The 57,405-nt window shown below is 58.9% G+C and carries 52 protein-coding genes and 1 other RNA gene (1 of these 53 only partly in view); 31 read left to right on the forward strand and 22 right to left on the reverse strand.

What is annotated here, in order from left to right; translation table 11 throughout:
• The first annotated feature begins 166 nt into the window (after positions 1 to 166).
• Positions 167 to 796 carry a hypothetical protein gene (locus QP908_RS07870; RefSeq protein ID WP_284772026.1) on the forward strand — a complete coding sequence of 210 codons (630 nt, stop codon included), beginning with the start codon at positions 167 to 169 and terminating at the stop codon, positions 794 to 796.
• A 5-nt stretch (positions 797 to 801) separates the two neighbouring features.
• On the opposite strand, the gene QP908_RS07875 is transcribed toward QP908_RS07870, so the two are convergent.
• Together QP908_RS07875 and QP908_RS07880 are read right to left on the reverse strand one after the other, a co-directional pair.
• Complete coding sequence (locus QP908_RS07875; RefSeq protein ID WP_023023212.1) at positions 802 to 1,743, reverse strand: SURF1 family cytochrome oxidase biogenesis protein; 942 nt, start codon at positions 1,741 to 1,743, stop codon at positions 802 to 804.
• 10 nt (positions 1,744 to 1,753) lie between these two features.
• A complete protein-coding gene (locus QP908_RS07880; protein ID WP_023023210.1) occupies positions 1,754 to 2,245 on the reverse strand; it encodes a low molecular weight protein-tyrosine-phosphatase in 492 nt (163 codons plus the stop codon).
• Between the two features lie 93 nt (positions 2,246 to 2,338).
• Here QP908_RS07880 and QP908_RS07885 point away from each other — a divergent pair, with 93 nt between their 5' ends.
• From QP908_RS07885 to rnpB, 4 genes are all read left to right on the forward strand, one after another.
• The gene (locus QP908_RS07885; protein ID WP_023023208.1) at positions 2,339 to 3,481 is read left to right on the forward strand and encodes a Nif3-like dinuclear metal center hexameric protein; all 1,143 of its coding nucleotides are present in this window, start codon (positions 2,339 to 2,341) and stop codon (positions 3,479 to 3,481) included.
• Entirely contained in the window at positions 3,482 to 4,201 is a 720-nt protein-coding gene (locus tag QP908_RS07890) for a zinc ribbon domain-containing protein (protein ID WP_023023207.1), read from the forward strand. It abuts the gene before it with no gap.
• Positions 4,198 to 5,373, forward strand: a complete 1,176-nt coding sequence (locus QP908_RS07895) for a bifunctional RNase H/acid phosphatase (RefSeq protein WP_023023205.1) — start codon at positions 4,198 to 4,200, stop codon at positions 5,371 to 5,373. The genes QP908_RS07890 and QP908_RS07895 overlap by 4 nt, the downstream gene beginning before the upstream one ends.
• Before the next feature lie 15 nt (positions 5,374 to 5,388).
• Positions 5,389 to 5,842: RNase P RNA component class A (gene rnpB / locus QP908_RS07900), an RNA gene on the forward strand.
• Positions 5,843 to 5,845: 3 nt separating this feature from the next.
• Here rnpB and QP908_RS07905 read toward each other — a convergent pair.
• Positions 5,846 to 7,120 carry a galactokinase family protein gene (locus tag QP908_RS07905; protein WP_284772027.1) on the reverse strand — a complete coding sequence of 425 codons (1,275 nt, stop codon included), beginning with the start codon at positions 7,118 to 7,120 and terminating at the stop codon, positions 5,846 to 5,848.
• 251 nt (positions 7,121 to 7,371) lie between these two features.
• On the opposite strand from QP908_RS07905, the gene QP908_RS07910 reads away from it, so the two are divergent.
• Positions 7,372 to 7,566: a hypothetical protein gene (locus QP908_RS07910; protein WP_023023202.1), complete on the forward strand. Its 195-nt coding sequence runs from the start codon at positions 7,372 to 7,374 to the stop codon at positions 7,564 to 7,566.
• A 69-nt stretch (positions 7,567 to 7,635) separates the two neighbouring features.
• Here QP908_RS07910 and QP908_RS07915 read toward each other — a convergent pair whose 3' ends face one another.
• Together QP908_RS07915 and QP908_RS07920 are read right to left on the reverse strand one after the other, a co-directional pair.
• Positions 7,636 to 9,393, reverse strand: a complete 1,758-nt coding sequence (locus QP908_RS07915; protein ID WP_284772028.1) for a CYTH and CHAD domain-containing protein — start codon at positions 9,391 to 9,393, stop codon at positions 7,636 to 7,638.
• A gap of 174 nt (positions 9,394 to 9,567) precedes the next feature.
• Positions 9,568 to 10,608, reverse strand: a complete 1,041-nt coding sequence (locus QP908_RS07920) for a DUF2786 domain-containing protein (protein WP_284772029.1) — start codon at positions 10,606 to 10,608, stop codon at positions 9,568 to 9,570.
• 195 nt (positions 10,609 to 10,803) lie between these two features.
• On the opposite strand from QP908_RS07920, the gene QP908_RS07925 reads away from it, so the two are divergent.
• From QP908_RS07925 to QP908_RS07945, 5 genes are all read left to right on the forward strand, one after another.
• Positions 10,804 to 12,141 carry a glutamine synthetase family protein gene (locus QP908_RS07925; RefSeq protein WP_239269722.1) on the forward strand — a complete coding sequence of 446 codons (1,338 nt, stop codon included), beginning with the start codon at positions 10,804 to 10,806 and terminating at the stop codon, positions 12,139 to 12,141.
• 7 nt (positions 12,142 to 12,148) lie between these two features.
• Positions 12,149 to 15,208, forward strand: coding sequence for a bifunctional [glutamine synthetase] adenylyltransferase/[glutamine synthetase]-adenylyl-L-tyrosine phosphorylase (locus QP908_RS07930; RefSeq protein ID WP_284772030.1), 3,060 nt, complete (start codon positions 12,149 to 12,151; stop codon positions 15,206 to 15,208).
• 97 nt (positions 15,209 to 15,305) lie between these two features.
• A complete protein-coding gene (locus QP908_RS07935; RefSeq protein WP_284772031.1) occupies positions 15,306 to 15,677 on the forward strand; it encodes a Cgl2226 family protein in 372 nt (123 codons plus the stop codon).
• On the forward strand, positions 15,670 to 16,137 hold the full coding sequence (locus QP908_RS07940) for a hypothetical protein (RefSeq protein WP_284772032.1): 468 nt from the start codon (positions 15,670 to 15,672) through the stop codon (positions 16,135 to 16,137). Before QP908_RS07935 ends, QP908_RS07940 begins: the two co-directional genes overlap by 8 nt.
• 450 nt (positions 16,138 to 16,587) lie before the next feature.
• A complete protein-coding gene (locus QP908_RS07945; RefSeq protein ID WP_284772033.1) occupies positions 16,588 to 17,364 on the forward strand; it encodes an AAA family ATPase in 777 nt (258 codons plus the stop codon).
• A 6-nt stretch (positions 17,365 to 17,370) separates the two neighbouring features.
• Here the strand turns inward: QP908_RS07945 and QP908_RS07950 are convergent, their stop codons facing one another.
• On the reverse strand, positions 17,371 to 18,678 hold the full coding sequence (locus QP908_RS07950) for an MFS transporter (RefSeq protein ID WP_239269726.1): 1,308 nt from the start codon (positions 18,676 to 18,678) through the stop codon (positions 17,371 to 17,373).
• A 38-nt stretch (positions 18,679 to 18,716) separates the two neighbouring features.
• Here QP908_RS07950 and thrC point away from each other — a divergent pair, with 38 nt between their 5' ends.
• The 4 genes from thrC to QP908_RS07970 are packed head-to-tail and all read left to right on the forward strand — an operon-like array spanning position 18,717 to position 21,709.
• On the forward strand, positions 18,717 to 20,159 hold the full coding sequence (gene thrC / locus QP908_RS07955) for a threonine synthase (RefSeq protein WP_239269727.1): 1,443 nt from the start codon (positions 18,717 to 18,719) through the stop codon (positions 20,157 to 20,159).
• 7 nt (positions 20,160 to 20,166) lie between these two features.
• Entirely contained in the window at positions 20,167 to 20,313 is a 147-nt protein-coding gene (locus QP908_RS07960; protein WP_005278279.1) for a hypothetical protein, read from the forward strand.
• 25 nt (positions 20,314 to 20,338) lie between these two features.
• Positions 20,339 to 21,133: a trypsin-like serine protease gene (locus QP908_RS07965; RefSeq protein WP_284772034.1), complete on the forward strand. Its 795-nt coding sequence runs from the start codon at positions 20,339 to 20,341 to the stop codon at positions 21,131 to 21,133.
• Positions 21,134 to 21,163: 30 nt separating this feature from the next.
• Positions 21,164 to 21,709 (forward strand): NUDIX hydrolase, encoded by a 546-nt coding sequence (locus QP908_RS07970; protein WP_239269729.1) that lies wholly within the window; start codon positions 21,164 to 21,166, stop codon positions 21,707 to 21,709.
• Here the strand turns inward: QP908_RS07970 and QP908_RS07975 are convergent.
• The 3 genes from QP908_RS07975 to glnA form a co-directional block, all read right to left on the reverse strand.
• The gene (locus tag QP908_RS07975; RefSeq protein WP_239269730.1) at positions 21,706 to 22,080 is read right to left on the reverse strand and encodes a hypothetical protein; all 375 of its coding nucleotides are present in this window, start codon (positions 22,078 to 22,080) and stop codon (positions 21,706 to 21,708) included. The genes QP908_RS07970 and QP908_RS07975 overlap by 4 nt on opposite strands.
• A gap of 30 nt (positions 22,081 to 22,110) precedes the next feature.
• Positions 22,111 to 23,055 (reverse strand): SLAC1 family transporter, encoded by a 945-nt coding sequence (locus QP908_RS07980; protein WP_239269731.1) that lies wholly within the window; start codon positions 23,053 to 23,055, stop codon positions 22,111 to 22,113.
• Between the two features lie 233 nt (positions 23,056 to 23,288).
• Positions 23,289 to 24,722, reverse strand: a complete 1,434-nt coding sequence (gene glnA / locus QP908_RS07985; RefSeq protein WP_239269732.1) for a type I glutamate--ammonia ligase — start codon at positions 24,720 to 24,722, stop codon at positions 23,289 to 23,291.
• A 118-nt stretch (positions 24,723 to 24,840) separates the two neighbouring features.
• Here glnA and QP908_RS07990 point away from each other — a divergent pair, with 118 nt between their 5' ends.
• Complete coding sequence (locus QP908_RS07990) at positions 24,841 to 25,314, forward strand: RDD family protein (protein ID WP_239269733.1); 474 nt, start codon at positions 24,841 to 24,843, stop codon at positions 25,312 to 25,314.
• A gap of 153 nt (positions 25,315 to 25,467) precedes the next feature.
• On the opposite strand, the gene QP908_RS07995 is transcribed toward QP908_RS07990, so the two are convergent.
• From QP908_RS07995 to sucB, 7 genes are all read right to left on the reverse strand, one after another.
• Entirely contained in the window at positions 25,468 to 26,253 is a 786-nt protein-coding gene (locus QP908_RS07995; RefSeq protein ID WP_284772035.1) for a DUF4191 domain-containing protein, read from the reverse strand.
• 82 nt (positions 26,254 to 26,335) lie between these two features.
• Positions 26,336 to 27,400, reverse strand: a complete 1,065-nt coding sequence (lipA, locus tag QP908_RS08000) for a lipoyl synthase (RefSeq protein ID WP_005278301.1) — start codon at positions 27,398 to 27,400, stop codon at positions 26,336 to 26,338.
• A gap of 136 nt (positions 27,401 to 27,536) precedes the next feature.
• Entirely contained in the window at positions 27,537 to 28,340 is an 804-nt protein-coding gene (lipB, locus tag QP908_RS08005) for a lipoyl(octanoyl) transferase LipB (protein ID WP_239269735.1), read from the reverse strand.
• Between the two features lie 118 nt (positions 28,341 to 28,458).
• Positions 28,459 to 28,851: a glycine cleavage system protein GcvH gene (gcvH, locus tag QP908_RS08010; RefSeq protein WP_239269736.1), complete on the reverse strand. Its 393-nt coding sequence runs from the start codon at positions 28,849 to 28,851 to the stop codon at positions 28,459 to 28,461.
• Positions 28,852 to 28,896: 45 nt separating this feature from the next.
• The gene (gene gcvT, locus QP908_RS08015; protein ID WP_239269737.1) at positions 28,897 to 30,009 is read right to left on the reverse strand and encodes a glycine cleavage system aminomethyltransferase GcvT; all 1,113 of its coding nucleotides are present in this window, start codon (positions 30,007 to 30,009) and stop codon (positions 28,897 to 28,899) included.
• A 2-nt stretch (positions 30,010 to 30,011) separates the two neighbouring features.
• The gene (gcvP, locus tag QP908_RS08020) at positions 30,012 to 32,855 is read right to left on the reverse strand and encodes an aminomethyl-transferring glycine dehydrogenase (RefSeq protein ID WP_239269738.1); all 2,844 of its coding nucleotides are present in this window, start codon (positions 32,853 to 32,855) and stop codon (positions 30,012 to 30,014) included.
• A 297-nt stretch (positions 32,856 to 33,152) separates the two neighbouring features.
• Positions 33,153 to 34,877: a 2-oxoglutarate dehydrogenase, E2 component, dihydrolipoamide succinyltransferase gene (gene sucB, locus QP908_RS08025; RefSeq protein WP_239269739.1), complete on the reverse strand. Its 1,725-nt coding sequence runs from the start codon at positions 34,875 to 34,877 to the stop codon at positions 33,153 to 33,155.
• A 125-nt stretch (positions 34,878 to 35,002) separates the two neighbouring features.
• Here sucB and QP908_RS08030 point away from each other — a divergent pair, with 125 nt between their 5' ends.
• Positions 35,003 to 35,413 (forward strand): hypothetical protein, encoded by a 411-nt coding sequence (locus QP908_RS08030; RefSeq protein WP_005283964.1) that lies wholly within the window; start codon positions 35,003 to 35,005, stop codon positions 35,411 to 35,413.
• 5 nt (positions 35,414 to 35,418) lie between these two features.
• On the opposite strand, the gene QP908_RS08035 is transcribed toward QP908_RS08030, so the two are convergent.
• Together QP908_RS08035 and QP908_RS08040 are read right to left on the reverse strand one after the other, a co-directional pair.
• Positions 35,419 to 35,955: an isochorismatase family protein gene (locus tag QP908_RS08035; protein ID WP_239269740.1), complete on the reverse strand. Its 537-nt coding sequence runs from the start codon at positions 35,953 to 35,955 to the stop codon at positions 35,419 to 35,421.
• A gap of 38 nt (positions 35,956 to 35,993) precedes the next feature.
• Positions 35,994 to 37,490 (reverse strand): leucyl aminopeptidase, encoded by a 1,497-nt coding sequence (locus tag QP908_RS08040; protein ID WP_239269741.1) that lies wholly within the window; start codon positions 37,488 to 37,490, stop codon positions 35,994 to 35,996.
• A gap of 105 nt (positions 37,491 to 37,595) precedes the next feature.
• On the opposite strand from QP908_RS08040, the gene QP908_RS08045 reads away from it, so the two are divergent.
• A complete protein-coding gene (locus tag QP908_RS08045) occupies positions 37,596 to 38,690 on the forward strand; it encodes a branched-chain amino acid aminotransferase (RefSeq protein ID WP_239269742.1) in 1,095 nt (364 codons plus the stop codon).
• 45 nt (positions 38,691 to 38,735) lie between these two features.
• Here QP908_RS08045 and QP908_RS08050 read toward each other — a convergent pair whose 3' ends face one another.
• Together QP908_RS08050 and QP908_RS08055 are read right to left on the reverse strand one after the other, a co-directional pair.
• The gene (locus QP908_RS08050; protein WP_239269743.1) at positions 38,736 to 39,512 is read right to left on the reverse strand and encodes a nicotinate-nucleotide--dimethylbenzimidazole phosphoribosyltransferase; all 777 of its coding nucleotides are present in this window, start codon (positions 39,510 to 39,512) and stop codon (positions 38,736 to 38,738) included.
• Between the two features lie 12 nt (positions 39,513 to 39,524).
• The gene (locus QP908_RS08055) at positions 39,525 to 40,205 is read right to left on the reverse strand and encodes a DUF3043 domain-containing protein (protein WP_284772036.1); all 681 of its coding nucleotides are present in this window, start codon (positions 40,203 to 40,205) and stop codon (positions 39,525 to 39,527) included.
• Between the two features lie 142 nt (positions 40,206 to 40,347).
• Here QP908_RS08055 and QP908_RS08060 point away from each other — a divergent pair, with 142 nt between their 5' ends.
• Positions 40,348 to 40,692: a HesB/IscA family protein gene (locus QP908_RS08060; RefSeq protein WP_005283948.1), complete on the forward strand. Its 345-nt coding sequence runs from the start codon at positions 40,348 to 40,350 to the stop codon at positions 40,690 to 40,692.
• Positions 40,693 to 40,784: 92 nt separating this feature from the next.
• On the opposite strand, the gene asnB is transcribed toward QP908_RS08060, so the two are convergent.
• A complete protein-coding gene (gene asnB / locus QP908_RS08065; protein WP_284772037.1) occupies positions 40,785 to 42,707 on the reverse strand; it encodes an asparagine synthase (glutamine-hydrolyzing) in 1,923 nt (640 codons plus the stop codon).
• A 388-nt stretch (positions 42,708 to 43,095) separates the two neighbouring features.
• Between asnB and ctaC the strand changes: the two genes are divergently transcribed.
• The 12 genes from ctaC (at position 43,096) to QP908_RS08125 (ending at position 56,977) form a co-directional block, all read left to right on the forward strand.
• Positions 43,096 to 44,169, forward strand: a complete 1,074-nt coding sequence (ctaC, locus tag QP908_RS08070) for an aa3-type cytochrome oxidase subunit II (RefSeq protein ID WP_239269746.1) — start codon at positions 43,096 to 43,098, stop codon at positions 44,167 to 44,169.
• A gap of 19 nt (positions 44,170 to 44,188) precedes the next feature.
• Positions 44,189 to 44,620: an aa3-type cytochrome oxidase subunit IV gene (ctaF, locus tag QP908_RS08075; RefSeq protein WP_023023132.1), complete on the forward strand. Its 432-nt coding sequence runs from the start codon at positions 44,189 to 44,191 to the stop codon at positions 44,618 to 44,620.
• Between the two features lie 539 nt (positions 44,621 to 45,159).
• A complete protein-coding gene (gene ctaE, locus QP908_RS08080) occupies positions 45,160 to 45,771 on the forward strand; it encodes an aa3-type cytochrome oxidase subunit III (protein ID WP_369707792.1) in 612 nt (203 codons plus the stop codon).
• A 56-nt stretch (positions 45,772 to 45,827) separates the two neighbouring features.
• A complete protein-coding gene (gene qcrC, locus QP908_RS08085) occupies positions 45,828 to 46,715 on the forward strand; it encodes a cytochrome bc1 complex diheme cytochrome c subunit (RefSeq protein ID WP_239269747.1) in 888 nt (295 codons plus the stop codon).
• Entirely contained in the window at positions 46,712 to 47,932 is a 1,221-nt protein-coding gene (qcrA, locus tag QP908_RS08090; RefSeq protein ID WP_239269748.1) for a cytochrome bc1 complex Rieske iron-sulfur subunit, read from the forward strand. Before qcrC ends, qcrA begins: the two co-directional genes overlap by 4 nt.
• Positions 47,932 to 49,554: a cytochrome bc1 complex cytochrome b subunit gene (qcrB, locus tag QP908_RS08095; protein WP_005278357.1), complete on the forward strand. Its 1,623-nt coding sequence runs from the start codon at positions 47,932 to 47,934 to the stop codon at positions 49,552 to 49,554. The genes qcrA and qcrB overlap by 1 nt, the downstream gene beginning before the upstream one ends.
• 1,632 nt (positions 49,555 to 51,186) lie before the next feature.
• Positions 51,187 to 51,816 carry a C40 family peptidase gene (locus QP908_RS08100; RefSeq protein WP_239269954.1) on the forward strand — a complete coding sequence of 210 codons (630 nt, stop codon included), beginning with the start codon at positions 51,187 to 51,189 and terminating at the stop codon, positions 51,814 to 51,816.
• 121 nt (positions 51,817 to 51,937) lie between these two features.
• Complete coding sequence (locus tag QP908_RS08105) at positions 51,938 to 52,981, forward strand: C40 family peptidase (RefSeq protein WP_239269953.1); 1,044 nt, start codon at positions 51,938 to 51,940, stop codon at positions 52,979 to 52,981.
• Positions 52,982 to 54,085: a glycosyltransferase family 4 protein gene (locus QP908_RS08110; RefSeq protein WP_239269952.1), complete on the forward strand. Its 1,104-nt coding sequence runs from the start codon at positions 52,982 to 52,984 to the stop codon at positions 54,083 to 54,085. It abuts the gene before it with no gap.
• A gap of 38 nt (positions 54,086 to 54,123) precedes the next feature.
• On the forward strand, positions 54,124 to 55,056 hold the full coding sequence (locus QP908_RS08115; protein ID WP_284772038.1) for an ROK family protein: 933 nt from the start codon (positions 54,124 to 54,126) through the stop codon (positions 55,054 to 55,056).
• 23 nt (positions 55,057 to 55,079) lie between these two features.
• Positions 55,080 to 55,820, forward strand: coding sequence for a lysophospholipid acyltransferase family protein (locus QP908_RS08120; RefSeq protein ID WP_239269950.1), 741 nt, complete (start codon positions 55,080 to 55,082; stop codon positions 55,818 to 55,820).
• A 62-nt stretch (positions 55,821 to 55,882) separates the two neighbouring features.
• Complete coding sequence (locus QP908_RS08125; protein WP_239269949.1) at positions 55,883 to 56,977, forward strand: acyltransferase family protein; 1,095 nt, start codon at positions 55,883 to 55,885, stop codon at positions 56,975 to 56,977.
• On the opposite strand, the gene QP908_RS08130 is transcribed toward QP908_RS08125, so the two are convergent.
• Positions 56,883 to 57,405 carry the final stretch of a glycosyltransferase 87 family protein gene (locus QP908_RS08130; RefSeq protein WP_239269948.1) on the reverse strand. Its footprint extends 665 nt past the window's final position, so 523 of the gene's 1,188 nt are visible here — the last part of the coding sequence; its start codon lies beyond the right edge, outside the window — the gene reads right to left on this strand; it ends in the stop codon at positions 56,883 to 56,885. The genes QP908_RS08125 and QP908_RS08130 overlap by 95 nt on opposite strands.

Raw genomic sequence — 57,405 nt, forward strand, 5'->3', positions numbered from 1 at the left:
TCAAAATGGTAATAAGAAGGCCGCTGCTTAACCCCTAAGCAGCTTAACTACGTGTCCACGATTTGCGGGCAACCCCATCGTAGGCGGTCTGGTTATCACCCCATCGGGAGCACAAACCTATACCGCTTCTGGCAACGGTGCTGCCTACACAGAGATGGTGAACCAATTGGGTAAGTCATTCGAGGCGCAAGGCATGGAGGTTGCTACCGAAGACCTTGCACCGACATCGGAAGAAGACCCGCAAGCTAATGGCATTGGGCTGCTAGGGCTGCCTTTGGCCTTTGGCGGCATCGTTTCCGCAGTCATCGCCACCTTTGTTTTCCGCCGCCGAAAGTGGGTCAAGTTTGTAGTACTCGTTGGCATAGCAGCAGGGGGATCGCTCGTTGCGACGTGGATGCTGCACACCGTGTACGGCACGTTAATTGGCAAATTCGGTATGGAATGGTTGGCCATCGCCCTGGGTATTCTTTCCACCTCATTGCTCACGGCAGGCCTAGCTGCGGTGATCGGTACTGCAGGTGTAGGAATTGGTGCGGTGCTCACCATTTTCCTAGGTAATCCACTTTCGGGCTTGGCCACCGGACCTTGGTTGCTTCCTGATGGCTGGGCTACCTTGGGGCAGTGGATGCCCATTGGTGCAACGGGGTACCTTGTTCGTTCTTTGTCCTATTTTGATGGCCAGGGCGTGGGACACGCGTGGTGGGTATTCGCGCTCTGGATCGCAGTAGGTTTCGCATTACTCATGTGGGACCGGTCTGCCAGCACTACAGAATCGAAAGCAGGTCAGGCGGGCTAGGAAAGTTAGTAGCGCTCGCGGCGGCGCTTTTTCAGCTTGGCATAGTGATCCGGCTTGGAATCGCCGTAGCGGGAGCGGTTGCGCAGCGCGGCGGCGTGAGGTGCAGCATCCGTAGCGGTGTCGGTGCCAGGTTCGTCGTTGACGGAGGAGCTGGACGTGGGGGCATCGGCAAGCGATTCCGCATCCGCGTCGAGGGTCTGCATGGCGGCTTCTTCTTCGCGCAGGCGGCGGCGCTCGCGGATTTCGGACCAGATAAAATAGCCCAACCCCAGCGGGGCCATGATACCAAAGGCGATCCACTGGTAGCCGTAGGAAAGGTGGTTGCCGCGGTCGAGCTGCGGAATGGGCATTGCGTTGAGCACGCCCGGCTGGTCCTCGGAGAGCTGGATGTAGTCTTGGCCTAAGTCGGCACCGATAAGCGAGCCCACTTGCTCGGTGTGGATGGAGTAGACCTGCTGGTAGCCCTCCTGCGTGATGGGGGCGGTCTGGTGCTCGGCCTCATTCGAGCGCACCATGCCGGTAATGGTTATCTCTCCGGAAGGGGCGGGCGGAATATCCGGCACCGCATTGCCCTCCTCGGCGCTGACCCAACCGCGGTTAATCAGCATGGTCAAACCCGCATCGGTGCGGAAAGGCACCAAGGACTGATAGGACGGGCCGGAACCTGCGGGGCGCAGGCGGAGCAGCACCTCATCCTCGGGCAGGTAGTGCCCCTTGAGCGTGGTGCGGGACCATTCATCACCGGAAATGGCGCCGTCAGCGTCCACGACCTGGTCAATCGGCTGCGGATCGGCCTCATAGGCGTGGGTGATGTTTTCATTGCGCTCCACAATGTCATCGTCCTTTCCCAATTGCCATGGGGCAAGGACACTAAAGGCCAAGTAAGAAAATGCCACCACGAAAAGCAGCATGAGCACCCAGCCAGGCTTGAGGAACGTCTTTAGCATGCCCCCAAGTCTAGTCGCGGTTCTCGCGAATCCAATCCAGCAGGCCGGGGACCGCGGCTTCGATATTCTTGCGCGCGGTTTCGAAGTCTTCTTCGGTGCCGTAGTAGGGGTCGGCGACCTCTGCGCCTTCCGGGGAATTGGGATCGAAGCTGCGCATCAGACGGACCTTGGCAGGATCGATACCTAGATCGATGAGCGAATCATAGTGTCCGGAATCCATCGCGATGAATAGGTCAGCGTCCATGTGTTCCTCGCCCAATTTGGATGCGCGGTGGGATGCCCCATCGTGTCCGGCGCGGCGCAGCTCCGCCACGGCCCGCTCATCGGCGCCTTGCCCCACGTGCCAACCACCGAGCCCGCAGGAATCCACCGTGGCTAGGAGATCGAGCATGTCATCTTCCATTTCATCGCGCACGATGATTTCAGCCATGGGCGACCGGCAAATATTGCCGGTGCACACAAAGACGAGGTAGAGACCCGAGTGAGAAGAAGATTCAGTCATGCGAAAACCCTTTGCGCAGATAGTACTGTAGTGCGGGAGACAGGATATAGCACTAGCGTAATTTACAAGAATCGAGCATAAAGGAGTATCGCCATGTCTGCTGTGCGAGTGGGCGATGTGCGCCGCGTTTTGGACAAGGCTTACCCGCCCCATTTGGCCGAAAAGTGGGATGCCGTAGGCCTTATTTGCGGCGACCCCGCAGACGAGGTGCGTACCGTCGCCTTTGCTTTAGATTGCACCCAAGAGGTAGCGGACCGCGCGGTTGAGCTCGGCGCGGATATGTTGGTAGTCCACCACCCGCTGCTACTGCGCGGCGTGGAATCCGTGGCGGCCGATACCCCTAAGGGCAAGGTTGTTCATACCTTGATTAAAAATGGGGTGGCGCTTTTTGCCGCCCACACCAACGCAGATAAGGCTCGCCCCGGGGTTAACGATAAGTTGGCGGAACTCGTTGGCATTACCCCAGGTCGGCCCATCGTGCCGGAGGCTCCAGACGCCATTGATAAGTGGGGGGTGCATATCCCTACCGGCAGCGTGGAGCAGGTAAAGCAGGCGCTTTTCGATGCCGGCGCGGGCCACATCGGCGCCTACTCCCACTGCTCATTCGATATCGCGGGCGCAGGCCAATTCCAGCCGGAGGAGGGCGCGGATCCGGTTGAAGGGAGCATCGGCAAGCTGCACCGCGGCGACGAGGTACGGGTGGAATTCGTGGCTCCCGCCTCGTTGCGGTCCACGTTGATTGCGGCGCTGCACGCGGCGCACCCGTATGAGGTGCCCGCCTATGACATCGTGGAAACGGCCGGAAGCGGCGATCTTGATACCGCACTGGGGCTCGGGCGCGTGGGCGAGCTGCCCCGCGAGATGACCCTGCGGGAGTTTACGCAACAGGTGGCCAACGCCCTGCCCGAAACCGCGTGGGGCATCCGAGCCGCGGGTGACCCAGAGCAAAAGGTGCGCACAGTGGCGGTATCGTCCGGCGCTGGGGATTCCTTCCTGGGGGCTGCGGCGAAGCTGGGCGTCGATGTGTACGTCACCTCCGATTTGCGCCACCACCCGGTGGACGAGCATCTGCGCGCCGGGGGACCAGCCGTCATCGATACGGCCCACTGGGCCAGCGAGTTTCCTTGGACGGCGCAAGCAAGCGATATCGTAGAAGCAGCATTAGAACTAGATACGGAAATTATTAGCCTGCGAACTGATCCGTGGACTATCTCCGCGCACCCAAAGGAGTCATAAGTGAAACTATCGCAAGAACTACAACCGGTACTGCTGGAATTGGCCAACCTGGAACGCTCGCAAGGCATTGGCGGGGATAAAGAGCTGCCAGAAAAGGTCGAGTATGACAAGGCACAGCAGGAACACAAGCGCTTGCTCGATGCCTCCGGTTCCGCACAAATGGCAGTCGATGACATGGAAAATGAAATCCTGCGCATCCAGGCCGATGAGCGTAAGCTGCGCAGGCGCGAACGCGATGACAAGGGCCAGCTTGGCGCCGAGTTGGATACCGAAAAGCGCAAGGACATCGAGCACGATCTCTACGCCACGAAGTCCCGCATCGCCGATCTGATGAGTGAGCTGCAAGAAGCTCACAACGAAATTCACGCGCTGCGCTCCAACCTGGACGTGCACGGTGCGCGCGTCTCAGATTCTGAACGCAAGCTAGAAATGCTGCGCCGCGCCGCAGACGCCGCGCAAGAGGCTGCGGATAACCAGCCCGATCCCGCCGTGCGCATCGCGGATTTGCGCGAACAGCTGCCTTCCGATGTTTTGGAGGAATACGACGCGCAGCGGCAAGAAAACGGTGTTGGCGCCGCGCAGTTTAAGGCCAACCGGGCCTGCGGCGGCTGTTTCATCGTCTTGCCGCCCGCCGATAAGAACGCCGTGCGCAATGCGCCTGCCGATGAGCTTCCGCAATGCACCGACTGCGGTTCCTACCTGGTGCGCCTGGCATCATGAAGGTCATTATCTACGCCGATGGTGGCTCGCGCGGCAATCCCGGAGTAGCCGGTTCAGGCACTGTGGTTTATGCCGCGGATGGCACGACCACCCTGCGCGAAATCGTCTATGTGGTTGGCACCGAGGCCACCAATAATGTGGCCGAATACCACGGCTTATTGCGCGGGCTCGAGGCCGCCTCCGAGCTAGGTGCCAGCGAGGTGGAGTTCTATATGGACTCCAAGCTCGTCGTGGAACAGATCAATGGACGCTGGAAAATCAAGCACCCGGATATGCAAAAGCTGGCCCTTGAGGCCCGCACGCATATCGACGGGTTTTCTTCCTTCAGCCTGGAGTGGGTTCCGCGCGCAAAAAATAAGGTGGCGGATGCGCTATCCAATGACGCGATGGACGCGGCTGCGGCGGGGCATAAGGTGGGCATCGTCAAGAGCGAAACCGATGCGCCTGCCGCCGAGCCTTCGTCCGATGCCGCGCCGGGTGAGCCTACGCCTGCCGAGGACAACCAGGAGTGGGATACCTCCGCGCCGCACCCTTCTGACTGGCTGGGCGAGCGCGGCGATAAGACCCGCTTTATCCTGCTGCGTCATGGCCAAACCGAAATGTCTGCCAACAAGCAATACTCAGGGCGCGCCAATCCGGAGCTTACTGAACTGGGCAAAAAGCAGGCGCTCGCCGCCGCGCAAGCCCTTGCCGGTACCACCATCGACGCCATCGTGTCCTCGCCGCTGAAGCGCTGTCAGGAAACAGCGGCCGCCGTCGCGCATGGCCGCGATATCGACGTGGTGACCGAAGACGGCCTGATCGAGGTGGACTTTGGCGAGTGGGAAGGAAAGACCGCGGCCGAAGCGCACCAGCGCGACCCAGAGATACACGAGCAATGGCTGCACGATGCCGCTACACCGTGCCCCGGCGGGGAATCGCTGCAGGCCGTCAACCGTCGCGTGCGTGCTGCCCGCAAGGAATTGCAGCGGCGCTATAGCGGCAAGACGGTGCTGATTGTCAGCCACGTCAACCCCATCAAATCCTTCCTCTGCCAGGCCCTGAACGCGGGCCCGGCCACCTTCCAACACCTGTTTTTGGATCTGGCGGCGCTATCAGATGTCGAGTTCTGGGACGGCGGCTCTATGGTGCATGGATTCAACGATGTGGGACACCTAGAGGGGCTGCGCTAGACTAAGTAGCGCGAATGAGCCGGCCGGGCGATCGCGTCGCCGCAAACGGGCAGCGTTGGTGCTGCAACGTGGGCGCCGAGGAAAGTCCGGACTCCACAGAGCACGGTGGTTGCTAACGGCAACCCGGGGTGACCCGCGGGCAAGTGCAACAGAAAGTAGACCGCCTTGTGCCTCCACTTGTGCTTCGGCCCAAGTTGGGGACACAAGGTAAGGGTGAAACGGTGCGTTAAGAGCGCACCAGCATCGTCAGCGATGGCGGTGGCTGGGTAAACCCCACCGGGAGCAAGGCATCACGGCCCTGCCACGTTGCAGGGCCCGATCAGGCGTTTTAAGGCTGCTCGCTCGAGCCTGAAGGTAGCTGCTGGAACCAACTGGCAACGGTTGGTCTAGATGGATGTTCGCCGCGCGGCGTTCCGTTTAATGGGGCGCCGTGGTTAGACAGAATCCGGCTTATAGGCCGGCTCATTCGCCCTTAATCTTCTACTTTGGCTGGCTCGCCTGCGGCCAGCTTCACCAGCAGGAAGCCATCGTCTGCTAGATCCGCCGCGAAGTTTTCCGCGCGGTTGCTGGGGACATAAGCAATAACGGCTCCAGATAGCCCCGCGTGCGCCGAGCGCGCGGCCACCGCGCCGCGGACCGTGACTAGCTCCGCGAGTTTTTCTGCGGAATCGAAGCCATAAATATTGGTCAGCGAGGCCTGCGATTGCAAGACAATGGGGAAAAGCTCGTTGCGGCGGTGCGAGCGCAGGTAGCGCACAAAGTTCTCCACGCGGGAGGTCTCTTCCTCATAAAATGCCATCCACTCGGTAGCCGCATTGATGCTGGGGCGGCCCTCCTCGCCGTAGACCTTGTGCACTGCTTTGAGCCACTCCACCACGCGCTGTTGTGCATCGGGCAAAAAGCGCAGCGACTCTGTGCCGAAGGAATGGCAGGCATCATCGATAAATTGCTGGCGTTGGCGGATGGCGTCAATTGCCTGTGACAGTTCTTCCGCAGTGTTCCCGGGCACCGCCACCGCGAAGGCCACCACGTCTTGGTCCACGACGTGGGGTGCGTGTGTGACCGAGCCATCGGCATAGTCGATGATGCACACACCGTCGCCACTGCTGCGCAGCGCGGCGGTGTGGCGCGCGCGTAGGGCGGGCTTATGGGCAAAGGTAGTTACCGCCTGGGTGCAGACATCCGCAACGCGCACGCGCAAGGGAGCGTCGAGGTTGTCTGTTGGGCCCATTAAGGCAAGCGCTACGGCAACATCCGCCGCCGATGCGGCGCCTAAGCCGATATCGTTGGGGATATCGCTCACGATGGTGATATCCGCCCCAGCCGTCTCCCTGGACAGTAACTGGCGGTTGACCATGGTGTGTACGATGCCGCCGATGCGCGCGGCCAGCCCACCTTCTGGTGCGGGCGGAATGACCGGTTGCCCCTCCGAATCCGTCGTGGGCTGTTGCGCCGCAGCGAGCGCAGCCACCTCCTGGAGGCCAATGGAATCGTGCGCAGGCTCCCCAATTGCCGGCACGTAGTGGACGGAAACGATACCATCCGTGCGCGAACTGACGGCCGCCGCCGCGCGGAGATCCGACAAGCTTGCGGCGACGATGCCCCCATAATGATCGATATGCTCACCAATGAGCGGCCAGGTCGCGGGCGCGCTGGCGACATGGGTGGGCTCCGTTCCCACGATAGAGGCGTGTTGTTGTGCAACGCGCTCAGCGATAGGGGACTTAGGCGTCGACCACAGTGGCATGAAGGCAAAAGCTCCTTTTCCAATTCGGCGGATAAAAATCACGCGGCTACGTGGCGCGGGCTAGCGCCATGGACAAAGTAGCCGATAAAGCGGCTCCCTTGCTCTGCTTGACGGTGCAAGGGAGGCATGAAAAGAAATACTGCCCTCATATTCTAGCGGGCGCGTGTTTTCATGCATGGGTAGTGTGGGCACCAACCACAGGCGGGCGGCGCACACGTGCTGTCCAAAGTATATAGACGAAAGGGACTACCGTGGCGACTACAGCAGATGAGAAGTGGTATTACGACCCTTCCACCAAGGAAGTCAGCAAAGGCAAAGTATCCGGCTGGGAAAACCGCATGGGGCCTTATGACACCCGCGAGGAGGCCGAGCACGCCATAGAAATCGCGCGCGCCCGCACCAAGGCAGCCGATGCCGCAGATAAAGAAGATGATGGCTGGGACTAGTTTAATTCCCAACCATCACCTGACAGCGATTAATGCAGCCTAACGCGCCACAACTGGTGCCACGGCCCGCTACTTCTTCAGCTTTTTGCGCAGCGGCTTAAATGCGGCCTTGATGTCCTTGAAAGACTCGTTGTAATCATCCAAGGCGGCCAGGCCGATGGCGCGTTCGCGCTGGTACAACAGGCCGTAACCGAAGGTATCTTCCCCGCGGCGGTGCGCGTTCTGGGATAGCTCGAGCAATTTATCCCGCGAGGTAACCGAGTCTTGGAAATCCCCCAAGACCGATTGCATCTTTTTGCAGGCCTTGTACAGACGCTTGGTCTTTAGCTTCGTTGCGGAACCGGCTGCCTCTGCTGCGTAACGCAGTTTCTTGGCCGCCTTGCGCATATCGTGGAAATAATCCTCGCGCTCGTGCAGCGAAAGCTCCGCGTTATCCCAGTTGTCTACTGCCTTCTTATGGCGCTTGACCAACTTTTTGTAGGCCTTTTCCAAGTGGCGTGCCATCACGGCATCGACGTCCTCGGCCTCCGCATCGCCGGTGTTGGACGACTTTCCCGTCTTCTTTTCAGCGGCCGATTCTTCCTCTGCGGGGTGCGTTTCCGCAGATTCTTCGACAGAATCTTCGGCTGCATCCTCAAATGCATCCCCGTCAGCGTCCACGGTAGCGGAATCGTCCTCGCTGTCGGCATCTTCTGCAGATTGGGCACCGGCCGTTGGGGGATCCGCCAATAGGCGGTCGAGGGACTCGAGCAATTCGAGGTATTCCTCAGAATTTAGCGCGGCGATGACCCTGCGGTGCGCCCGCCGGTAGGCGGTACCCATGTCGCGGGAGATGTGTTCGCGGGTGGCGGCATCCAAGGTATCGGAGTCCTCGGACTCCAAGAGCTCTTGCCAGCGCTCTTCCACGACCTCTGCATCGCGGGCTACGCCCAAAATGCCGGCGAGCTCTTTGAGATCAGCTTCGATCTTCTCAATCTGCGGGCCGACAACAATGCCGTGAAAAGTCTGCAGGTGGCTGCGCAGTTCGCGAGTGGCCACGCGCATTTGGTGCACCGAGTCCCACTCATCGCGGCGAACGCGCGGATCATAATCAATGAGCTTGTCGCGGTTGGCCTGCAGCGCTGCAATCACTGCGGCTGCCGGGGAATCCTCGTCAACGTCTGGGGTAACGAGAGCGGGAGGGAGGGGAGCGTTGTTGTAGGAATCACCCAAGGCCGACTTCAACTTAGACGGGGACGAAGAAACGCGAGCCCCAGCGCCGATGAGAAGAGAGGTGGCGCGGCGAATGAAGTGGCTTCCTTCTTCAGTGCCTGGAAGCTCACCGGCCAGCTCCACTTCCCATTCGCGCCAGGATTGCTGCTGCCCGCCGGGCAAGAAAGAAAAGGCGGTGACGTGGTCATCGCAAAATTCCGCGACCGGATTATTGTGCTCATCCGCAAGCAGCATCTCGGTGCGGTTATTATCCACCTGCGCAATGGGGCTTAACTCGTTGTGGCGAACGATAGAGCGCACTTGCTTTACAAGCTCTTGGGGCACCTCGTATTTGCCGTCTACCGGTTCTCCCAGTTCGGCATGGATCTCGGCCCGGCCACCCTCGCTTGGGATCTTGATGTGCCAGCCATCGTCATTGCCGCCGGTGCGGCGGCGCAAGGTGATTTTGGCGTGCGTTAGGCGCAAATCTTCCGTGTCGTAATAAATGGCGGATAGAGCGTGGTGGCGCGTTTCTGCTATATGGTCAACGGATTCGAGTCGAGTGAGTTCAGGCAGTTGAGTCGATTCTGCTACGGCGAATTTCGCTTCTACTTCCAGGAAAGTCTGTGTTGACATTCACATACCCTTAAGCTTTTACAACAATTAATTTCACCTGTGATCCTACCCGTGACGCGCAGCACGCGCCTGAAAAATTTCGCAGCGTTTGCTGTGCGCACGGGTAGAAATGTGCCGCCGACACCATGAGGCTGAAAGCAGACAGGGGAGGCCACGGAGCAAGGGCTGCCGGTATTAAGAATCGATGCCAGTGGCAGGCCCACCCAAGTGAGACTTATCCGCAGCCGTGATGCCATCAGTGATGCCATGCAGACTATTCATGGATAGCGAGGATGTGGTCAGGTTGGGAAATAGGCGGTCTCGGGTTTCCCCGGCATGATCGGTGCGGGCCTGGAGTGCAGGTAGCGTCTGGGTGGCGATGAGCTCAGCGTGATGGCTGCAATAGGGAGACTCATCGAGTTTTTCTTCGATGCCGTCTTCATTGGCCAGCTCCAGCAGTTCCCCGATCCGAGCGGCATAGGAAAGCCGGAAGCTACGGCGATAGGACGCGGTGGTCTGTGTCGCGCGTGCAAACTCGGCACCCTCGCTATTGCGCATGTACCAATCGCATTGGCGGTTCAGCGAGGAAAACAGAGCGGCGCAGTGGGCGGCGTCTTCGGGCGCGCCGATGATGCAGGCAAGGCCCTTTTCGTGGATGAGGAGGGTGGTGCATCCATTGGCATTGGCGATGGTGCCTAACAAGGTGACCTGATGCTTGATATATGGCGGGTGAACGTGCACGCGGTGGGAAATGAGGCGGGGCTGGTCCACGGTTAAGAGATCCTCGATGCGGTATTTCTGCTGCAGCGACTGGGCCTTAGAAATAAGCACCTCTGCCTCTTCTGCAAAGGTCGTGGATTCGGCCTTGCGCAATAGCCCCAAGACCTTGTGGCGGATTTTATTCTGCTTGTCGCTAGAGCCATCGGCTTGACTGAGCTCGCCGCCGGCCAAAAGCTCGGTATCGCGCAAACGCGGCAGGTGCACCAGCTCTTTCATGATGGCGCACAGCTTATCGCGGGGAATGAAATTTTCTTGCGGTGCTTCTAATTGCAGCCACGCTTTGCGCAGCGCGGGTGAGGTGATGCGGGCAGGTACGTGCGGGCTAGCGCGGTAGATGAAGGGATAGGAATAAGCGCCCAGGACGTGGCGTAAATCGTCCGGGGACCACCCGTATTGGGCGGCAGTAACTACGGCATCGATAACGCTGGCAGAAAGTTCATCAACGTGGGAGGTCATACTAGTTTCTTCCTTCAGAAAGCTTGTACAGGTGTTCGCTTGCCCCACTAGCAAAGCACGTGCACGAAGCCGTACCTGCTGCATTAACCCCCGCTTGCTACCCCCTGAATACTCTGCCGACCTGCGAATCTGACCATGTGGAAATTGACTAATGAACTGCACACTGGCTAGCGGTGAGCCGGTAAGGTTTAGGGCATGAATAGCCAACACGAATTCGTCTTACGCACCGTTGAGGAACGCGATATCCGCTTTATCCGCTTGTGGTTTACGGATATCATGGGCGCCCTCAAATCCGTAGTGATGAGCCCCTCCGAACTCGAATCCGCCTTTGAGGAGGGGATTGGCTTTGATGGCTCGTCGGTAGAGGGGTTTTCCCGCATCTCGGAATCAGACACCATTGCGCTGCCGGATCCCTCCACCTTCCAAATCCTGCCCTTTGATGACAACGAACCGGACCTGCAAACGGCGCGCATGTTCTGCGATATTGCGCAGCCAGACGGCCAGCCCTCTGTGGTAGATCCGCGCCATATCCTGCGCCGCCAGGTCACCGAGGCCGCCAATGATGGATTTACCTGCATGGCCTCGCCAGAAATTGAGTTCTACCTGCTGGAACACAGCAAGGAACTGACAGACTTGGTCCCCACCGATAATGGCGGGTATTTCGACCAAGCGACGCACGATACCGCGCCGCTATTTCGCCGCCGCGCCATGCTTGCGCTGGAATCACTCGGCATCGCCACCGAATTTAGCCACCACGAAACCGCGCCGGGCCAGCAGGAAATCGATCTCCGCCACGCCGATGTGCTGACCATGGCGGATAATATTATGACCTTCCGGCGGGTTATTAAGCAGGTGGCCACGGATTCCGATGTGCGGGCAACGTTTATGCCCAAACCCTTTGAGGACCTTCCGGGCTCAGGAATGCACACGCACTTTAGCCTGTTTGAAGGCCAGTCCAATGCCTTCCACGATCCGGACGATGAATTTTCGCTCTCACACACCGCTAAGCAATTCATCGCCGGGATTTTGGAGCACTCTACGGAGATGAGCCCCATTATCAACCAGTGGCCCAACTCCTATAAGCGGCTGATGTTTGGCAATGAGGCGCCGGGCTCGGCCACGTGGGGTGTGCAGAACCGTTCCGCCCTAGTGCGCGTGCCTACGTACCGCCTGACCAAGGAAGAATCGCGCCGGGTGGAAATCCGCTCCATCGATGCCTCCATGAACCCATACCTGGGCTATGCCGTCATCCTCGCCGCAGGGCTGCGGGGCATCCGGGAGGGCTACGAATTAGACGATCCCGCAGAAGACGATGTCCACCAGCTCACCCACCGGGAACGCCGGGCCATGGGGTATAAGGATCTTCCCTCCAGCATGGATCAGGCCCTGCGCGAGTTCGAAAAGTCCGAATTTATGGCAGAGGTCTTGGGCGAGCACGTCTTCGAGTTCTTCTTGCGCGCCAAATGGGAAGAATGGCGCGATTACCAGCGCCAAATTACGACAGTCGAGCTGCGCAACAACCTGAACTTCTAGGAGAATAATGCGTCCTGCCACGGTGCCGTCGCCGGCGTCGCTGGGCCTTAGCCGGTCCCATGCCGCACAAGACTTAGAACAACTGGGATGGAATAACCCGGAGTCCGTTGACCTCTTATGGACGCTGGCTGCGGTCGGTGATCCAGATTTAGCGCTTAATAACCTCGTGCGCATTTACGAGCAGGCCCCGGAGCTCGATGCGGAAATCCGCAGCAATGAGCAAGTGCGGGTGCGCCTTCTTTCGCTCTTGGGTGCGTCGACGGCGTTCGGGGATCACCTCGCCGCCCACCCGGAGCTGTGGGAGGAGCTGAAAAAGCCCCTTCCGGAGCCAGAAGAGATGCTTACTAGCCTGCTTGAAGTGGTCGGCGCGCAGCCGGCAACGTTCGCTGCGGAGCTCGATGCTCCCGATCCGGCGAGGGAGGATCTCAGCGCGCCGGGTACGTACCGCGCGAGCGAGGGCGAGCATAAAAAAGAGATGCGGACCCAGTACCGCACGCTGATGATGCGGCTTGCCGCGCACGATGTGGCGGGTACCTTCCACTCCCGCAAGGGGCAATCCCGACCGCAGCCGGAGGTAAGCTTCCGGCAAGTCACCACGCTGACTACGGCGCTTGCCGATGCCGCCCTCACGGCCTCCCTTGCCGTTGCGGTGCGCAAGATCTACGGCGACGATCCGCTCGATGCACAGCTTGCGGTCATGGCGATGGGCAAGTGCGGTGCCGGGGAGCTGAACTATATCTCCGACGTGGACGTCATCTTCGTCGGCAGCGAGGCAACTCCCAAGGCCACCCGGCTCGCCGCGGAGTTTAACCGGATCGGGTCGACGACATTTTTTGATGTCGATGCGAACCTGCGGCCAGAGGGTAAGTCTGGGGCGCTGGTGCGCACGTTGGATTCACACGTGACCTACTACCGCCGGTGGGCAGAAACCTGGGAATTCCAGGCGCTGCTCAAGGCGCGGGCGATGACCGGTTACCTGCCGCTGGGAGAGGATTACTTGGAGCAAATCCGGCCGATGGTCTGGACGGCCTCGCAGCGCGATTCCTTCGTGGAAGACGTCCAAGCCATGCGCCGACGCGTATTGGATAATGTGCCAGATGAGCTCAAACACCGCGAGCTCAAGTTGGGCGTCGGCGGGCTGCGCGATATCGAATTCGCGGTGCAATTGCTGCAATTGGTGCACGGGCGTTCTGATGAATCCCTGCGCGCGCTGTCGACGGTACATGCCCTCGACGCGCTTATCTCTGCAGGCTACGTGGGTCGCGAAGACGGCACGCAGCTCATTGAGGCTTATGAATTCTTGCGCCTTTTAGAACACCGCCTGCAATTGGAGCGCTTCCGCCGTACGCACACCCTGCCAGCAGACGATGATGAAGCGGGCTTGAACTGGCTCGCGGTGATTTCTGGATTCTCCCCGCAGGGCACTAAGTCTGCGGTGCAGGGCATGCTCGCGCATTTGCGGCGCATCAGGATGCGCATTTCTGAGTTGCACTCGCGCCTGTTTTATCGCCCGCTGCTCAATTCCGTGGTGACCATGTCCGCCGATGAGCTCAAACTTTCGCCGGAGGCGGCAAAGCTGCAGCTTGCGGCATTGGGCTATAGCTCGCCGGATCGCGCATTCGAGCACCTGACCTCTTTGGCATCCGGTACGTCCCGCAAGGCACGCATTCAAGCCATCTTGCTGCCGACCTTGATGGAATGGCTGGCAGACACCGCCGATCCAGATATGGGGTTGCTCAATTACCGCAAGTTATCTGAGGCCGCCCGGGATAGGTCGTGGTTCCTGCGCATCCTGCGGGATGAGGGGATCGTCGGCCAGCGCTTGATGCATATTCTGGGAACCTCGCCATTTACCGCGGACCTTATCATCAGCGCCCCGGATTCGGTGAAGCAGCTTTCCGATGGCGCGACCGGCCCCAAGCTGCTCGAAACCAAGCCGGAGCAGGTGTCTAAGGCGCTGGTCAATTCCAGCAAGCGCCATGCGCACCCGGATAAGGCGGTGGCGGTCGCGCGTTCGCTGCGCAGGGTGGAGTTGGCGCGCATCGCCAGTGGCGATCTCTTAGGGATTATCCCCGTTGAGCAGGTGTGCCAAGAACTGTCGACCATCTGGAACGCAGTCTTGGAAGCCGCCCTGCGCGCTGAGGTGCGGGCCTGGCGGATGGACCACGAGGATGCGGAACCGCCGGCGCGCATTGCAGTTATTGGCATGGGCCGGCTCGGTGGCCGTGAGCTTGGGTTCGGCTCCGATGCAGATGTCCTTTTCGTGGCAGAGCCTGAAGCTGCAGACGATGAAGGCGAGGCTATGCGGTGGGCTATCGGGATCGTCGATAAGCTGCGCCGTCGCCTTGCCAAGCCCTCTGGGGATCCTCCCTTGGACGTTGACTTGGGCTTGCGCCCAGAGGGACGATCTGGCGCGGTGGTGCGCAGCATTGCCTCCTACAAGCGCTATTACCGCGAGTGGGGCGAGGCTTGGGAAATGCAGGCGCTGCTGCGTGCGGCCTTCATCGCCGGGGACGAGGAAGTGGGCCAGCGCTTTATGGAGATGATCGATGAATACCGCTACCCGGATAGCGGCGCGAGCCAGTCCACCATTCGCGCCATCCGGCGCATGAAGGCTCGGGTGGATAATGAGCGCCTGCCGCGTGGGGCCGACCGCACCACCCACACGAAGCTGGGGCGCGGGGCGCTGACCGATATTGAATGGACGGTGCAGCTGCTTATTATGATGCACGGGCATGAGCATCCCGAGCTGCGGCAACCAGGGACCTTGCCGGTGCTGGAGGCGCTGGAACAAAGCGGCATCTTAAGCGCCGATCAAACCAGTGACCTGCGAGATGCGTGGTTGATGGCAACGGACGCCCGCAACGCGTTGGTGCTGGTGCGCGGCAAGCGCGTGGACCAATTGCCTGGGCCTGGCCCACAATTGGCCCAGGTAGCCGGCGCGGCCGGCTGGACGCCGGAGAATAACCAGGATTTCCTGGATACGTACCTGAAATTGACCCGGCACGCGCGCAAGGTGGTCGATGAAGTCTTTTGGGGAGAGGAGGAATCCTTCGAGCATTCTTAAAGTTGCCGCATAACTTGGTCTATACAGCACTAATTCCCTTAACTTTTGAAGTATCGGACCCTAGAGTAGGAATAAGTTAGAGAAAGGATCTTTGGTTATGTCATTTCAGCTGCAGCTCGATGTGGACTCCGCCACCGTTGGAGAATTGGCCGCATTGCTTTCTGCCGCTCGCGCGGCAGGGGTCCGTGATGATGACGTCCTAGAATTAGATGGCACCACCTTGACCATTGAGGTCTCGGCCCCACACACGGGCGCGTCCCGCGGCGGGCAGAACCTCGACGCTTCGCATCACCAAGAAGATTTTGGCCGCGAGGGCGCTACAGACTCCCGCTCGCGCGGGCGCGGCGACCGCATTGGGGAGGCCACAATCCGCTCACTCATCGATATTTTGAATGAACGCGGCAACGGTAGTTCCTCGCGCGGCAATGGTTATGGCTTCTTCGGAGGAAATTCGGATTACCATGACTAAATCTTCGGGAGCCCACCGCAGGAAGCTAATCTACCTCTGGGGCTGTATCGCCGTGGCGACCATTATCGCCGTCGTCGTTGGCACGTGGGCAACCAGCCGCCATCATCCTCCGAAAGGGACGATGACCGTGGGCGATGCCGTAGCCGGGGGAGTCGTGCAAGAAGAAGCGCCCGCCCAAGTTAATGGTTCGGTAGAAAACGATTCCTCTTCAGAAGCTAATCGCGTGATGTCGCTGGCAAAGGCGTTGGGGATTCCCTTGGAATCGGTGCCGCGCGATATAACCCAGAATAAATCCGGAAAGTCAGATGTCCGTCAGTATCTAGAGCGCGAGTTAAAGAGCGCCGTGGCTTCTGGTGAGCTGGATGAAGACGACGAAAAGGCCATCATCGGCGCCTTTGAAAAAGGCATTGTCATCCCAGCCAGCGATGGCATCGTGGCCGAAAGCGCCCCGGCTAATTAGGTCAGTACCAGTCTCTGCTTAGCCCCAACTCGTGCTTCGGCTGGGGCGGCAGCCGCTTGAGCGTCTTCCAGTCGAGGAATGCCCAAGAAGTTTCAGGAAACCGGCAGACTGAGGGCATGGCCTTAACAGCTCGTCTCCCTAGAGTTATCCCATAACGAAACGGTAACGAAGCAAGCTGAGCGTTACCGAGCGACTGGAGGAGACGATGACAATCAAGAATAAGTTATCCACAACCGCGGCGGTGGCCGCAGCCATAGTCTTTCCTATTAGCGGGGGATTAGGTATTGCCTTTGCGGTAAACGCGGTTCCAGCAGAGACCATAGCCCAAGCAGCAACCGGGGACCCATTACTCCTGCACCTCAAGTCCGCATTCGATCTAGCAACTGCAATAGCGCGGCGATGACGTGAGTACCCCATCCGCGCACCGCCGCAGCTGCTAAAGTGCCAGGCATGTTGGTTGATGCCGTTCGCCTGAAATCCATGCCGCGGGATTATCGCCGTAGCCTGCCTGTCTTTGATTACCTGGCAGATTTAAAGCGCTTTTCCTTTACCCGCCCGGTGACGATTTTCGTCGGTGATAACGGCATAGGAAAATCCAGCCTGCTGGCCGCCATGGCAACGGATCTTGGGTGTTCTCCCAAGGGCGGCCGGATGGGGGATCCGGAAGCAATCTTGCCGTTAAGCCCGGTGGTCTGCGAGGGCACGGGACTCATTCAGCGGGCCTATTTTTTGCGCGCGGAAACCCATGAATACCTCCTTTCGCGCGAGCAATCCCCCGAGGAATCCGGCGGGCGTTCCATCCTGCCCTCCCAGGTGGACGTGCAGGCCCGCTCGCACGGCGAGTCCGTTTTCGATGTGCTCTATGAGCGCGTCGATGGCGCGGGGGTATATATCTTTGACGAACCAGAATCGGGCTTATCCGTTGTCCGGCAACTGGCGCTGATCGCTGAAATCGCCCAAGCCGTTGACCGCGGTGCACAGGTATTTATCGCCACGCATTCACCGATCTTGCTGGGCTGCCCCAATGCCGATATCGTGGAATTAAATGACACCGGCTTCCAGCGCATTTCCTTTGATGAGGCCGAAGCCGTGGCAGCGACCAAGGAGTTCCTCGCGGATCCAGAGGGAACCATCAACTTTATCTTGGATCCAAAGGCAGAAGAAGCGGAAGAAGAGACGGAAGCCACGGAGATAGCGGCTGTCGATGAGGCCGAAAGGACCGAATAAGCAGCGTTAGGTTACCTCCACGATCCTCACGGAGGGCCCCGCGTAGCCACCGCGTCGGCGCAGGATGTGGGTGATGACGACTCCGACCATGCCGCACAACCATACGGCCAAGACAGCGAGGGAGGCGGAGGTGAAATCGGGCATGGAGTAATTGGGGGCATCGGCAGAGTGGTCCAATACCATGCCGAATAATTGCGCGCCCAACATGCCGGAGGTAAACCCGCCCATATTGCCCAAGCCGGTTGCGGTAGCGACGACAGAGCGGTCCATGTTCTCGCGGACGATGTCGAAGCCATAATTCGACGTCGGCGTGCACAGCGCCAGGATGAAGGAGACCGCGGTGATGGCAGCGAGGCCCCCGCCGGTGCCGAAGGCGAAGAATAGCACCCAAGTCAGCACGTGCAGGCTGACGAACCCGAGCGCGACCCAGGGGCGGATATTCTGCGCGCGGGAAGAAATCCGGCCGTGCAGGGGCCCGACCAGAACCAAAAACACGGCCAAGAGGGTCAGTACGAGGCTGGCCTTGCCCTTGGACAACTCCATGCCTTGGGTCATCATGGGCATGCCCCACAGCATGACAAAGACAATCAGCGGCAACATGCCGCTGTAGTGGATAAAGTATGCCTGCCAGGCAATAGGCGAGGTAAAGACCGCCTTCAAGCGCGCACCGATGCTGCTGCCCTGGGAGTTTGGTGGTTCCTTCTCCAGCGGAATAACCCCGAGCTTTTCTGGGGAGTCAGCGACCGCGACTGCGGCGGCAATGGCGACGAGGATGCCCACTGCACCCAAGGTCACGAATGCCGCGGTCCATCCGGCTGTTCCTAGTAACCAGAGGAACGGGACGGCGGAAATGAATTGACCCATCTGGCCAATGGAGGAGGTCACCTGGGTAAACATCGGTGTGCGGTGCAGCGGGAACCAGTAGGGCAGGATGCGCATTACCGATAAGAATCCCGTGGCATCGCCGGCGCCGATGAGCACGCGCGCGAAGATGGCTACCCCGTAATTGCTGGTAAAGCCGAGTATGACCTGGCCGACGCCCATAATGACCGCGCCCACGACGAGCAGGATGCGGGGGCCAAATTTATCGATCAGCATGCCGGTGGGGATTTGTGCGATGGCATAGACGCCCAATTGCACGGAGGTAAATACCGCGATGCGCCCGGCATCGACGCCGAAGCGCTCGATGGCATCGAGGCCGGCTACGCCGAAGGAAGACCGCCCGGTAATGGCTACGAGATAGACCGCCATGGCCGCGACCCAAATCATTAACGCCTGGGTTGTGATAACTTCTCTTGGATTTGGCTGCGACATGGCTGATACCTTACGCGTTAACTACTAGGATTCATCTTGTGAAGTATATTTCGACCCGTGATACCACCGGCCAGCCCGCATCCTTTACGGATATCCTCTTAGGAGGGCTAGCGCCCGATGGTGGCCTATACCTGCCTGAAACCTACCCGCAACTGGACTCCGCCACGCTGGATACGTGGCGCACAGTGGTCAAAACTGACGGCTATGCCGCCCTTGCGGCTGAGGTAATCAAGCTGTTTATCGATGATATTCCAGAGGAAGATCTGGATAAAATCGCCGCCCGAGCATATACCAGCCCGAAGTTTGCCTCCCCTGAGATCGTCCCGGTCACTGAGCTTGGCGATGACCTCTTTATAGGCCACCTTTCCGAGGGCCCCACCGCTGCATTTAAAGACATGGCCATGCAGCTTTTGGGCGAGCTTTTTGAATACGAGCTCGCCCGCCGCGGGGAGACGCTGAATATTTTGGGCGCTACCTCTGGCGATACCGGCTCTTCTGCTGAGTACGCCATGCGCGGGCGCGATGGCATCCGCGTTTTCATGTTGACTCCGGCTGGGCGCATGACCGCCTTCCAACAGGCGCAAATGTTCGGCTTGGATGATCCGAATATTTTCAATATCGCCCTCGATGGTGTCTTTGATGATTGCCAGGACGTGGTAAAGGCCGTCTCCAGCGATGCGGAATTTAAGGCCAACTACCGCATCGGTGCGGTCAACTCCATTAACTGGGCCCGCCTGTTGGCCCAAGTGGTTTACTATATTTCCTGCTGGATCAAGGTCACCGATAATAACGAACAAAAGGTATCCTTTAGCGTTCCCACCGGTAACTTTGGCGATATCTGCGCCGGGCATATCGCCCGCAGCATGGGCCTTCCCATCGATCGCCTCATCGTGGCGACGAACGAGAATAACGTATTGGATGAGTTCTTCCGCACCGGCAACTACCGCCCGCGTCCGGCCGCGGAAACCATGGCCACCTCGTCGCCGTCTATGGATATTTCCCGCGCCTCCAACTTCGAGCGCTTCGCCTTTGATCTTTTAGGCCGCGATGTCACCCGCGTTGCGGATCTCTTTGGCACCAAGGTCAAAGAAGGCGGGTTTAACCTTGAAGAAGATCTCATTACGGCCGCGCGTGAAGACTACGGTTTCTTGTCCGGTTCCTCCACCCATGAAGACCGCCTCGCCACCATCAAGGACGTGAACGAGCGTTATGGTTACCTGGCGGATCCGCACACGGCCGATGGCATCAAGGTGGCGCGTGCGGCCCAAAAAGAGGGCGTGACGACGCCTATCGTCTGCTTGGAGACGGCACTGCCGGTAAAGTTCAGCGAAACCATCACCGAGGCCATCGGGAGCGCGCCGCAGCCACCGGAGCGGTTTGCTGACATCTTGAACGCGGAGCGCCACGTGGCGGATCTGCCCAACGATGCCGCAGCGGTCAAGGACTTTATTACCTCGAGCATCAAGAACACGGAGGTGTAGCAAACACATGGCATTAGAAAACTTCGCAGGGCCGGAGCACTATACCGAATTCGATCCGGAAAAATTCATCCGCGACTTAAAAGCACAAGCAGAGGCGGATAAGGAAGAACAGGACAAGGACTCTGCAGGTGACGCGGGTACGGATAGCCAGTAGTCTGCTGGCAGCAGCAGGGCTGTTTATGGTGGCATCGTGTAGCACCGATGCCACCCAGCAGCAGGATGGGGTGGTTGCGCAATCCACCGACACGCCACCGCCGGCGCCGCCGAACGAGTTTTATGAGCCCGCGGTGGTGCCGGTGCCCCCAGGCGCCGCGCTGAACTTAACCACGAGCGACCCACAGCCGGGCGAGTACTTTAACTTCCAGTCCTGCACGGCGGCGTGGTCCTTCGCGCTTGCCGATGGCCGCACCATCGCCGTGACGGCCTCCCATTGCGGCAAACCTGGCGATAAGGTCTGGGCCGGAACCCAAGAGGGCGATTTTGTATACCCAGCCGATCCGGTAGGCGAGGTGATCTATTCGGATTTCTTTGCCGAGGAGACTAATCACTTGGACGTTGCCTTCATCGAGCTGTACCGCGACGCGGACTACTACACCCCAGGCGAGGTAGCCACCACCGTAGCGACGCAGCTGGACAAGCTGCCGAATGCGGTATGCAAGCTGGGCAGTTCCACCATTGTGACCTGTGGGAACGTGAAAAACGCGGTGGATTCCACACAACTAAATTACCAGGGTCTAGAACATGATTCCAATGCGGCCCTGGCGGAGATGTGCAGCGCGGTCGGGGATTCCGGCGGGCCCGTCTACGGCGATGTAGACGGCCGGCAGACCATCGTGGGGCTGGTCTCTGGAATCACCGAGCCCTTGGACGAGGGGCATAGCTGTGAAGACACGCAACAAAACATCGACGTGGCCTTTACCACCGCACCGGATATCCAGGAACTGGCGCTGAAGGTCCTCGGCCCCGTGGCATAAGACCAGCCAAGATTGGCTACGCTAGGTGGTATGCCAACGCCTGATTATATTGTGAAGCTGCGTGAATCTATCGGCCACGATCAGCTCTTCGTCCCCGCGTGCAGCGCCATCATTCTCCGCGATGTACCAACCGGTGCGGCCCTGTGGGAGGTGCCGTCCGTACTTCTGGTCAAGCGCGCGGATAATGCCGTGTGGACCCCTGTGGAAGGCATTTGTGAGCCTGGCGAGGAGATTACGACCACCGCCTTGCGCGAGGTCAAGGAAGAGGTAGGCCTCGATGCCAAGGTGGAAGCGCTCCTTGGCGTTGGCCAGTCCGGCCCAGTGACCTATCCTAATGGCGATGAATGCATGTTCATGGGCACCGCGCTGCGCCTATCTGTCGCCGACGGCGCTGAGCCCGTCATTAGCGATGAAGAAAACACCGAAGCGCAGTGGTTCTCGGTGGCCCACCTTCCGGATAGCTTGTCGCGCCGCCATCGCCTGATGGTCGCGGATGCCGTGGCGCACCTCAAGCACCCGCAGGGGTTTTCTCCCCGCATGGGCTGGATGAAGCGCAGCGAGCAGCCCGGGCTCTAGCGCGTTTCCTCCGCGCCGATGAGTAGTTGCTTGAGCTCATCCGCGCTCTTCGCTACGACCAGCTCTTGAGCGATACATTTTTGAGCCTCCGCCGCGTCTTTATCGGATCCGCAGCAGATGACCGTGGCACCGATAGTCATCAGCAGCTTTCCCCGCCGCGCGAGCTCAAAAAATAGCTCGCAATCTTCTGGACCCCATTCCCAGGCGGTGCCATAGAAATCCTGGGCGCCATCGCCAAGCCAGGAGGTTTCAAGAACCAGGCCTGCTCGGCACAAAAAGACCCCGTCGCGCCGCAGACCGGCGAGCACTTCCCTCACCCCGGTAAGGTCCGCAGCATCCCAGGCGATGAAGGTAATAGGCGAAGAGCTCATAGCCCGATGATAGACGAGGAAAGACACCTCCTAGTGAGTCAGTTCTTTGCGCGTGCGGCCCTCCCAGAGCCAGCCTAAGAAACGCGCCGAGCACAGGCACCAGTGCGCGATAAGGAGCAGGGGAATGCTCAGCGCGATAACGTCAAGCCATTCTGAACCATTGACCAATGCTGTCTGGTGCCCGCCCATGCTCACGGTGCCAGGCGGGAAGGTGCAGGCCCACCACGCAGGGGAGTAGGGAACCCAGCGGGCTGCTTGCGGATAGAAAGTCACCATCGCATAAAGCGATAGCGGGATGGCAATAGCAAGGGCAATAAGACCGTAGTACACGGAGATACTGCCGGGGTAGAGGATCTGCATTGCGGTGGTAGATTGCCCAACCACGCCTAGCGGCACCCACGCGGTGGCGGATTTACCACCACTAAAATCCACCGTGCCGTGCCAGGCCGCCCAGTAGACGTAGGCAAATACCGGGACTGCCGTCAGCAAGGACATGGCGAAGAGCGCGGTGCCCATGATGTGGTAAATCTGCCCATAATCGCGGGCCAGCCACCCGGCTACCGATGCCGAAATCATCGGCCCTACTAAGGGAAGGCCCCAGGTAAAACGCGGCTCTCCATCGAAGCGGGTGAGCTGAATGCCCCACGTGATAACGGTGACGGGGCCACCGATCCAAAAGCCGACGAGGCGGAATACTCCAATGCCCGTCAACCCGGATAGTGCCGCCCCAAGCGCGAGGACGCCGATGAAAAACATGGACCATTCCGCCATGGTGGTCCGCTCAAACCGCGGACTGCGGTAGAGGGCGTAACCGGCAGTCAGCACGACGAAGATGGCGCATGCGAGTGCCGCAAATACACCTGCGGCAACGAGCATGTCTTCTTCAACCAACATGCGCGAGACGATGGAGGTGCCCATGAGGCTGCCGGCCCAGGCAGGACCAGGAGGGGGAAGTTGGCGGAATTTATCAGTCACTACCTAGATTCTAATTTCATCTAGAGCTTCTTACTTAGACTGAGCCGCTTTTAATTTGGTGAAAACCCTCATGCGTGCGCTGGAGAGCGTCCATCCTCAAAGTGGGCAGCGATTATGGCGAAGCTCTCGGATATACCTAGCAGTGCCACCGCAAGCAAAAGAAAGCAGCCACCTAAGCATTGGTTAGGTGGCTGCTTTGTAGAAAATGCAAGCTGAGAACTTGCAGTGACGGCTTAGCAGTCGAAGTAGAGCTCGAACTCCTGCGGGGTGGGACGCAGGCGCGCGGGGTTGATCTCGTTTTCGTACTTGTAGTTGATGTAGGTCTCGAGGAGATCCTCGGTAAAGACATCGCCCTCGGTCAGGAAGTCCATGTCTTCCTTCAGCGCCTCCAGGGAAGCCTCCAGGGAGGTTGGTGCCTGCGGGATGGACTCAGCCTCTGCTGGCGGCAGCTCGTAGAGGTCCTTATCCACCGGGGCGTGCGGCTCAATGCGGTTCTTCACACCATCCACACCGGCCATCATCATGGCGGCAAAGGCCAGGTATGGGTTGCTGGATGGGTCCGGGGCGCGGAACTCGATGCGCTTAGCCTTCGGGTTGGAACCGGTAATCGGGATGCGGATCGCAGCCGAACGGTTGCGCTGGGAGTACACCAGGTTGATCGGCGCCTCGAAGCCAGGAACCAGGCGGTGGTAGGAGTTCAGCGTTGGGTTGGTAAAGGCGAGCACGGCGCCGGCGTGGTGGAGGATGCCGCCGATGAAGTAGCGGGCGATATCGGAAAGCCCGGCGTAGCCAGCCTCATCGTGGAAGAGGGGCTCGCCGTCCTTCCACAAGGACATGTGGGCGTGCATGCCAGAACCATTATCGCCAGCCAGCGGCTTAGGCATGAAGGTCGCGGTCTTGCCCCACTCCTGGGCGGTGCGCTTGACCACGTACTTGAAGGTCTGGATGTCATCGCCGGCGTGCAGCAGCGAGTTGAAGCGATAGTTGATCTCGTTTTGGGCCGCGCCCACCTCATGGTGGAAACGCTCGATCTGGAAGCCGACCTCTTGCAGGTTGGCCACGATGTCATCGCGGACCTCGCTGTGCTTATCGTACGGCGGGGTGGGAAAGTAGCCGCCCTTTACGCGGGTCTTGTAACCGGTATTGGGGGTGCCGTCCAAGTTGGTCTCGTTATCGCGGTTCCACCAGCCTTCGTTCGAGTCCACCTCATAGAAACCGTGTTGCATATCGGTGCCATAGCGCACGGAATCGAAGAGGTAGAACTCGGCCTCGGCGCCAAAGTTACAGGTATCGGCGATGCCCGTGGACTGCAAGTATTCCTCGGCCTTGCGGGCAATATTGCGCGAGTCACGGGTAAAAGGCTCAAAGGTAAAGGGATCGTGGACGAAGAACTTGATATTCAGGGTCTTCGCCGAACGGAAGGGATCGATATGCGCGGTGGCCGGATCCGGCAGCAGCGTCATATCGGATTCTTCAATGGTGGTAAACCCACGAATGGAAGAACCATCAAAGGCCAAGCCATTTTCGGCATCTTCTTCAGTAAATTCGCTGGCAGGGATGGAAAAGTGGTGCTCGGTGCCGGGGACGTCCGTAAAGCGGACATCCACGAACTTTACGTCCTCATCCTGAATATATTGGACGATGTCCTGCACTGTCTCGAAAGACAAGATTGCCTCCTGTTTGTTGGCCGATGAATTATCTGCCTATAGCCTACTAGTTTTATCCACCCAGCATGGCCATTGGCCTCGTTTCACTTCTGGGTGAGGGGCAACTAAATTGGTGAGCATGGCAGACAAGCGCACGTGGCTCGACGGGCCCAATATTCCGGGCGAATATGACGATGCAGGAACCCCCAGCCGGTGGCCCGGTGAAAACTTGGGCTTGCCGGAATCCGGACCTGGGTCCATGGCGTCGGTAGGCCGCCGCGCAGGCGCCGTAGCCATTGACTGGATCATTTGCATGCTGCTGGCCAACGTCATCCACATGGTCACCACGCAGCTCGGCGGCGTGTCCTTTTTGGGCTATGCGCTCTGGGCATTAATGGGCATCGTATGTGGCTGGTTATTCGCACGCACCCCGGGCATGCTCATCCTTGGCATGGGCGTGGCCCGCTTGGATGTGCCTGGCGCGCAGGTGGGTTTCTGGCGCGCGGCAGTGCGCACGCTGCTTACCGGCGTCATCTTCCCAGCCGCCATGGTGGACGCGGACGGGCGCGGCATGCACGACCGGGCGACGGGCACCGTCGTTATCAATTCTTAGCGGCGCGCGGGGATAAGTCCCGCGCACCGTAAAACTACGAAAACCACGACAGTCCCTGCAACCTTTCCCAATCGGGCGGTTGCAGGGACTGTTTGTGTTGTAGAGCAAGGCGAGAGCCGAAAGCCTAGCCAAGGCGAGTGGCTAACGGTGCGTTTAGCCCTTGCCCTTGCGCTGTTGCGCGCGGCGCATGCGGCGGTTCATGCCGGACATGTTCTGCGCCTGCTGCGGCATTGGGCCCTTGGGCATGCCCGGCATCGTCCCAGGCATGGAGTCCATGGCCTCAATGCGGCGGATATTGTCGTAGGTGGCGTTCTTATTGTAGTTGCGAGGCAGCTTCATGAGGTGGTTGCGCAGCTTGGATACCGGCACCTCGTCTTCGCCGGTGCCGACGTAGACCTCATAGACCGGCACGCCGCCGGCAATCTTGTCCACGCGCTTTTTTAGCTGGTTAAGGGTGGGGCGAAGGCGGTTCTTATTGCCCTCGCACACGAAGATGACGCCCGCATTGCCGATGACCCGGTGGATTAGGTCCTGCTGGCGGGTGGCGGCGATGCCGGATTTTACGGACCATACAATGCCGACGGTATTGCGCAGCTGCTGCTCCAAGGCCCAACCGGCGGCGCCGGGTTGGTCTTCGACGCGCTTGTACATATCGCGTTCCAAGCGGCGGGTAAACAGGAACATCGCCAAAAGCGCGCCCAGGCCCAAGCCGATAATCAGCATGAACCACTGGCCATTAAAGAGCATGCCAATGAGGAAGAACAGAAGGCCGACGCCGAGGAAGGCGGCCAGCATGATAGGGATGAGGGCCTTATCCTGCTTGCGCTGCAAATTGAATGCCTGCCACAACTGTGACCAGGTTTGCTTACGCTTTTGGCGCTTAGCCGCGCGTTCTTGCTTCTTGGCAGCTTTCAGGGCTGCTTTGTCATCTTTCGCCATGGTTCCTACTTTAAAGGTCAGGTGGCATAAATGTTAAACGGCCCCCGCAGATGGCGAGGGCCGAGTAAGAATATTCCGCGGTTTAGCGCACGGTTGCCGCGACCGAATTAGCATTGGCCGGAGTCTTGGCCATGCGGGTGGTCACCGGGGTTTCTTTCGAGGGACCGTACTTATCCAGCAAGGTGGATGCCTCCTGGGCGGTAGCGCCCTGGGACGTTTCCTTCAGGTGCTGGAGGTTTTCCGGCAATTCCAAGCCGCGCTTTTCCATGGCCTGCACGTACAGGCGGCCGGCGCGGTAGGAGGAGCGAACCAACGGGCCGGACATGACGCCGCCGAAGCCCAGCTCCTTGGCCAGCTTGGAGTGGGCCACGAATTCCTCCGGGCGCACCCAGCGCTCGATGGGGTGGAAGCGCGGGCCGGGGCGCAGGTACTGGGTGATGGTGATGATGTCACAGCCAGCCTCGCGCAGGTCGCGCAATGCTTCCTCAACCTCGTCCTCGGTCTCGCCCATGCCCAAAATCAGGTTGGACTTGGTAATAAGGCCGTAGTCGTGGGCCTGGCGGATGACATCGAGGGAGCGCTCGTAGCGGAAGGCCGGGCGGATGCGCTTGAAAATGCGCGGCACGGTCTCCAGGTTGTGGGCGAAGACCTCCGGTTGTGCCTCAAAGACCTCTTCGAGCAGGTCCGGCTTGCCAGAGAAATCCGGGGTGAGGTTCTCCACGCCGGTGTGTGGGTTGAGCTCGTGGATCTTGCGCACGATCTCCGCATACAGCCACGCGCCCTCATCCGGGAGGTCATCGCGGGTTACACCGGTAATGGTGGTGTAGTTGAGGTCCATTTCCTGGATGTTTTCGGCCACGCGGCGCGGCTCGTCGCGGTCGAGCGGCTCCGGCTTGCCGGTAGCAATATCGCAGAAGTCGCAACGACGGGTGCACTTATCGCCGCCGATGAGGAAGGTTGCCTCGCGGGATTCCCAGCATTCGTGGATATTCGGACAACCGGCTTCTTGGCAGACGGTGTGCAGGGAGGCGCCGGCCACGCGGGACTTCATGTCCTCATAGCCCGGTCCGGTGCGTACCTGGTTGCGGATCCACCGCGGCTTTTGTTCGATGGGCGACTCCGCATTTTTCTTCTCAATGCGGAGCATCTTGCGTCCTTCAGGCTTTACAGTCACAAATACTCACTTTATCGATCAAAGATGGTGATGGCTAATAGCTCTTCTAGCTTCAAGGCGCGCGGGCACACAACTATTCCACGCTAGCCCCAAACTAGGGCCACGGGGCTTAAGCCTGCGCTTGCCGACGCCGCTCCCGCGCCTTCTCATTCGCAATCTTTGTGGGATCGGGTGCGGAACCGAAACTGTGATCGGCGACGATGAGGCGGCCGGAGAGGGCATCATCAAGCGCCCGTAATAGCGGCTGTGAGGCTTCTTCCATCGTGACCTCGCGGCCGAGTTCCAGCGAAAGCGTGGTGATATCAGCATCATCGATGCCACAGGCCACGATGTGGTCGTAGTACTCCAGCGTATTGCTGCAGTTAAGCGCTAGGCCGTGCATGGTCACCCCGCGGGTGATGCGGATCCCCAGCGCGGCAATCTTGCGATCGCGCTGCGAGGCGGAAGGATCTTTGGCCTGGGTGGTAGAGGGAACCCATACCCCAGAGCGACCATCGATGCGGCCTGCGGTAGTCACGCCCAGCTCGCGCACCGCCTGGATGGTGGCCTCCTCGAGGCGGCGGACATAATCGACGACATCGACAGGCTCCGCCAGCTTGATGATGGGGTAGAGCACCAACTGCCCTTCCCCGTGCCAGGTGATGCGCCCGCCGCGGTCCACGGTGATAACCGGCAGATCGTTATCCGGCATATCCTCCGGCTGCGTGCGCTTGCCCGCAGTATAGATATTGGGGTGTTCGACCACTAAGACCACATCGTCCTGCGTGCCCTGCGCGCGCGCCGCCGCCACCTCCGCCTGATAATCCCACGCCTCTTGGTAATCCATGCGGCCCAAGTGGCGTATTTCAAGGGGATTGTCCGAGGCGCGAATGGAGCGTTCAGCGGGAAAGAAAGGATCGCGTGGTGCAGTCATAATCTCTAGTGTCGTCTTCTTTGGTAGGGAAAAGCAAAGCGAGGAAAAGCAAAGCGGGAGAATGCCATGGCATCCTCCCGCCTATTTTTCTGTTCGAGTGGGTCGAACGAACCGTCTTTTAGTCCAGGCCGTTCGCGGAGGCGTATTCGTCAGCCTCCATGAGCTCGCCTGCTTCATCCACCTCGACCTCGAAGAGCCAGCCTTCACCGAAGGGATCGTTGTTGATGACGGCGTAGTCATCGTGCACGGCATCGTTGACGGCCTTCACGGTGCCGGTGACCGGGGAGAACAGGTCAGATACGGACTTGGTGGATTCGACCTCGCCACAGGAATCGCCGGCGGTGATGGTATCGCCAACCTCAGGCAGCTCTGCGAAGACGACCTCACCCAGGCGGTCTGCGGCCACGGAGGTGATACCGATGCGAACGGTCTTGCCTTCTACGGCGTCCTTGGCGGCGTTTACCCATTCGTGGTCTTCGGAGTAGGAAAAGTCTTGGGGCAGGTTAGACATAGTATGTAGTCCTTTCGGGCTGAATATTTAGGGTGTGCGGATGGTTTACTTATCGCGCTTGTAGAACGGCAACGCGGTTACCTCAAAAGGATAACGCTTGCCGCGGATTTCTACCTCGACTGCGGTGCCCGGTTCGAGATCCGCGCTGGTATCGAGCAGCGCGATCGCCACCGGGTGGCCGAGCGTGGGGGAGGGCTGGCCAGAGGTGACGGTGCCGACCTTGGTGTCATTGAGGAAAACCTCGGCGCCGGCGCGCGCGGCGCGGCGCTGATCCGAGGTGAGCCCGGAGATAACGACCTGTGGGCCCTCCTCGGCGCGCTTGCGGATGACCTCTGCGCCGACGAAGTCCGCTTCCTTCTTAGCAAAGGCGCGCGACATGCCCGCCTCTACCGGGGTGATATCGCGGGAGAGCTCGTTGCCGTAGAGCGGCATGCCAGCCTCCAATCGCAGCGAATCGCGCGCGGCTAGGCCGCACGGCTTGATGTCATATTCCGCGCCCGCCTTGAGCAATTCTTCCCACAGCTGCGGGGCATCGGAGTTATAGACGATGAGCTCGAAGCCGTCCTCACCGGTATAACCGGTGCGCGCGATGATGGCGAAGGTGCGCGCCACCTTGCCCATCGTGGCGGCGTAGTAGCCCAGCTCGTAGACGGTGTCTTGCTTATTGTCCTCTACCAGCGGGACGAGGATTTCCGCGGCCTTGGGGCCCTGCACGGCGATCATGGCGACGTCGCGGGACTCGTTTTTGAGCTCAACGTCAAAACCCTCGGCACGCTTATTGAGCTCGTCCCAGACGGTATCGGCATTGCCAGCATTGGGCACAACGAGGAACTTTTTCTCCTCGAAGCGATAGGAAATCAGGTCATCGATGATACCGCCGTCTTCAGCGGTGATCATGGAGTACTTGGCCTTGCCCACCTTCAGCGAATCTAGATTAGAGATGAAGGAGTAGGACAAGAACTTGCCGGCATCGGGTCCATTGACCCAGATTTCTCCCATATGGGAGAGATCAAACAGGCCGGCGCTGGTGCGAACGGCGCGGTGTTCTTCCAGTTCGCTGTTGTACTTCAGCGGCATATTCCACGGCCCAAAGGCCGTGAAGGTAGCGCCGAGTTCCTCGTGCTTGGCATTGAGCGGGGAGGTTAGAAGTTCGGTCATTGTTACTCCTCGGAATCGTCGATCTCGAATGCTTCTGGCGGCGGGCAGCTGCACACCAGGTTGCGGTCACCGTAAGCCTCATCGAGGCGGCGAACCGGTGGGAAATACTTGTAGCTATGCAATAGGGACTTGACTGGCCACGCGGCCTTGTCGCGGCCGAAGGAGTACTCCCAGTTATCGGTTGCTACCGACTCAGCCGTAAACGGTGCGTGGTGGATAACGGAGTCCTCGTAGGCCACCTCACCGTCGATGATCTCCTGGATTTCGGCGCGGATGGTGCGCATGGCTTCGACGAAGCGATCCAGCTCGCCCTTGTCTTCAGACTCGGTGGGCTCAATCATCAAGGTGCCGGCCACAGGGAAGGCCAGGGTGGGGGCGTGGAAGCCGAAGTCGATGAGGCGCTTGGCCACATCGGCGGCGGTGACCCCGGAGGCATCGGTAAGCTCGCGCAAATCGATGATGCACTCGTGCGCCACCAAGCCCTCGTTGCCGGTGTAGAGGACGGGGAAGTACTCGTTGAGCGAGGCTGCCAGGTAGTTAGCGCCCAATACGGCGTGGCCGGATGCGGCGGCAAGGCCCTCGGCGCCAGTCATGGCCAGGTAGGCCCACGAAATGGGAAGGACGCCGGCGGAGCCGTACTTGCTACCGGTAATGGGAACGCCCTGGCTCACCGGGGTTTCCGCGGTGGCGTCCAGCTCAGGGGATGCGGCATCGCTGGGCAGGAACGGGATGAGGTGCTCTGCCACCGCTACCGGGCCAACGCCCGGGCCGCCGCCACCGTGGGGAATGGTGAAGGTCTTGTGCAGGTTGAGGTGGGAGACATCGCCGCCGAAATCGCCCGGGCGTGCCCAGCCGGTCAGCGCGTTCATGTTGGCACCATCGATGTAGACTTGGCCGCCGACCGCGTGCACCTTATCGCAGACATCGCGCACCTCGGGGTCGAAGACGCCGTGGGTGGAGGGGTAGGTGACCATGATGCCGGCGATGTGGTTGCCGTGCTTTTCGATCTTTTCTTCCAGGTCCGCGACGTCAATGGAGCCGTCCTCGGCGGTCTTGACTACGGCGACGCGCAGGTTTGCGAGGGTCGCAGAGGCAGCGTTGGTGCCGTGCGCGGAGGCCGGGATGAGCACGACATCGCGCTCATTATCGCCATTGGCCACGTGGTAGCGGCGGATGGCCAGCAAGCCCGCCAACTCGCCCTGGGAGCCGGCATTGGGCTGGATGGAGACCTTGGCATAGCCGGTAAGCTCGGCGAGCCAGCCTTCGATTTCTTCCACCAGTGCGCGCCAGCCCGTCGTGGTTTCTTCCGGGGCATATGGGTGGATGCCGGCAAATTCTGGCCAGGAGATGGGCTCCATAGCCGCGGTGGGGTTGAGCTTCATGGTGCACGAACCCAGCGGAATCATGGAGCGGTCCAGCGCCAAGTCCTTGTCCGCGAGCTTGCGCAGGTAGCGCAGCATCTGGGTCTCAGAATGGATGGAGTGGAAAATCTCGTGCTCCAGCGGTTCCTCGGCGCGCTGCAGATTCTCCGGCAGGTCAAAGTTCGCTTCAGCCGGGCTGGCGCCGAAGGCCTCTGCCAGGTGCGCGACATCGCGCTGCGTGGCGGATTCACCGAAGGATACGGATACCTTGTCGGTGCCAATTGCGCGCACCAAGTAGCCCGCATCCTGCAGTTCGGCCTTGATCTTCTGCGCGTCGACACCGCTAACGGTGACGGTATCGAAGAAGCTCTGCGATGTAACCTCCAGGCCAGCATCCACGATGGACTGGGCGAAGGAGGAGGCCAAGCCGTGCACGCGCTCGGCGATGTCCTTCAGGCCCTTTGGCCCGTGGTAGACGGCGTACATCGAGGCGACATTGGCCAAAAGGGCCTGGGCAGTACAGATATTGGAGGTCGCGCGCTCGCGGCGGATGTGCTGCTCGCGGGTCTGCAGCGCCAAGCGGTAGGCCGGGCGGCCATCGGCATCCTTGGAGACGCCGACGATGCGGCCCGGCATCTGGCGCTTGAGCTTATCCGTTACCGCCATGTAGGCAGCGTGTGGGCCGCCGAAGAAGAGGGGCACACCAAAGCGCTGGGACGAGCCCAAGACGATATCGGCACCCAAGTTTCCGGGGCCTTCCAGAAGCAGCAGGGACAGCGGGTCAGTGACCACGGAGGCCAGCGCGCCGCGGGTGTGCAGCTCTTCAATCAGGGCAGAGGGATCTAAAATCTCGCCTTCGGTGCCGGTGTAGGCGATGACAGCACCGATGAGGTCTTCGCCCACCAAGCCCTCGCGCACGTCCACGATCTCTACTTCGAGGTCAATGGCGCGGGCGCGCTCAGCGGCAACGGTAAGCACCTGCGGGTGGAGGCGGGAGTCCAGCACGACGCGGCGGCCCTTCTTTACCGCGCGCGACATCAAACCGACCGCCTCGGCGGTGGCGGAAGCCTCATCCAATAAGGAAGCATTCGCGATGGGCAGCCCCGTCAAAGACTCGATCATGGTCTGGAAGTTGAGCAAGGCCTCCAAGCGGCCCTGGGAAATCTCGGGCTGGTAGGGGGTATACGCGGTATACCAGCCGGCATCCTCAAGCAGGCCGCGGCGGATGACGGCCGGGGTCAGGGTGTCCGAGTAGCCCTGGCCATAGAAGGGCTTCAGTACAGTGTTTTGGTTGGCGAACTCCCGCAAAGCGGCCTGTGCCCCGTCTTCAGAGAGCGCTTCTGGCAGGTGGGGAAGTTCCTTAGCGCGGATCTTGGGTGGAATGGCGGCATCGACAAGCGCTTGCACGCTGTCGTAGCCCACCGTCCCGAGCATGGCGGACTGCTCGGCAGAATCCGGCCCTAGGTGGCGGGAGATGTAATCCATCTGTGAGGTCTCCTTCATCGGGTGCAATGGTCTTAACCGCCCCTAAGTATATGTTTAATAACCGGTAAAAACAGCGCCCTTGACAAACTTTTATGCAGTAACTCACCGATGAAAATGTGTTGTAGCCTGCTTACCTCCCACTTAGTGAAATATGTCCTGTAGTGCCGGGATAAAACTCCTCTGATATTTGTGCCGGAAGTTCTCCCGCTACACCCCCGCGGAGTACCCCAGGCACGACAAAACCTCCCGTCCCCTTCGCGTGGAAGGAGCGGGAGGTATGCCAGTTAGCTAACTGCTTTAGATATCGAGGTCAGCCTCGAAGTCTGCAGTCTCCAGGCGGTCCTTGATGGTGGTGATGAAGCGACCAGCGTCTGCACCATCGATGACCTGGTGGTCGTAGGTGAATGGCAGGAAGCACATCTGGCGGATGGCGATGGCATCCTGGCCGTTCTCGTTGACCACGACGGCGCGCTTCTGGATAGCCGCGGTACCCAGGATTCCGGCCTGTGGCGGAACCAGGATCGGGGTATCGAGCAGGGCGCCCTCGGAACCGATATTGGTCACGGTGAAGGTGGCACCGGTCAGGTCATTCGGCTTCAGCTTGTTATTGCGGGCCTTATCAGCCAGCTCCGCAATCTGCTGCGCGATTTCCGGCAAGGACAGGTTCTGTGCCTTGTGGATGACCGGGGTGAGCAGACCCTTCGGGGTGTCTACGGCGATGGCGACGTTGACATCCTCGTGGTAGGTCATCTCCTTGGTCTCTGGGTCATAGGAGGCGTTGACGTTCGGGTGGGAAACCAGAGCCTCAGTGGTGGCCTTCACAATGAACGGCAGGAAGGACAGGTTGGCGCCGTACTTATCAATGAACGCCTGCTTGCTCTTCTTGCGCATATCCCAGATAGGAGTCATGTCGACTTCCTGCACGTGGGTAAGCTGTGCGGAAATCTGCAGCGCTTCCACCATCTTGGTAGCGGTGATTTCGCGGATGCGATTGACCTTCTTGGTGGTGCCGATAAGCTCCTGCTTTTCCGGATCTACGGACTTGGTGGACCAGCGTGCGCGTGGGGAGTCAGCAGCCTTCTTATCGTCGCCTTCCGATGCCTTCGCATCGCCCTCGCCAGCAGCGGCCAAGACGTCCTGCTTGCGGATGCGTCCGCCTACACCGGTGCCCTCAATGGAGTTGAGGTCCACGCCGTGCTTATCAGCCAGCTTGCGCACCAACGGGGTGACGTATGGAACGTTATCGCCGTTGTTGACCTTGGCGGAGGTGTTCAGGGAAGAATCCTGCTTCGGCTCTTCCTTCTTCTCGTCAGACTTGGACTCTTCCTTCTTGTCCTCGGACTTGGTTTCTTCCTTGTCTTCGGACTTGTCATCGTCGGAGTCGTCAGAGTCGTCGGAGGATGGTGCGGCGTTTTCGTCGCCGACGCGGGCGATGGCTTCGCCGACCTCGATGGTTTCGTCTTCTTCGGCGAGGATTTCTACCAGGGTGCCGGCAACGGGGGAAGGAATTTCGGTGTCGACCTTGTCGGTGGAGACTTCGAGTAGTGGTTCGTCTACCTCGACGGTGTCGCCGACGGACTTGAGCCACTGGGTGATGGTGCCTTCGGTGACGGATTCGCCGAGCTCTGGCATTTCGACATCGGTGGTCTCGCCGGAAGCCTTGGAGCTGGAGCCGGACTTCTTCTCGTCCTTGTCTTCCTTCTCCTCGGACTTGGATTCTTCCTTGTCCTCAGATTTGTCATCGTCGGAGTCGTCAGAGTCATCGGAAGAGGAATCAGCCTCGTCTTCATCACCGATGAGTGCGATGACCTCGCCGACCTCGATGGTGTCGTCTTCTTCGGCCTTGATTTCTAGGATGGTGCCTGCAACGGGGGAGGGGATTTCGGTGTCGACCTTGTCGGTGGAGACCTCGAGCAAAGGCTCGTCCACCTCGACGGTGTCGCCGACGGACTTAAGCCACTGGGTAATGGTGCCTTCGGTTACGGACTCGCCCAGCTCGGGCATCTCAACGGAGTTCGCCATGAGTTTTAAGACTCCTCGAAAAGTTGGAAGTATTCTATCGCTACCGCACAATCTTACAGCGTGATGACCGTCATCGTGCAGTAGTGGGGTTAGTAATACCCTCCATGCGGGTAAACTAGTGGGTTATGTTCAACCTCTTCCGCCGCAATAAGTCCCGATCGCCACTGCGACCGCCCCGCGGTCCGGGAGAAACTATCCGCCCAGAAGACGAACAAGAACTCAAAATGTGGGCCGCCGATAAGGCTTTTATTGAGGCATTTATCGAGCCAGAGACCGTGGTCAATGAAATGTCCGTGGTCGTTGTGGATGAAAAGGGTGAGTTTATTCGCCGACGCATCGGCGGGCCGAAGGGGATTGACGCGGTAGGAAAACTATTGCAGTGCGACGTTTTTGATGTCGAAGAAACCGGGTACCCCCAACGCATGCGCGAGCGCATGGAACGCCAACGTATCTTGCGTAAAAGGGAAGAACAGCGCCTTCGCCGCGCGCGCTTTGAGCGCGGCGAAAACCCTGATTCGGGGCAGGACTTAAGTTAATCGGCCTAGACGATGGTGGCGCCGGCCTTTTCTAACTTAGCCAAGGCGGCATCCCCGCGGTCCGGATCAACGGGAGAGCAATACTCGCTTAAGACGCGGACGGAAAAGCCTTCCTTTAAAGCATCCGCCGCGGTTGCCTGCACGCAGTGATCCGTGGCAATGCCGACGATATCTACTGCGTCGATATCGTGCTCGCGCAGCCACTCCGCCAGCAAAACGCCGTGTGCCGCGCCCTCGAATCCGGAATACGCGGCGGTGTATTCGCCCTTTCGGAAATATGCTTGCGCAGGACCGATCGTCTCGTGCATCTGCGCCCCATAGGAATCGGCGACGCAGTGCACCGGCCAAGAATCGATAAAATCCGGGTCCTTAGCAAAGTGGGAACCCGGATCGATGTGCCAGTCCTGCGTGGCAACGACGGTGTCATACTCGGTCTGCAAAGAAGAGATCTTCTCTGCAACCTCGTTGCCGCGATCGGTGCCAAGCGCGCCGCCTGGGCAAAAATCGTGTTGGACATCAACGATGATTAAAGCAGTGTTCATAACTCCGCCATTTTATGCTCAGGCGGCTGCGCGGGGTATTACTTTGATTCAGCAATCTCGCGCAGGGCAGCAATGACGGTGCGGGTGGGAACGCCCGTACCCATCTTTGGCGTATAGCCATAAGCGCCGGTGGTATTGAAGGAAGGCCCAGCGACATCGATATGTGCCCATTCGATGCCCTCGCCCACGAACTGCTTTAAGTAGGTGCCGGCGTATTCCATGCCTCCCTCGCGCTTGGCGTTGATATTGCGGATATCGGCGCTGGCGGATTTCACGGATTCTTCGTGCTCTTCCAATAGCGGCATGGCCCAGGCATTTTCGCCGACCTCGCGGCCGATGCCCGCCATCCGGTCGCGGAAGTCTTCTGAACCCATGACGCCGGCGGTGCGCTCGCCTAGGGCGACCATCTGGGCGCCGGTTAGCGTGGCGGTTTCGATGAGGAAGTCGGGCTTATCCTCGCTGGCGCGCGCGATGGCATCGGCAAGCACGAGGCGGCCCTCCGCATCGGTATTGAGAACCTCAGAGGTGATGCCGCCGTAGTGGGTGATGACATCGCCCGGGCGGGTGGCGTTATCGCCCGGCATGTTTTCTGCCAGCGGCAGGGTAGCGGTGATCTTCACCGGCAGGTTGAGCTTGGCCGCAGCGATGATGGAGGCGGCCATGGCGGCGGAACCGCCCATATCGGAAATCATGTCCCACATGCCAGAACCCGGCTTCAAGGAAATGCCGCCGGTATCGAAGGTAATGCCCTTGCCCACGAGCGCCACGTGCTTCTTCGCTTTCTTCGGGTTCCAGCTCAGGCGCACCAGGCGCGGCGGGCGAGCGGAACCGCGGCCAACGGCGGTAATGCCGCCAAAGCCCTGCTTCTGCAGCGCCTTTTCATCCAGGATTTCTACCTCGAGGCCAACCTCTTTAGCCTGGTCGGAGAGGAAGTCTGCATAAGACTCTGGGTACAGCAGGTTGGACGGGGTATTGACCAGATCGCGGGCAATCACCACGGACTCCGCTGTGATCTTGGCCGCCTCGAACTCCTCGCGGGCGGACTTTTCTGCCACCACGGTAAAGGCGGCGGGCTGCTCGGAATCCTTGCCGGACTTAGAACGAAGCCCCTTGAACTTGTAGCCGCCCAAGGTAAGGCCCTCTACCGTGGGTGCGATGCCAAAATCGCCCAAGGAGGTGGCCACCTTTTCCAGCTTGGAAATCGAACGTGCGGCGCTGCCGGCGGCGCGGCGCAAGGTTTCTGCATCGAGGTCCTCGGCATCGCCTAGGCCGACGGCGATGATGGAATCGACCTCTGCCTTCTCAGGCGCCGGGATGCGGGTGACCTCATTGGCCTTACCGGTTGCCCCCACGGCAATGAAGGACTCGTATGCTTCGCGCAGCGCGGCCGGCTTGAGCAGCGAAGTCCCTGGAAGTTCAATGTTGTCTTCACCTTCGAATGCCGCGATGAGTAGCGCCTGGGCATTCTTCGGGGCCTTCTTTTCTAGCTTAAGTTCCGGAAACGCCCCACGTGCGGGTCCATCGTGCTGAGACATAAAATCCTCCTTTTTAATTGGTACTAATGAAACTTCTGCCCATGATACCGCGCTAAAGTGAACATATTCCTACCCAGCTATAGATAAAAGGAGTAGATTGTGGTCATGCTTGATTACACGATTACCCGTACGAATCAACCAACGGCGGCAGCAGATTTAGATAAAATCCTGGCCAATCCCGGCTTTGGCCAGCACTTTACGGACCACATGGTTACCATTGATTGGTCCACGGACAAGGGCTGGCACGACGCGCAAGTCCGCCCCTACGGCCCACTCACGATGGACCCGGCGAGCAACGTCTTCCACTACGGCCAGGCCGTATTCGAGGGCATTAAGGCCTACCGCCAGCCCGATGACTCCATCGTGACCTTCCGCCCCGATCAAAACGCGCAACGCTTTATTAATTCGGCGCAGCGCTTGGCGATGCCCGAGCTACCGCAAGAAGAGTTCATCGAGGCGCTGCGCCAGCTGGTGGACATCGATAAGAGCTGGGTTCCAGAGGCCGGCGGGGAAGCATCGCTCTACCTGCGCCCCTTTATGATTTCTACCGAGGTATCACTAGGAGTTCACCCGGCTAATGCGTATCGTTTCATTCTCTTGGCCTCGCCCGCCGGTGCGTATTTCAGTGGCGGCATTAAGCCTGTTTCGGTGTGGCTGTCTACCGACTATGTCCGCTCCGCGCCGGGCGGAACCGGTGCCGCGAAATTCGCTGGCAATTACGCCGGCTCTTTATTGGCGCAGGCCCAGGCCGAAGAAAAGGGCTGTGACCAAGTGGTCTGGCTGGATGCCATCGAACGCCGCTACATCGAAGAGATGGGCGGGATGAACCTCATGTTCGTCTACGGCACCGGCGACGACGCCGAGATCGTTACCCCGGCGCTGTCCGGCTCCCTTTTGCCCGGCATTACCCGCCAGTCCCTGCTGCAGGTCGCCGAAGACATGGGGTACAAGGTAATCGAGCGGCGCATCACCGCCGAAGAATGGCAGCGAGATGTGGAATCAGGGAAGATGACCGAGGCCTTTGCCTGCGGTACCGCCGCAGTCATTACGCCGGTGGGGCGCGTGCTTGGTGAGGATATCGACTTCAGTGTCAATAATAACGAGGCCGGCGAGGTCTCCATGGCCTTGCGCGAGCGCCTGACCGGTATCCAGCGCGGTGCTGTGGAGGATGCCCACGGCTGGTTGCAGACTTTGGTCTAGCACGCCACGGTGTAACGCGGCGCGAGGAGGACCTGCGCCGCGCAGTTAGGCCTCTGCCTGCGCGGCGTCCGCAGTAATTTCTACGCCCAGCAATAAAAGGGGTAGGGCAGCCAAGGCGCCAAGCGCCGGCACCGGCTCCATCTGCAGATCCAGCAGGGGATCCAGCCGCAGCTTCTTTAAGGCCAACCGGTGAGCCGGCTGCGGCGAGATGTTGGTAGCTAGGAGCCAGTCATGGATCCGCGTGTCTGCGGCGGCGGATACGGCGGCGGTGGCGGTTAAGGGGGCATCGACAAGCAGGGGCGTGCGCCGCCTAGCCGCCTGGGACATAAAGCCCACCAGCGCGGCCAATACGGGGGAGCCGCAGGCCTTAATGAGCTCCCGCCCAGTCAGATCGCGCATCCGAAACATGGAATCGCGAATGGCCGCAACCTTCGTCTTCCAGTCCTCGACGCTCGGCTGCTTGCCGACGACCACCACCGGCTCCTCCTGAGCCAAGACACCCATGACGGCTGCGGCAACCTGCGTGCTGTCGATGCCGCCCGGAATAAGCAGATCCGCACCGCCATCGATTTCCGCATCCGCCGCCTGCACTCCTAAGTCATAGGCGGTGGAGCAATCCGTCACCGTGACAGAATTAATGCTGGCCCCAACCCGCCGCGCCGCGGTCTCCGTGGCCAGGGGGATCCCTTCACCGTCCTCGGCGAAAATTACGGCCCGCACCCGCTGTGGCTCGGAAGCGGGGGATCGATCTTGGCAGGCGGCGAGCCACTGTGCGGCATCGCTTAGCCGGCCATAGGGATAAAGCTGCAGGGAATCAGCCATCAGTGTGCTTCCTTAAACGTCGGCCCCGCGCTCTACGCGCGGGCGAGGAATGCGCCACTTGCGGGGCTGGCTGGCGCGGGAAAACGCGTAGAATCCCAGGCCAAAACCGGTGGCGGTGGTTCCGGGGAACTTCTTGCGGACAGCATTATTAGCGCGGCGACCCAGCCAGATGCCGTCGATGGCGAAGATGAGGATAACCACCATGGCAATAGCATTGATGAGGCCGGCGATGCTTGGAGCTGCATAGGTCACAAAGACCACGACGATAAGGGCAAGCGCCATCGGCATTACCCATTCCGAAAGCGTACGGCGGGCATCGATCCAATCGCGCACGTAGGCGCGCTCTTCGCCCTGATCGCGGGCTGGGAGGAAGCGTGGATCGCCTTCGGCCATGCGCTCTTGGCTTTCGCGGTTGCGCTGGTTGTGCTCCTTGCGCTCTTGCTTTTTATATTCTTTCCATTCGTCCTTGCTCATGGACTTTTTGAGTTCCTTGCGGCGCTTATAGCGCTGCGCATCGGATACCCCATGTGGATCGCGCTTCACACCGCGCGCGATTTCTTGTTCCTGGCGCTTTGGCGTGGGACGACCCTTCGGCGGGGTATACCCCTTGCGGTGGGTATTTTCCTGAACTTCTTCCTGCACGGGAGCGGGTTCAGGGGAGGTCTTGTCATCTTTTTGCCACGGAAGTTTCACGCTGATCAGACTACAAGGTTTCGGCCCCAAGAGGGGAATAGGCCCGCCCACGGCGTTGTTATTACTATGGGCTACCTTTTCCCTCCTTGTAGATGCGGGTAGGGTAGTGGCTACGCAACCAAGACACATTTGAGGAGAAGTGATGACCGCTCCAGTTTCCGAAACCGGCGTCATTCTGACCGAGGCCGCAGCCGCAAAGGCAAAGGGCCTGCTTGATCAGGAAGGCCGCGACGATCTCTCCCTGCGCATCGCAGTACAGCCCGGCGGCTGCGCTGGCCTGCGCTACCAGCTCTACTTCGATGACCGCAGCCTTGATGGCGACAAGGTCGACGAGGTGGGTGGCATCAAGCTCGTCGTGGACAAGATGTCCGTGCCATACCTTACCGGCGCCAAGATCGACTTTGCTGACACCATCGAGTCTCAGGGATTTACCATCGATAACCCGAACGCTACCGGCTCCTGCGCGTGTGGCGATTCCTTCAACTAAACAGAAGGATAAAGAAAGAGGGTGAGCGCTTCGCGGCGCTCACCCTCTTTTTATGTCTTTAAAGCTCAGCGTGGAACTTTGCCCAGTTCGGCTTAAAGCTTGACCGGGTAGTCGCGCTGCTCGATCTGCGGGTCGATGCGCTTTTCCACAAAGATACCGTGCCAGATCATAACTGAAAGCACGGTCCATAGGCGGCGGGAGTGATCGGAGACGCCATCGCGGTGCTCCTTGAGCATCTCCAGGACTTCCTTCTTATTGAAGATGTCCTCGGTCTGGGAATCCTTGATGGTGTCTTGTGCCCAGCCGTAGAGCTCGTCGCCGGCCAGCCAGTGGCGCATGGGAACCGGAAAGCCCAGCTTCTTGCGGTTGAGCACGTGCGCGGGAACGATCTGTTCCATGGCCTTGCGCAGCGCATACTTAGTGGTGCCGTGGGAGATTTTCAGGTTATGCGGGATGGATTCTGCGACCTTGAATACTTCCTTATCTAGGAATGGCACGCGCAGCTCCAAGGAGTTGGCCATGTTGATCTTATCGGCCTTGACTAGGATGTCACCGCGCATCCAGGTAAATAGGTCAAGGTGCTGCATGCGGGCTACTGGGTCAAAGTCTTCCGACTGCGCATAGATGGGCGCGGTGACCTCGCGGTGATCCCATTCGCGCTTGGCCCATGGGATAACGCGCTGCATCTGTTCAAAGTTAAAGGAGCGTGCGTTGCCGTAGTAGCGCTCCTCCATGGTCATGGAGCCGCGGTTAAGCAGGGACTTACCCTTCATACCATCCGGCAGCACGCGGGAGAGCTTGCCCAGGCCTTGGCGCAGGGGAGAAGGGATCTTCTCAAATGGCGCGAGGGACAGCGGTTCCTTATAGATGGTGTAGCCACCGAAGAGCTCATCGGCACCCTCACCGGACAAGACCACCTTGACGTGCTTGCGGGCTTCTTGGGCCACGAAGTACAGCGGCACGAGGGAAGGATCGGCCACCGGGTTATCCAGGTACCACATGATTTTAGGAATCGACTCGGCGTATTCTTCCGGCGAGACGATCTTGACGATGTGCTCCACGCCGATGGCGGCCGCCGATTCCGCGGCCACGTCCACCTCGGAATAGCCTTCGCGCTCGAAGCCAGTAGTAAAGGTCAGCAGATCTGGGTTGTGGCGCTTGGCCAGGGTAGCGATGGCGGTGGAGTCGATGCCACCAGAGAGGAAGGAACCCACGGTGACATCGGCACGCATGTGCTTAGCGACGGAATCCTCCAGCGCTTCTGCAATCCGGTCAAAGAGCTGTTGTTCCTCGCCTTCTGGAACCTGCTGGACCGGGAAACGCGGCTTGAAGTAGCGCTCGGATACGACCTCCTCGCCCGGCTTCAAGGTCACCGTGCAGCCGGATTCCACGCGCCGAATATTGGCGTGCAAAGATTCCGGTTCCGGCACGTATTGCAGGTCCACGTAGTGCTCGATGGCGCGGCGGTCAAGGTTGAGTTCTAGACCAATGTCCTCGGCCATGTCCAAGATGCACTTCATCTCGGAGGCAAAGACCGTGCCGGCGTCCGTGGTGGCATAGTAAAGCGGCTTGATGCCAAAATGGTCGCGCGCGGCAAACATGGTCTTGGTCTTGGTATCCCAAATGACGATGCCAAACATGCCGCGGAGGTGCTCGACAACGTCCTTGCCCCAGTGGTGGTAGCCCACCGCAATGGGTTCGCCATCGCCTTCCGTATAGAAGGTATAGCCCAAGGCCTTGAGTTCTTCGCGGAGCTCAACGTAGTTGTAGATCTCGCCGTTAAAGGTAAGGGCATACCGCTCTGGCTCGTCCTCAGGGCCCCAGCGCAGGGGCTGGTGGGAATGTTCCAAGTCAATAATGGACAGGCGGTTAAAGCCGAAGGCGGCGTCGCCATCATGCCAAGTACCGGCTGCGTCCGGTCCGCGGTGGTGCATGCAAGGAAGCGACCGCTCCAACGCGTCGACATATTTGTCCACGTCACCGGTGGCCGCGAGCATGCCAAGAAGTCCGCACATGTAAAGATAGCTCCTTTTAATTAAGCGACTGGTGCTCGTTGTTCTACTTTACGGTGCGTGGGGTGGAAACCAGAAAGCGCCACGGCTTGGAGGAAGCTGCAGAAAAGCTTAAATTAAGCTTCCCCGTAAGGGTGCGAACTTTCGTATGATGGTCGGAATAGTTCCTTGTGAGTTAAGGCACATGGTGAAAGCGCAGACTGGGGGTACGGTTGGAACATTGTGCAGGTGGGGCGGTAACCTACTGAAACGTGGATATAAATTGAGCGCGCTGGGTTTCTTTTAAAGCTTCAAAATGGCTGGGAACCAAGCATTTATCCATTATTCTGATTGGGTAAGGGTGCTCTGTGAGTATTCGAGAAGTTTGTGTGGACAGAAAGGCAGAACACACGTGGGACAGCGTAATAAGCGCACCTTCGCCCGTAAGGCGGGCGTAGCTGGCGCACTTGCCCTAGGCGGTCTCGCCCTGGCTGGTTGTGACGTTCAGGCGCCAACTGCTGTAGAGAACCTCCTGGGATTCGGTTGGCCAAAGGGTGTTACCCCTGAGGCTGAAGCAATGTACAACTTCTGGATCTGGGTCTGGGTTGCAGCTTGGATTGTCGGCTTCATCATGTGGGGCCTATTCCTTACTGCAATTTTCCGCTGGAGCGCGAAGAAGGCAAAGCGTGATGGAAAGGGTGAATTCCCGCGCCAGACGCAGTACAACGTGCCATTGGAAATGGTATTGACCATCGTTCCAATCCTGATCATCATGACCTTGTTCTTCTTCACGGTGCAGACCCAGCAGAAGGTCACCGCATTGGATAAGGATCCAAAGGTCACCGTTGATGTCACGGCATTCCAGTGGAACTGGAAGTTCGGCTACGCCGAGAACCACGTCAACGGTGAGAACTACAACGGTGCGGACGAAGCACGTCAGGCTGAAGCGGAAAAGACCGCCCATGACCCTGAGGGTGTGGACAATCCCAACCCAATTCACGGTAAGTCCAAGGGTGACCTTTCCTACCTCAACTACAACAAGATTGAGACCGTAGGCTCCACCGAAGAGGTTCCGGTTCTGGTACTTCCTTCCGATACCGCAATCGAGTTCCGTTTGGCTTCCGCTGACGTTTCTCACGCGTTCTGGGTGCCGGAGTTCTTGTTCAAGCGCGACGTCTATGCACACCCTGAGGCCAACGCCCAGGAACGCAGCTTCCAGATCGAATCGATTGATAAGCAAGGCGCCTTTGTCGGCCGCTGTGCTGAGATGTGCGGTACCTACCACTCCATGATGAACTTCGAGGTTCGCGTTGTGTCCCCAGAGGACTTCAATGCCTACATGGACTTCCGTGAGAAGAACCCGAACGCCACCAACGCCGAGGCGCTGAAGGAAATCGGCCAGGATCCGTACGCAGTTACCACCCACCCGTTCTCCGGTGAGCGTGACACCGCCGATGGTGACAACTACGTTAAGACCGCGGCATAAGAGATAAGGACATTACACAATGCGTGCAACATCGAAAGTCTTTTACTCAATCGCGACCTACCTTTTCGTCTCGCTGATTGTTTATATCTTTGGCGTCACCCTCGTGAAGGATGATGGTTACCTCTACGGCGCCGAGTGGGTGGGCATCGTGGGTATGTTTCTCTCCGTCGTGCTCTGCCTCATGCTGGGCGGCTACCTGCACTTCACCGATAACCGCAGCGACGTTCTGCCGGAAGACTGGGAAGAAGCAGAGACCGAGGACTCCGCCGGTATCTTGGGCTTCTTCTCCCCAAGCTCCATCTGGCCACTGGCCATGGCAGGCTCCATCGGCTTCTTGGGCCTCGGCGTCATCTTCCTGTACTACTGGCTCATCGCCTTGGGTGCCGTGTGCTTGATTGCTGCCTGCGCCGGCCTGTCCTTGCAATACGGTCTGCCTAAGGAAAAGCACTAGAAATCATCTAGTCGCAGCCACTGCCTAAACTTCTCAGCCCTCCTCACCATTCCTCGGTGGGGAGGGCTTTGGCGATCTGCGTCGGAAATCGACGGGCAAAGTTCCCGCGGTGCCCAATTTTTTTAGAGGAGGGGGAGAGGGGTTGTGCCCAGGTTTTAAGTGGGCAGCAAAAGTGCATACCAGCACGTAAACGGCTATTTCTGTGGGGGTCAACCGAAAGTTGCAAATGGGCCATTTTTCCCGAAAACCACCATGTGATTTATCTCTCTAAGAAAATTGCCGAAACCGGTTGCGGACGAGAGCTGAACCGTCGCGGCCGAGACGGCTACAGCGGAGTGGATTGTGACAGAACTTCAAGTTTGCAGGCGTCACCTGCATTGATGTCTCGTCGGATGAGAATAGAAAAAGTTCCAAGGTAATTATTAATAGCGAGTTCCACACGCTTCCTTATTGGTGGCTGGCAATTCGGTAAAAAACGATTAGCGAAGGCGGGGGGAATTGAAGTGACTTTAGGGTCCGGAACGGCCATAATTACCACTGTGACGAGCGTAGTTTCTAACCAAGGTATGACAGCACCACGTGTTGCCTCGCTGAACCGACCCAATATGGTCAGCGTGGGCACCATCGTGTTCCTGTCTCAGGAATTGATGTTCTTTGCCGGACTGTTCGCGATGTGGTTCACCTCGCGAGCGAACGGCCAGGAAGGCGATTGGGCGGAGCACACTGCCCATATCAACCTGCCAATGGGTTTTCTCATTACTGCAGTGTTGATTTCTTCCTCCGTGACCTCGCAGTTCGGCGTGTTTGCCGCAGAAAGGGGTGACGTTTACAAGCTTCGACTCTGGTACACCATCACGCTGGTATTGGGTGTTGTCTTCTTGGGCATCATGGCGTTTGAGTGGGCTGAGTTGATTCACGCAGGCGTGACGGTACAGTCCAGCGTCTTTGGTTCGGTGTTCTACATCATCACCGGCTTCCACGCTGCGCACGTAACCGCCGGTTTGATTTCCTTTGCAATCATCCTGGCCCGTATCGCTAAATCTAAATTCACGCCGGCACAGGCAACTGCCGCCATGGCAGTGTCCTACTACTGGCACTTCGTTGACGTTGTGTGGATCGGTGTGTTCACCGTTATCTACTTGATTCAGTAGTGTCGGCGAACCTCTCCCCAAAACAGTCCTCCCGTGTTCGAGTTATCTAAAGGAAAATGATGGATAACAATTCGCAGTCCGAGTCAGTGGAGCAGACCACTGTCGCGGCTAAGAAGACCCGCCGTCGCCGCAAGGCGAAGCGCACCCTTGCAGGTGGCTTTGCTTTGGCCATCGGTTTGACTGGCGCTGGCGTCTTGGCCTCTGCCTTGACGCCCGACGCTCAGGTCGCTACGGCGGAAAAAGATGATCAAGCCCTCGTGCAAGAGGGTAAGGACATCTACGACACCGCTTGTATCACCTGCCACGGTGCCAATCTGCAGGGCATCGAAGGCCGTGGCCCCTCTCTCGTAGGTATCGGAGCCGGCTCTGTGTACTTCCAAGTTCACTCTGGGCGTATGCCGATGATGTCCAACGACGCTCAGGCAGAGCGCAAGGCTCCTCGTTACACCGAGCAGCAGACCTTGGCGCTGGCCGCTTATGTTGCAGCTAACGGCGGCGGCTCGGACATCGTCTACAACGATGATGGAAGCATTGCTCAGGAATCCCTTCGTGGCGCTAACTACAATGGTCAGATTCAGGCCGAAGACGTTGCTAAGGGCTCCGAGCTGTTCCGCATGAACTGTGCATCCTGCCACAACTTCACCGGCCAGGGCGGCGCGCTGTCCTCCGGTAAATACGCTCCTGAGCTCGCGCCCGCTAACGAGCAGGAGATCTACCAGGCAATGTTGACCGGTCCGCAGAACATGCCAAAGTTCTCTGACCGCCAGCTGACTGCAGACGAAAAGAAGGACATCATCGCCTACTTGAAGTCTGCGGAAGAGACTCCGTCTCCTGCCGGTTGGGATCTTGGCGGTCTCGGCCCAGTGGCTGAAGGCCTGGCAATGTGGATTATCGGTATCAGCGCCCTGTGCGCCGCTGCTATGTGGATTGGATCGCGCTCATGAGCAATGTGAAAAAGAATTACACTGACGCAGAGCTCGATAAGATGAGCAATGATGAACTTGCTGCACTTGGTACCGAGCTCGATGATGTCACCGTAGCGTTCCGCAAGGAGCGCTACCCGGTTGAAGGTGACCCCGCAGATAAGCGCGCGGGGCGCAATGTCGCCATCTGGTTGGCAATCTCCGCTATCGGCGGATTGGGCTTCTTGGCTGTTTACCTCTTCTGGCCTTGGCAGTACAAGCAGCTAGGGGAGGACGGCCTTGTTTGGCATACTCTCTACACCCCGCTGCTTGGCATTACCGCCGCACTGTCCATTTTTGGACTCGGCTTTGCCATCGTGCAGTACGTCAAAAAGATTCTGCCGGAAGAGATTTCCGTGCAGCGTCGCCACGATGGCCCTTCGGAAGAAGTTGACCGTCGTACTCTTACCGCTCTCTTGAACGACTCGTGGAAGACCTCCACTCTTGGCCGCCGTAAGACCATCCAAGGTCTGCTCGGTGGTGCGGGCGTACTCTTCGGCTTGACTGTTATTGCTCCGCTGGGCGGCGCAATCCGTAATCCATGGAAGGTTCGCCACGAGGTGAACTACGCCGGTGACGGCACGCTGTGGACCTCCGGTTGGACCATGTACGAGAAGGGCGTAAAGCTTTACCTCGCTCGTGACACCGGCACCATCGCTGAGAAGCACTCTGGTGAGTCCGGAGAGCACTACACCACCGAAGGCGTTACCCGCCTTGTGCGCGTTCGCCCTGAGGACTTGGCCGCCGGTGGCATGGAGACCGTCTTCCCGCTTGCGGAAGAAGACGTCAACGACGGTGACCAGTACGACGCTAAGCGCGACGTGTACGAACACCACATGCACTCCATCCACGGCAACCGCAACGCGGTGATGTTGATTCGTCTGCGCCACTCCGATGCGCAGAAGGCAATCGAGCGTGAGGGACAGGAAGACTTCCACCACGGCGATTACTACGCCTACTCCAAGATTTGTACTCACATTGGTTGCCCAACTTCCTTGTACGAGGCACAAACCAACCGAATCCTGTGCCCCTGCCACCAGTCGCAGTTCGACGCATTGCACTACGGTAAGCCGGTCTTCGGCCCGGCCGCCCGTGCTCTGCCACAGCTGCCTATCACGGTGGACGATGAGGGCTACCTTGTTGCAGAGGGCAACTTCATTGAGCCTGTCGGTCCGGCATTCTGGGAGCGTAAGTCATAATGAGCAATAAACTCGCCCAAATGGGCAACAACATGGACGAGCGCTACAGCGCCGCCGGCGTGCTAAGGACGCAGCTAAACAAGGTCTTTCCGACCCACTGGTCCTTCATGCTCGGTGAGATGGCGCTGTACAGCTTCATCATTCTTCTACTAACCGGTACATACCTAGCGCTTTTCTTCGATCCTTCCATTACGAAGGTCATCTACGACGGCACCTACGCACCGCTGAACGGTGTTGAGATGTCGCGCGCCTATGCAACCGCACTCGATATTTCCTTCGAGGTGCGTGGCGGTCTCTTTGTTCGCCAGATGCACCACTGGGCAGCCCTGCTGTTCATGATGTCGATGGTTGCGCACATGCTGCGCATCTTCTTCACCGGTGCTTTCCGTCGCCCGCGCGAAGCCAACTGGATTATTGGTTGCACCCTTATCCTGCTGGGCATGATCGAGGGCTTCCTCGGTTACTCCCTGCCGGATGACCTGCTTTCCGGTGTCGGTCTGCGCATTATGTCCGCCATCATCCTGGGTCTGCCGATTATCGGTACCTGGCTGCACTGGGCCATCTTCAACGGCGACTTCCCGTCCGACCTGATGCTGGACCGCTTCTACATCCTCCACGTTCTGGTTATCCCAGGCATCATCCTGGGCCTCATTGCAGCCCACTTGATCATGGTTTGGTTCCAGAAGCACACCCAGTTCCCTGGACCGGGTCGCGCAGAGAATAACGTTGTCGGCGTCCGCATTATGCCGGTCTTCGCCACCAAGGCAATTGGTATGGGCATGATGGTCGCTGGTGTCCTGGCTCTGATGTCCGGTGTGCTGACCATCAACGCCATCTGGTTGCTTGGTCCGTACAACCCATCTCAGGTTTCTGCAGGTTCTCAGCCCGATATCTACATGCTCTGGACAGACGGTGTGGCTCGTGTCATGCCTGCTTGGGAGCTGTACCTGGGTAACTACACGATTCCTTCCGCCTTCTGGGTCGCGCTGTTGTGTGGCCTGATGGTCGTGCTGCTTATCACCTACCCGTTCCTGGAGAAGAAGTTCACTGGTGACGATGCGCACCACAACCTTCTGCAGCGACCGCGTGACGTTCCTACGCGTTCTGCAATCGGTGCAGCGGCAATCGTGTTCTTCCTGCTGGTTACTCTCTCCGGTGGTAACGACCACGTTGCGCACTTCTTCCAGATTTCGTTGAATGCGATGACCTGGGTCGGACGTATCGGCCTGATTGTCCTGCCGCCGATTGCTTACTTTATGACCTACCGCATTTGCGTTGGTCTCCAGCGCTCTGACCGCGAGGTGCTCGAGCACGGTATTGCTACCGGTGTCATCAAGCAGCTGCCTAACGGTGCCTTCATTGAGGTCCACCAGCCGCTCGGCCCGGTTGATGAGCACGGCCACGCAGTACCGCTTGAGTACGCAGGCGCTCAGGTGCCGAAGCAGCTTAACCACCTCGGTTACGCTGACTCCGAGATTCAGGGCACCTTCAGCCCGGACGATCCGGAACTCATGCGCCGCGTTCACGAGATTCACGAGGAGAACCACGAAGAGGAAGCGGAGATGTTCCGTCGCCTCAACGAGGCCAACCGCCGTGATGACGAGGAAAACGGTCGCATCTAACCTTTCCTTGGGTTAGCTCGATACACGCTCACTAAACGAGCCCGCTAAGCCACCAATACTTGGTGGTAAGCGGGCTCGTTTCAGTTTTGGGACCGTCGCTTTTTAAGGAATCGCGGCTTACTGTTGCTGGGCTATCGAGCTAGGAGTCGGCACATAATGCAGACATCCTGGGACTGTCTCTTTTGGGCGAAAACCGGATATTTGCCTGAAATAACTTGGTAGATGGCCTCGCACAAACGCGGGGTCAACCTAGGAGGTAAGAACTTCGTCGTCCTTCACATACGGGAATGGAAGTACCGACAAACGCCGGCTCACGCGGAAACGCCTTGTCTAGCGGTGGGCAATAGCGCCAGCCCTGTTAGTTAGCAGTAGGGTAGCCGTCCTAGGAGCATGAGGTTGCCACTGAGCCTGGGATGGAAGATTTCCGTAATGAGGGCCTTCAAACGAGTCCATAGCCGGCATTTGCCTTTAAACGTGGTCTTCAGGGCTTCGGAATAGCTATTGCACACCCTCCAGCCCTCATGTGTTCTTTTCCCGTTGCTTCACTTTTGGACACAGTTAGCACAGTTCTTATTGGCAGCTTTTCTGCTGTAGTCATCACCACTAGAAGCGTGAGACTTACCTAGGTCCTTTGCTACAGCTTTTTGCCGATGCCAGGACTCTTCGAGCGTATCGTCTCCATGAGCAGTCGCAGGATCCACGTTCGTATCCTCTTCGCCATTTCGCCCGGGTAATTTAAGAGCACCGTGCTCTGTGCAGACACTTGGCTTGAGACTCGTCGGGAGCCGGCAGGCGACCGTTCCTCGGAGCGCGAAGAGTAGGCGTTATTCTCCGCCCTTAGATACTGCAGTGAGGTTTTCGTTCGTGCCGGACCTTTAAAACAAGTATTGCCGGCCGCTGCAATGACTAGGCGGACCAAGGCCTTTCTATAGGGGCGCACGCCGTAAAGCGAGGGACCGGGCTAGACTCATCCTCCTTTGCCCGGTGGGTAGTGGAAGCGGCGTTACCTAACAGGGCCCAGTGCTTGGCAACAAGCCGGGGGATGGGCCCCTAGGTTTAACGCGCAATAGGCTCGCGGGTTCAGTAAAACCCCGGAGGGGGTACCGCTGCATAGGGCGGCCGATTTTACGCGATCAGAGGGCGTTAAAGGACGGGGCTGATGGTACGAAAGTGATTGTCACACATAGTATGTGTCGAAAGTCACCAAATATAATTTTTGAACTTGTTGAAGCCCTCGTTTATGGAACGAGTAACCGCCGGAGGTGGGGTACGCCTAGGCTATTGTCCCAGTGTAGGGGCCTTAAAAATCAGTAATAGCTTTATTGAATCTTCGACAGGTCCGGTTTGTCTCGGCTTGGTCAAAATAAGATAACGAACGTGTAACAAAGCTAGATCCGGGGTAGTGAATGGACATTGATTGTGATGATTTCGTAACCTATTCGAGACATTGAGTTACCGCCCGAAAGGTGCTCAATAGGAAATGAAAATTTAAAGCGTCGCATCTGGCTCCTCCTAGTGAGGGGCCGAGTGGAGGAAGGCCTAAAGGAACGGTCTTCTAATGAACACTAGGCCCTAGGGTCAGAGCTTTTCTACAAGGAAAGTAGACGCGTAGGAAGATTTGGAGTTTTTCTCGTGGCAAAGCACCGTCGTCAGGGCACTGTAAATACCCGTCGTATCGCATCTACTGCAGCTATCGCTGCAACCGCAGCTGTCGCCGCCCCGGGCGTCGCTCAGGCTGCCGAGGTCGTTGTTCCTAATACCGACTACCGTTTCGAGGTTGCCGGTCTGGAAAACGTCCCGAACATTGACCAGGTCCCAAACATTGACAAGTACGTCCCGTCCTTGGGCCAGGTTTCCAACCAGGGTGGCGACGACTTCGTCGCTGCTGCAGAGCAGCAGGCTGCTCCGGCCCCGTCCACCGTTGGTCAGAAGGCTCTGGAAGCTGCACGCTCCGTCCTTGGCTCGCCGTACGTTTATGGCGCTGCTGGCCCGAACGCTTTCGACTGCTCCGGTTTGACCAGCTGGGCTTACTCCCAGGCTGGCGTTCAGATTCCGCGTACCTCCCAGGCTCAGGCTGCTGGCGGTACCCCTGTTTCCTTGGACCAGCTCCAGCCTGGTGACATCATTTCCTACTACGGTGGCGCTTCCCACGTCGGTATCTACACCGGCAACGGGACCATCATTGACGCGCTTAACTCCGGCACCCCTGTGCAGGAGCGCGACTTGAACTACATGCCGATTAACAATGCCGTGCGCTTCTAATTGGCAGTGATATGACATGCCCTTCCCTTTGTGAAAAAGGGAAGGGTTTTGTTGTGCAACGGCGGCTAAAACCCGCTATAGTAAATTCGATTTTTGAAAATTTTGAGTTGAAGGTCTTTTCGTGTCTAAACGTGTGCTCCCAGCTGCCGCATTAACCGCAGTCCTCGCTGTCACTTCACTTTCTGGCCTCCCGCAAGTTATTGCGCAGGAGGCGGAACCGAACCAAGAGTCTGCTTCTGAAAACGTCGATGATCTGGTCGATCGCGTCGGAGAGGTTGCTCGAAAGGTCTCGGCGAAGAATGAGGAAGTCAAAGAGCTAGAAGATAAGCTCGCGGCCAAGGAAGAAGAGGTCGCTCAAGCGGAGCAAGACTCCGCAGAGGCCCAAAAACGCGTACATGACGCGCAGGGCGATGTCTCCACGCAGCAAGGCCGCGTGGACGACTTGGCACAGTCTCGCTACCGGGGAGACTCCCGTTCCGCCGTTTCGGGTGCGCTGGCTGCGGAAGACCCAGCAGACGCCGTAGAGCGCATGGGATACTTGGGCGCGCTTTCGCGCAAGGCGCAACGCACCCTCGATGCCAAGGCAGATGCAGCCTCAATGGCTGAAGCGGTTCAGCAAGAAGCCGCTGACGCTGCGAAAAAGGTGCGCGAGGAAAAGAAGGACCTCGAAAAGCAGCGCGATGAACTGGTAAAGCAAAAGGATGCGCTGGAAGAGCAGCAGGCAGATATCGAAGCTCAGGTGGATGCGCTGAGCGATGAGCAGCGCGAAGCTTGGGAAGGACAATTCGGCGGCACGGATAAGCTGGATTTCGACTTGGGAGAGATCGCCGATGGCGCTAGCTCTGCGGCTCTGTCCAAGTTGGGTTCGCCCTACGGCTGGGGTTCTGCCGGTCCGAACCAGTTCGACTGCTCTGGCCTGATGTACTGGGCATACCAGCAGATTGGAAAGACCATTCCGCGTACCTCGCAAGCACAAATTGCAGGTGGCACGTCCGTGCCGGTGGATCAGCTGCAGCCCGGCGATATCGTGGGCTACTACCCAGGAGTTACCCACGTCGGAATGTACATTGGCAACGGCCAGGTAGTACACGCCTCGACCTATGGCGTGCCAGTTCAGGTCGTGCCACTCAACTCGATGCCTATTTCGGGGACTGCGCGATTCTAAGTGGCCCGCATACTGCTGGTAACGAATGACTTTCCTCCCAAAGTCGGAGGAATCCAGTCCTACCTGCGGGACTACCTAGAAGCGCTCAACCCAGACGATGTCGTAGTATTCGCTTCGACCCAAGAGCCACCTGAGGACTATGACGCCTCTGTCGCCTACAAAGTCATTCGGTGGCCACACCGCGTGATGCTGCCCACCCCGGCCACCATGCGCCGCATGCAGGAAATCATCCGGCAAGAGGCCATTGAGGTTGTGTGGTTTGGTGCGGCGGCACCGCTGGCGCTGATGGGAAAAGCCGCGCGGCAGGCGGGGGCGCGCCGCGTGGTGGCAACGACGCATGGCCACGAGGTGGGGTGGTCTATGGTTCCACTGGCCCGGCAATGCCTGCGGCTGATTGGCAATAACGCCGATGTCATTACGTATATCTCGGATTACACTCTACGGCGCCTGCGCGGGCCGTTTGGTCCGCACCCGGAGTGGGCTCACCTGCCTTCTGGGGTCAGCCTAGATTCACTTTCCCCCGCAACCCCTGCGCAGCGCGCGGCCGCGAAAGCGGAGTTCGAGGTGAGCGGGCCAACCATCGTCTGTATTTCCAGGTTGGTCCCGCGCAAGGGGCAAGACCAATTATTGCGGGCGATGCCGCAGGTCAGAGAAGAATTCCCCGATGCGCAGCTAATGTTGATTGGTCGCGGGCGCTATCACGACGTACTGCAAGAATTGGCAGAGGTGTACTGTCCCGATGCAGTGATTCAGCCTGCCCCCAGCATTGAGACCGCGCTTCATGCCGCAGATATTTTTGCCATGCCGGCCCGCACCCGGGGCGGCGGCTTGGATGTGGAAGGCCTGGGCATCGTCTATCTGGAAGCACAAGCCTGCGGGCTGCCGGTCGTTGCCGGTGATTCTGGGGGAGCGCCGGAGACCATTACGGAAGAGACGGGGATCGTCGTCAAGGGCGCGTCCGTCGATGAGCTCGTGGAGGCCTTGAAGCAGCTCTTGCGCTCGCCAGAAATGCGTGATCGTATGGGGCAGGCGGGGCGCAGGGACGTTGAAAAGCACTGGAGCTGGGAGATCATGGGGCAGCGGCTGAGAAAGCTTATGGCTTGATGTGACCCTGGCCCGGTTGTCGGTATATTCTGATATCCATGCTTGAAAACAACTCCGCCGATCTTACTATCGGCTTCGATGTCGGTGGCACCAATGTGCGCGGTGGAGTAATCACTCGAGACGGGGAAATCCTTGCGAGTCGCACCATGCCAACCTCGGGGGATCCGCGCCAGCTTAATGATGACCTGGTAGCGATCGTCGAGGAGCTGCGCGCGGACTACCCCGTGGGCGCGGTGGGCCTTGCCGTGGCGGGATTTTTAGACCCAGAGTGTGAGACAGTCCGCTTCGCCCCGCACCTGCCGTGGCGGAATGCCCCGGTCTGGAGAAACCTCGCGGAACGCTTGGGGCTGCATGTCCGGCTGGAGCATGATGCCAACTCCGCTGCTTGGGGAGAATGGCGCTTTGGCGCGGGGCGCGGCGCGAAGGATTGGGTGTTTTTTGCCGTTGGCACCGGCATTGGCGCTACCTTGATGACTCACGACACCATCTACCGAGGCGCCTTTGGCACTGCTCCGGAATTTGGTCATATCGTCGTGGTGCCGAATGGCAGGCAGTGCTCGTGCGGCAAACGAGGCTGCTTGGAGCGCTATGCCTCAGGCACGGCCCTGCCGGATACCGCGCGCGAACTGCGGCCAGACTATGAGACCTCCTTGCCGCCGTATCCCACCGGTGAGCAGGTTGCACGCGCGGCACGTGGGGGAGACCCACTCGGTATTGCGGTAATGGAGAACTTTGGACAGTGGTTGGGCCAAGGCTTATCCATCGTGTCTGATGTGCTCGATCCGGAGCTCATTGTCATTGGCGGCGGGGTGTCCCAAGATGCGGATATGTACTTAGAGGAAGCCACCGCTGCCATGGGCCGGGATATAGTCGGCGCTGGACATCGCCCCCTTGCTCGCGTTGCAACCGCGGAATTGGGTTCGGCAGCAGGTATGATTGGCGTAGCTGACCTGGCCCGCCGCGGCCACTAGAATGAGCGAAGGACGAGCTGGAGATGAAAAACAAATGGTACTGGGCGTTTAAGCACATCTTTTTCGGGCCCGCCCTGCGTGTATGGAACCGCCCTTGGTCAGAAGGAATGGAAAAAATCCCTGCTGAAGGTCCCGCGATTTTGGTATCCAACCATCAAGCGGTGATGGATTCCTTCTTCTTCCCCCTGCTGTGCCCGCGCCAAATTACTTTTTTGGCCAAGTCAGAGTACTTCACCACCCCCGGCCTCGTGGGCGGCATGCAGAAATGGTTTTTTAGCTCCGTCGGGCAAGTTCCCATTGAACGGGATCATGAATCAGCCAGCCAGGCCATGCTCGAGACCGCGCGAAAGATTTTGGGGCGCGGTGATCTCTTTGGTATCTACCCAGAGGGCACTCGGTCCCCAGATGGACGTGTGTACAAGGGGCGTACCGGGATGGGGCGCATTGCCATGGAGACCAATCAGCCGGTCTATCCCATCGCTATGATCAATTCCCGCAAGGCTAACCCGATCGGTTCGTGGATTGTCCGCCCCGCCAAGGTGGGAGTGCGAGTGGGAGACCCCATTTACCCGCATGACTGGGCGCGCGAACACGGCCTGGATCCGCAGCAGCACGAGACCATACGCGCGTTCACGGACATGGTCATGGGGACATTAGCCGAGCTCTCCGGCAACCCCTATGTGGATGTCTATGCGGCTGATGTAAAGGAATCATTAAAGGCCGGCCACGGGTACCCCGCCGGTGCGGAGATTAAAGGGAGGTAATTACAATTCCTCAGGCCCGCTTAGCGTGGCCGGATACCGCAAAAGGAATTTCTATCATCGGCGTGGTGCTCCTACACATCACGCTGAAGGTGCCAGGAGCCGAACAAACGTGGCTAGCAAGTCTCAATACCTATCTCGACCCCCTGCGCCTTCCCCTGTTCTTTCTGGTCTCCGGCTACTTCTCTTATAAAGTCTTTCGTTACAGTTTCGCGGAGTTATTTACCCGCCGGCTCTGGTTTTTCCTCATTCCTTATTTGGTGTGGATGTCCGTGGAGCATATGACCAAACAGCTGGAATACCAGTGGGTTTTCGGTGACTCCTCCATGGGTATGACCGAGATGCTGCAAAATCTTTTACTTGGCCATACGATGGCGTGGTTTATCCACGCGCTCATTTTGTTCAACCTATTTCTGTGGTGCGTGCGCAAATTGCCTGCGTGGGCGGGCATCGGGCTGAGCTTTACCCCCGTTATTTTTATTGCCTGGCAGGAACAGTTTCAGTTTATTGGCAAGGCCATTATGTTCCTTCCCATCTTTGTAGGCGCCGCCTACCTTCGCGAACCGATTACCCGTTTTGCGGCCGCGGCAGAAGAAGTATTCCACGGCTCGTGGACCGTGCGCAGTGTTGGAGCGTATGCCGCGGCCATCGGCGCTTATTGTGCAGGCCTGGCCCTGCGCCACGCGTGGGACGGCAACGAAGCAGACATTGCTTTTAACTGGCCCCTGCTGGGCGCGGACTTTTTGGGTTGGGGAGATATAAACCTATTAGTGCGCTTTGTGGAACAGGTGCTAGAGGTGCCCGCGGGCATTATTGGGGCCGTGCTCATTAGCCACATTCCGTGGATTGCAGAAGGCGTGAAGTTCGTCGGCCGGCACACGCTGCCGATTTATCTCTCGCACCCCATCGGCTTGACCGTGGGCTATGGGTACTACATGGCGCATCATGACTATGCTGTGTCTTTGGCCGGGTCGTGGCCGCTGGAAAATACGTGGTTCTGGATCGCCATGTGCTTTATCTTTACGGCCATTTCTTCCCTGGCGCTGTGGGCGCTGGGGAAGGTCCCTATCCTTGGCTGGACGCTGGTTCCGCCGCGGATCGGTAGGCGCCGCCCCGCCGTAGAGCCAATGGTAGCGAACAAGCAACCAACAACACGGTGATGATGACGTAGTCATTGCCAACGATGTGCTGCCACCACGTCCAATCCAGCTCTTGGTCCTCGGTATGCGGAACCTGCCAGTGGCCGCGGGCGAAAAGCGCCAGCCAGGTGAGAGCGGCGAGAATCCAGCGGCGGCTGGCCACTAGGTAGATGCCCACTAATACCAGCCAGGTGAAGTGGTGCGACCACGATACGGGGGAGCACAGCAGCGATACGGAGGCTGCCAGGAGCATGAGCACAACCTGGTTACCGTGAGACAGGCGCTCCATGGCAAACCACACGATCGCGATGACGACGATGACGCCAACGAGCCACAGGGTTTCTGCGTTATTGGGGCTGAGGCGGGTAAACAAGCCGCGCAAGGATTGGTTGGCGCTATAGGCTAGGCCGCCGATGCGCTCGGAATCGCGCAGGGTAGAGGTCCAATAC

The sequence above is a fragment of the Corynebacterium sp. MSK204 genome, from assembly GCF_030229885.1.
Taxonomy (GTDB): domain Bacteria; phylum Actinomycetota; class Actinomycetes; order Mycobacteriales; family Mycobacteriaceae; genus Corynebacterium.

What these genes read in the sequence shown, in the direction of transcription:
- qcrB (WP_005278357.1), top strand. Translation starts at nt 47,932, where the DNA reads ATGAGCAATAAACTCGCCCAAATGGGCAACAACATGGACGAGCGCTAC.
- QP908_RS07960 (WP_005278279.1), top strand. Translation starts at nt 20,167, where the DNA reads ATGGCATTAGAAAACTTCGCAGGGCCGGAGCACTATACCGAATTCGAT.
- QP908_RS07880 (WP_023023210.1), bottom strand. Translation starts at nt 2,245, where the DNA reads ATGACTGAATCTTCTTCTCACTCGGGTCTCTACCTCGTCTTTGTGTGC.
- QP908_RS07945 (WP_284772033.1), top strand. Translation starts at nt 16,588, where the DNA reads ATGTTGGTTGATGCCGTTCGCCTGAAATCCATGCCGCGGGATTATCGC.
- asnB (WP_284772037.1), bottom strand. Translation starts at nt 42,707, where the DNA reads ATGTGCGGACTTCTTGGCATGCTCGCGGCCACCGGTGACGTGGACAAA.
- QP908_RS07905 (WP_284772027.1), bottom strand. Translation starts at nt 7,120, where the DNA reads ATGCCACTGTGGTCGACGCCTAAGTCCCCTATCGCTGAGCGCGTTGCA.
- QP908_RS08060 (WP_005283948.1), top strand. Translation starts at nt 40,348, where the DNA reads ATGACCGCTCCAGTTTCCGAAACCGGCGTCATTCTGACCGAGGCCGCA.
- QP908_RS08040 (WP_239269741.1), bottom strand. Translation starts at nt 37,490, where the DNA reads ATGTCTCAGCACGATGGACCCGCACGTGGGGCGTTTCCGGAACTTAAG.
- gcvP (WP_239269738.1), bottom strand. Translation starts at nt 32,855, where the DNA reads ATGGATTACATCTCCCGCCACCTAGGGCCGGATTCTGCCGAGCAGTCC.
- QP908_RS07940 (WP_284772032.1), top strand. Translation starts at nt 15,670, where the DNA reads ATGACTAAATCTTCGGGAGCCCACCGCAGGAAGCTAATCTACCTCTGG.
- QP908_RS07990 (WP_239269733.1), top strand. Translation starts at nt 24,841, where the DNA reads ATGGCAGACAAGCGCACGTGGCTCGACGGGCCCAATATTCCGGGCGAA.
- gcvH (WP_239269736.1), bottom strand. Translation starts at nt 28,851, where the DNA reads ATGTCTAACCTGCCCCAAGACTTTTCCTACTCCGAAGACCACGAATGG.
- QP908_RS07950 (WP_239269726.1), bottom strand. Translation starts at nt 18,678, where the DNA reads ATGTCGCAGCCAAATCCAAGAGAAGTTATCACAACCCAGGCGTTAATG.
- QP908_RS08120 (WP_239269950.1), top strand. Translation starts at nt 55,080, where the DNA reads ATGAAAAACAAATGGTACTGGGCGTTTAAGCACATCTTTTTCGGGCCC.
- QP908_RS07895 (WP_023023205.1), top strand. Translation starts at nt 4,198, where the DNA reads ATGAAGGTCATTATCTACGCCGATGGTGGCTCGCGCGGCAATCCCGGA.
- lipA (WP_005278301.1), bottom strand. Translation starts at nt 27,400, where the DNA reads ATGCTCCGCATTGAGAAGAAAAATGCGGAGTCGCCCATCGAACAAAAG.
- QP908_RS07930 (WP_284772030.1), top strand. Translation starts at nt 12,149, where the DNA reads ATGCGTCCTGCCACGGTGCCGTCGCCGGCGTCGCTGGGCCTTAGCCGG.
- QP908_RS07920 (WP_284772029.1), bottom strand. Translation starts at nt 10,608, where the DNA reads ATGACCTCCCACGTTGATGAACTTTCTGCCAGCGTTATCGATGCCGTA.
- QP908_RS08050 (WP_239269743.1), bottom strand. Translation starts at nt 39,512, where the DNA reads ATGGCTGATTCCCTGCAGCTTTATCCCTATGGCCGGCTAAGCGATGCC.
- QP908_RS07925 (WP_239269722.1), top strand. Translation starts at nt 10,804, where the DNA reads ATGAATAGCCAACACGAATTCGTCTTACGCACCGTTGAGGAACGCGAT.
- QP908_RS07970 (WP_239269729.1), top strand. Translation starts at nt 21,164, where the DNA reads ATGCCAACGCCTGATTATATTGTGAAGCTGCGTGAATCTATCGGCCAC.
- QP908_RS07935 (WP_284772031.1), top strand. Translation starts at nt 15,306, where the DNA reads ATGTCATTTCAGCTGCAGCTCGATGTGGACTCCGCCACCGTTGGAGAA.
- QP908_RS07965 (WP_284772034.1), top strand. Translation starts at nt 20,339, where the DNA reads ATGGTGGCATCGTGTAGCACCGATGCCACCCAGCAGCAGGATGGGGTG.
- QP908_RS07885 (WP_023023208.1), top strand. Translation starts at nt 2,339, where the DNA reads ATGTCTGCTGTGCGAGTGGGCGATGTGCGCCGCGTTTTGGACAAGGCT.
- QP908_RS07915 (WP_284772028.1), bottom strand. Translation starts at nt 9,393, where the DNA reads ATGTCAACACAGACTTTCCTGGAAGTAGAAGCGAAATTCGCCGTAGCA.
- gcvT (WP_239269737.1), bottom strand. Translation starts at nt 30,009, where the DNA reads ATGACCGAACTTCTAACCTCCCCGCTCAATGCCAAGCACGAGGAACTC.
- QP908_RS07975 (WP_239269730.1), bottom strand. Translation starts at nt 22,080, where the DNA reads ATGAGCTCTTCGCCTATTACCTTCATCGCCTGGGATGCTGCGGACCTT.
- QP908_RS08035 (WP_239269740.1), bottom strand. Translation starts at nt 35,955, where the DNA reads ATGAACACTGCTTTAATCATCGTTGATGTCCAACACGATTTTTGCCCA.
- qcrC (WP_239269747.1), top strand. Translation starts at nt 45,828, where the DNA reads ATGATGGATAACAATTCGCAGTCCGAGTCAGTGGAGCAGACCACTGTC.
- QP908_RS08115 (WP_284772038.1), top strand. Translation starts at nt 54,124, where the DNA reads ATGCTTGAAAACAACTCCGCCGATCTTACTATCGGCTTCGATGTCGGT.
- QP908_RS07995 (WP_284772035.1), bottom strand. Translation starts at nt 26,253, where the DNA reads ATGGCGAAAGATGACAAAGCAGCCCTGAAAGCTGCCAAGAAGCAAGAA.
- ctaF (WP_023023132.1), top strand. Translation starts at nt 44,189, where the DNA reads ATGCGTGCAACATCGAAAGTCTTTTACTCAATCGCGACCTACCTTTTC.
- QP908_RS08045 (WP_239269742.1), top strand. Translation starts at nt 37,596, where the DNA reads ATGCTTGATTACACGATTACCCGTACGAATCAACCAACGGCGGCAGCA.
- sucB (WP_239269739.1), bottom strand. Translation starts at nt 34,877, where the DNA reads ATGGCGAACTCCGTTGAGATGCCCGAGCTGGGCGAGTCCGTAACCGAA.
- qcrA (WP_239269748.1), top strand. Translation starts at nt 46,712, where the DNA reads ATGAGCAATGTGAAAAAGAATTACACTGACGCAGAGCTCGATAAGATG.
- lipB (WP_239269735.1), bottom strand. Translation starts at nt 28,340, where the DNA reads ATGACTGCACCACGCGATCCTTTCTTTCCCGCTGAACGCTCCATTCGC.
- QP908_RS08030 (WP_005283964.1), top strand. Translation starts at nt 35,003, where the DNA reads ATGTTCAACCTCTTCCGCCGCAATAAGTCCCGATCGCCACTGCGACCG.
- QP908_RS07875 (WP_023023212.1), bottom strand. Translation starts at nt 1,743, where the DNA reads ATGCTAAAGACGTTCCTCAAGCCTGGCTGGGTGCTCATGCTGCTTTTC.